This window comes from Streptomyces sp. NPDC000594, from assembly GCF_040299965.1.
In the GTDB taxonomy this organism is placed as follows: domain Bacteria; phylum Actinomycetota; class Actinomycetes; order Streptomycetales; family Streptomycetaceae; genus Streptomyces.
Genome location: NZ_JBEPCY010000015.1, coordinates 1 through 57,671, shown reverse-complemented (window position 1 = coordinate 57,671; position 57,671 = coordinate 1). Strand labels below are relative to the sequence as shown.

Annotated in this window: 43 protein-coding genes and 1 pseudogene (1 of these 44 running past the window's edge); 13 read left to right on the top strand and 31 right to left on the bottom strand. The window is 72.8% G+C overall.

Features of this window, described 5'->3' with window-relative positions:
• From ABT354_RS21330 to ABT354_RS21315, 4 genes are all read right to left on the bottom strand, one after another.
• Positions 1-725, bottom strand: the 5' end (the start) of a protein-coding gene (locus ABT354_RS21330; protein WP_351496069.1) for a glycoside hydrolase family 13 protein. It extends 877 nt beyond the left edge of the window; 725 of the gene's 1,602 nt are visible here — the first part of the coding sequence; its start codon is at positions 723-725; its stop codon lies off the left edge, out of view.
• Between the two features lie 181 nt (positions 726-906).
• Complete coding sequence (locus tag ABT354_RS21325) at positions 907-1,806, bottom strand: sugar ABC transporter permease (protein WP_351496067.1); 900 nt, start codon at positions 1,804-1,806, stop codon at positions 907-909.
• Positions 1,803-2,744: a carbohydrate ABC transporter permease gene (locus tag ABT354_RS21320; protein ID WP_351496065.1), complete on the bottom strand. Its 942-nt coding sequence runs from the start codon at positions 2,742-2,744 to the stop codon at positions 1,803-1,805. Before ABT354_RS21320 ends, ABT354_RS21325 begins: the two co-directional genes overlap by 4 nt.
• Before the next feature lie 280 nt (positions 2,745-3,024).
• Complete coding sequence (locus ABT354_RS21315) at positions 3,025-4,323, bottom strand: extracellular solute-binding protein (RefSeq protein WP_351496062.1); 1,299 nt, start codon at positions 4,321-4,323, stop codon at positions 3,025-3,027.
• A gap of 439 nt (positions 4,324-4,762) precedes the next feature.
• On the opposite strand from ABT354_RS21315, the pseudogene ABT354_RS21310 reads away from it, so the two are divergent.
• Both ABT354_RS21310 and pulA read left to right on the top strand, forming a co-directional pair.
• Positions 4,763-6,145, top strand: a pseudogene (locus ABT354_RS21310) (alpha-amylase); the annotation flags it as partial.
• A gap of 133 nt (positions 6,146-6,278) precedes the next feature.
• Complete coding sequence (pulA, locus tag ABT354_RS21305) at positions 6,279-11,621, top strand: pullulanase-type alpha-1,6-glucosidase (protein WP_502983461.1); 5,343 nt, start codon at positions 6,279-6,281, stop codon at positions 11,619-11,621.
• A 93-nt stretch (positions 11,622-11,714) separates the two neighbouring features.
• On the opposite strand, the gene ABT354_RS21300 is transcribed toward pulA, so the two are convergent.
• The 4 genes from ABT354_RS21300 to ABT354_RS21285 form a co-directional block, all read right to left on the bottom strand.
• Positions 11,715-12,440: a TetR/AcrR family transcriptional regulator gene (locus ABT354_RS21300; protein ID WP_351496060.1), complete on the bottom strand. Its 726-nt coding sequence runs from the start codon at positions 12,438-12,440 to the stop codon at positions 11,715-11,717.
• A 143-nt stretch (positions 12,441-12,583) separates the two neighbouring features.
• Complete coding sequence (locus ABT354_RS21295; RefSeq protein WP_351496311.1) at positions 12,584-15,697, bottom strand: alpha-N-acetylglucosaminidase; 3,114 nt, start codon at positions 15,695-15,697, stop codon at positions 12,584-12,586.
• Positions 15,698-15,948: 251 nt separating this feature from the next.
• Positions 15,949-16,596 carry a response regulator transcription factor gene (locus ABT354_RS21290; RefSeq protein WP_351496058.1) on the bottom strand — a complete coding sequence of 216 codons (648 nt, stop codon included), beginning with the start codon at positions 16,594-16,596 and terminating at the stop codon, positions 15,949-15,951.
• The gene (locus ABT354_RS21285) at positions 16,581-17,870 is read right to left on the bottom strand and encodes a sensor histidine kinase (RefSeq protein ID WP_351496056.1); all 1,290 of its coding nucleotides are present in this window, start codon (positions 17,868-17,870) and stop codon (positions 16,581-16,583) included. Before ABT354_RS21285 ends, ABT354_RS21290 begins: the two co-directional genes overlap by 16 nt.
• A gap of 340 nt (positions 17,871-18,210) precedes the next feature.
• On the opposite strand from ABT354_RS21285, the gene ABT354_RS21280 reads away from it, so the two are divergent.
• On the top strand, positions 18,211-20,337 hold the full coding sequence (locus ABT354_RS21280) for an MMPL family transporter (protein ID WP_351496309.1): 2,127 nt from the start codon (positions 18,211-18,213) through the stop codon (positions 20,335-20,337).
• A 68-nt stretch (positions 20,338-20,405) separates the two neighbouring features.
• On the opposite strand, the gene ABT354_RS21275 is transcribed toward ABT354_RS21280, so the two are convergent.
• Positions 20,406-21,404 (bottom strand): NAD-dependent epimerase/dehydratase family protein, encoded by a 999-nt coding sequence (locus tag ABT354_RS21275; protein WP_351496054.1) that lies wholly within the window; start codon positions 21,402-21,404, stop codon positions 20,406-20,408.
• A gap of 177 nt (positions 21,405-21,581) precedes the next feature.
• Positions 21,582-22,337 (bottom strand): SDR family NAD(P)-dependent oxidoreductase, encoded by a 756-nt coding sequence (locus ABT354_RS21270; protein ID WP_351496052.1) that lies wholly within the window; start codon positions 22,335-22,337, stop codon positions 21,582-21,584.
• Positions 22,338-22,703: 366 nt separating this feature from the next.
• Here ABT354_RS21270 and ABT354_RS21265 point away from each other — a divergent pair, with 366 nt between their 5' ends.
• Both ABT354_RS21265 and ABT354_RS21260 read left to right on the top strand, forming a co-directional pair.
• Entirely contained in the window at positions 22,704-23,357 is a 654-nt protein-coding gene (locus ABT354_RS21265) for a hypothetical protein (protein WP_351496050.1), read from the top strand.
• Between the two features lie 46 nt (positions 23,358-23,403).
• Positions 23,404-24,927, top strand: a complete 1,524-nt coding sequence (locus ABT354_RS21260) for a PepSY-associated TM helix domain-containing protein (protein WP_351496048.1) — start codon at positions 23,404-23,406, stop codon at positions 24,925-24,927.
• Between the two features lie 187 nt (positions 24,928-25,114).
• Here ABT354_RS21260 and ABT354_RS21255 read toward each other — a convergent pair whose 3' ends face one another.
• The 4 genes from ABT354_RS21255 to ABT354_RS21240 all read right to left on the bottom strand — a co-directional run bounded on the left by ABT354_RS21255 (position 25,115) and on the right by ABT354_RS21240 (position 30,043).
• Complete coding sequence (locus tag ABT354_RS21255) at positions 25,115-25,792, bottom strand: winged helix-turn-helix domain-containing protein (protein WP_351496046.1); 678 nt, start codon at positions 25,790-25,792, stop codon at positions 25,115-25,117.
• A 403-nt stretch (positions 25,793-26,195) separates the two neighbouring features.
• Positions 26,196-27,218, bottom strand: a complete 1,023-nt coding sequence (gene glnII, locus ABT354_RS21250) for a glutamine synthetase (RefSeq protein ID WP_351496044.1) — start codon at positions 27,216-27,218, stop codon at positions 26,196-26,198.
• A gap of 117 nt (positions 27,219-27,335) precedes the next feature.
• A complete protein-coding gene (locus tag ABT354_RS21245) occupies positions 27,336-28,595 on the bottom strand; it encodes an ARPP-2 domain-containing protein (protein WP_351496042.1) in 1,260 nt (419 codons plus the stop codon).
• A complete protein-coding gene (locus ABT354_RS21240) occupies positions 28,592-30,043 on the bottom strand; it encodes a hypothetical protein (protein WP_351496040.1) in 1,452 nt (483 codons plus the stop codon). The genes ABT354_RS21245 and ABT354_RS21240 overlap by 4 nt, the downstream gene beginning before the upstream one ends.
• Positions 30,044-30,277: 234 nt before the next feature.
• On the opposite strand from ABT354_RS21240, the gene ABT354_RS21235 reads away from it, so the two are divergent.
• A complete protein-coding gene (locus ABT354_RS21235) occupies positions 30,278-31,198 on the top strand; it encodes a Gfo/Idh/MocA family protein (protein ID WP_351496037.1) in 921 nt (306 codons plus the stop codon).
• Positions 31,199-31,548: 350 nt separating this feature from the next.
• Here ABT354_RS21235 and pdxR read toward each other — a convergent pair whose 3' ends face one another.
• Positions 31,549-32,955, bottom strand: coding sequence for a MocR-like pyridoxine biosynthesis transcription factor PdxR (pdxR, locus tag ABT354_RS21230; RefSeq protein WP_351496035.1), 1,407 nt, complete (start codon positions 32,953-32,955; stop codon positions 31,549-31,551).
• 47 nt (positions 32,956-33,002) lie between these two features.
• On the opposite strand from pdxR, the gene ABT354_RS21225 reads away from it, so the two are divergent.
• Together ABT354_RS21225 and ABT354_RS21220 are read left to right on the top strand one after the other, a co-directional pair.
• Entirely contained in the window at positions 33,003-33,488 is a 486-nt protein-coding gene (locus ABT354_RS21225; RefSeq protein ID WP_351496033.1) for a carboxymuconolactone decarboxylase family protein, read from the top strand.
• A gap of 155 nt (positions 33,489-33,643) precedes the next feature.
• Positions 33,644-33,988 (top strand): hypothetical protein, encoded by a 345-nt coding sequence (locus ABT354_RS21220; protein ID WP_502983460.1) that lies wholly within the window; start codon positions 33,644-33,646, stop codon positions 33,986-33,988.
• Positions 33,989-34,025: 37 nt separating this feature from the next.
• On the opposite strand, the gene ABT354_RS21215 is transcribed toward ABT354_RS21220, so the two are convergent.
• The 3 genes from ABT354_RS21215 to hemC form a co-directional block, all read right to left on the bottom strand.
• On the bottom strand, positions 34,026-34,904 hold the full coding sequence (locus ABT354_RS21215; protein WP_351496031.1) for an MOSC domain-containing protein: 879 nt from the start codon (positions 34,902-34,904) through the stop codon (positions 34,026-34,028).
• A complete protein-coding gene (locus ABT354_RS21210; RefSeq protein ID WP_351496029.1) occupies positions 34,891-35,475 on the bottom strand; it encodes a GNAT family N-acetyltransferase in 585 nt (194 codons plus the stop codon). Before ABT354_RS21210 ends, ABT354_RS21215 begins: the two co-directional genes overlap by 14 nt.
• A gap of 75 nt (positions 35,476-35,550) precedes the next feature.
• On the bottom strand, positions 35,551-36,486 hold the full coding sequence (hemC, locus tag ABT354_RS21205; RefSeq protein ID WP_351496026.1) for a hydroxymethylbilane synthase: 936 nt from the start codon (positions 36,484-36,486) through the stop codon (positions 35,551-35,553).
• A 649-nt stretch (positions 36,487-37,135) separates the two neighbouring features.
• Here hemC and ABT354_RS21200 point away from each other — a divergent pair.
• Entirely contained in the window at positions 37,136-37,750 is a 615-nt protein-coding gene (locus ABT354_RS21200; protein WP_351496024.1) for a DUF5753 domain-containing protein, read from the top strand.
• Positions 37,751-37,833: 83 nt separating this feature from the next.
• Here the strand turns inward: ABT354_RS21200 and glnA are convergent, their stop codons facing one another.
• Positions 37,834-39,243, bottom strand: a complete 1,410-nt coding sequence (gene glnA / locus ABT354_RS21195; RefSeq protein WP_351496022.1) for a type I glutamate--ammonia ligase — start codon at positions 39,241-39,243, stop codon at positions 37,834-37,836.
• 268 nt (positions 39,244-39,511) lie between these two features.
• Here glnA and ABT354_RS21190 point away from each other — a divergent pair, with 268 nt between their 5' ends.
• Complete coding sequence (locus ABT354_RS21190) at positions 39,512-39,982, top strand: RDD family protein (RefSeq protein WP_351496020.1); 471 nt, start codon at positions 39,512-39,514, stop codon at positions 39,980-39,982.
• A gap of 80 nt (positions 39,983-40,062) precedes the next feature.
• On the opposite strand, the gene ABT354_RS21185 is transcribed toward ABT354_RS21190, so the two are convergent.
• The 4 genes from ABT354_RS21185 to lipB all read right to left on the bottom strand — a co-directional run bounded on the left by ABT354_RS21185 (position 40,063) and on the right by lipB (position 43,466).
• A complete protein-coding gene (locus ABT354_RS21185) occupies positions 40,063-40,773 on the bottom strand; it encodes a DUF4191 domain-containing protein (RefSeq protein ID WP_351496018.1) in 711 nt (236 codons plus the stop codon).
• A gap of 10 nt (positions 40,774-40,783) precedes the next feature.
• Positions 40,784-41,038, bottom strand: coding sequence for an SCO2195 family GlnR-regulated protein (locus ABT354_RS21180; RefSeq protein ID WP_351496016.1), 255 nt, complete (start codon positions 41,036-41,038; stop codon positions 40,784-40,786).
• A 404-nt stretch (positions 41,039-41,442) separates the two neighbouring features.
• Positions 41,443-42,429, bottom strand: a complete 987-nt coding sequence (gene lipA / locus ABT354_RS21175; RefSeq protein WP_351496014.1) for a lipoyl synthase — start codon at positions 42,427-42,429, stop codon at positions 41,443-41,445.
• 143 nt (positions 42,430-42,572) lie between these two features.
• Positions 42,573-43,466 (bottom strand): lipoyl(octanoyl) transferase LipB, encoded by an 894-nt coding sequence (gene lipB, locus ABT354_RS21170; protein ID WP_351496012.1) that lies wholly within the window; start codon positions 43,464-43,466, stop codon positions 42,573-42,575.
• A 318-nt stretch (positions 43,467-43,784) separates the two neighbouring features.
• Between lipB and ABT354_RS21165 the strand changes: the two genes are divergently transcribed.
• Positions 43,785-45,260 carry an NsdA family TPR-like regulatory protein gene (locus ABT354_RS21165; protein ID WP_351496010.1) on the top strand — a complete coding sequence of 492 codons (1,476 nt, stop codon included), beginning with the start codon at positions 43,785-43,787 and terminating at the stop codon, positions 45,258-45,260.
• Between the two features lie 347 nt (positions 45,261-45,607).
• Here ABT354_RS21165 and ABT354_RS21160 read toward each other — a convergent pair whose 3' ends face one another.
• Positions 45,608-46,972 carry an NAD(P)/FAD-dependent oxidoreductase gene (locus ABT354_RS21160; RefSeq protein WP_351496008.1) on the bottom strand — a complete coding sequence of 455 codons (1,365 nt, stop codon included), beginning with the start codon at positions 46,970-46,972 and terminating at the stop codon, positions 45,608-45,610.
• A gap of 243 nt (positions 46,973-47,215) precedes the next feature.
• Complete coding sequence (locus tag ABT354_RS21155; RefSeq protein WP_351496006.1) at positions 47,216-48,121, bottom strand: TIGR01777 family oxidoreductase; 906 nt, start codon at positions 48,119-48,121, stop codon at positions 47,216-47,218.
• A 74-nt stretch (positions 48,122-48,195) separates the two neighbouring features.
• On the opposite strand from ABT354_RS21155, the gene ABT354_RS21150 reads away from it, so the two are divergent.
• Positions 48,196-48,690, top strand: coding sequence for a GNAT family N-acetyltransferase (locus ABT354_RS21150; protein WP_351496305.1), 495 nt, complete (start codon positions 48,196-48,198; stop codon positions 48,688-48,690).
• 25 nt (positions 48,691-48,715) lie between these two features.
• Here the strand turns inward: ABT354_RS21150 and ABT354_RS21145 are convergent, their stop codons facing one another.
• A complete protein-coding gene (locus tag ABT354_RS21145; RefSeq protein ID WP_351496303.1) occupies positions 48,716-49,240 on the bottom strand; it encodes a DUF4240 domain-containing protein in 525 nt (174 codons plus the stop codon).
• A gap of 123 nt (positions 49,241-49,363) precedes the next feature.
• Between ABT354_RS21145 and ABT354_RS21140 the strand changes: the two genes are divergently transcribed.
• Positions 49,364-50,347: an SDR family oxidoreductase gene (locus ABT354_RS21140; RefSeq protein WP_351496004.1), complete on the top strand. Its 984-nt coding sequence runs from the start codon at positions 49,364-49,366 to the stop codon at positions 50,345-50,347.
• A 73-nt stretch (positions 50,348-50,420) separates the two neighbouring features.
• Here the strand turns inward: ABT354_RS21140 and ABT354_RS21135 are convergent, their stop codons facing one another.
• The 5 genes from ABT354_RS21135 to sucB form a co-directional block, all read right to left on the bottom strand.
• Entirely contained in the window at positions 50,421-51,404 is a 984-nt protein-coding gene (locus tag ABT354_RS21135; RefSeq protein WP_351496001.1) for a helix-turn-helix transcriptional regulator, read from the bottom strand.
• A gap of 78 nt (positions 51,405-51,482) precedes the next feature.
• Positions 51,483-52,313 carry a MerR family transcriptional regulator gene (locus ABT354_RS21130; protein WP_351495999.1) on the bottom strand — a complete coding sequence of 277 codons (831 nt, stop codon included), beginning with the start codon at positions 52,311-52,313 and terminating at the stop codon, positions 51,483-51,485.
• A gap of 171 nt (positions 52,314-52,484) precedes the next feature.
• Complete coding sequence (aceE, locus tag ABT354_RS21125) at positions 52,485-55,178, bottom strand: pyruvate dehydrogenase (acetyl-transferring), homodimeric type (protein WP_351495997.1); 2,694 nt, start codon at positions 55,176-55,178, stop codon at positions 52,485-52,487.
• Positions 55,179-55,513: 335 nt separating this feature from the next.
• Positions 55,514-56,137 (bottom strand): GntR family transcriptional regulator, encoded by a 624-nt coding sequence (locus ABT354_RS21120; RefSeq protein ID WP_351495995.1) that lies wholly within the window; start codon positions 56,135-56,137, stop codon positions 55,514-55,516.
• A gap of 130 nt (positions 56,138-56,267) precedes the next feature.
• Positions 56,268-57,671 (bottom strand): 2-oxoglutarate dehydrogenase, E2 component, dihydrolipoamide succinyltransferase (sucB, locus tag ABT354_RS21115; RefSeq protein ID WP_351495993.1); only part of this gene is annotated, 1,404 nt, incomplete at its 5' end.

The window sequence follows — 57,671 nt, the reverse complement described above, 5'->3', positions numbered from 1 at the left end:
AGCACCTGGGCGCCGATCAGCTTGGCCTGCTCGCTCAGTCCGATGTCGGGCAGTCCGGCCGCCTTGACCATGCCGTGGGCGACATCGATCCGGAAGCCGTCGACCCCGAGGTCCAGCCAGAAGCGGAGGACGGAGTCGAACTCCTCGCGGACCCTCGGGTGCTCCCAGTTGAGGTCGGGCTGCTCGGAGGCGAAGAGGTGGAGGTACCAGTCGCCCCGCTCGGTCCGGGTCCAGGCCGGGCCGCCGAAGACGGACTCCCAGTCGTTGGGCGGGAGTTCGCCCTGCTCGCCCTGGCCGGGACGGAAGTGGTACAGCTCCCGCTCGGGGCCCCCGGCGAGCGCGGCGCGGAACCAGGCGTGCTGGTCGGAGGTGTGGTTGGGCACGATGTCGACGATGATCCGCAGCCCCAGCCGGTGGGCCTCGCGCACCAGGTCGTCGGCGTCGGGGAGATCACCGAAGAGCGGGTCGACGGCCCGGTAGTCCGAGACGTCGTAGCCGCCGTCGGCCTGCGGGGAGGCATAGAACGGGGTGAGCCAGACGGCGTCGACGCCCAGCTCCGCCAGATAGGGCAGCCGGCGGCGGATGCCGCGCAGATCCCCGATGCCGTCGCCGTCGCTGTCGGCGAAGGAGCGTACGTACACCTGGTAGATGACGGCATCCCGCCACCAGCCGGCCGAGTGGGCGGCGGTCTGGTCACGGAGGGTGGGAGCGAGCTCCTGGGTCATGTACGTTCCCTTGAAAGTCATCAAATACGTTGTCGTACGGGCATCTGCCGGGAGTTGTCCCGTCAAGGCCGCCCGCGAAGGAGATGTCCCCGTACAGGATGTTTTCCCGGTACGGGGAAGTTCTCCCCGGTGTGCTCCCGCTCAACGCGTCCGGGACGGCCCCGGACACCTGAGCGGGCCCTCAGCCCTTGGTGCCGCCGGCGGTCAACCCGGCGACCAGGTGCTTCTGGGCGAAGAAGAAGAGCAGCGCGGCGGGGATCATGATCAGGACCGAGGAGGCGGTCATCAGCCCCCACTCGGCGCGGTGCGGCCCCACAAAGGTCTGGAGCCCCACGGCGAGCGTGTACTTGGTCTCGCTGCTCATGAACTGGGTCGCGAACGCCACCTCGCCCCAGGCGGTGAGGAAGGTGTAGAACGCGGTCACCGAGAGCCCCGGCCGGGCCAGCGGCACGATCAGCCGCCAGAAGGTGCCGAAGGGGGTCAGCCCGTCGACCCGGCCCGACTCGTCTATCTCGGCGGGGATGGTGTCGAAGTATCCCTTCAGCATCCAGGCGCAGAAGGGTACGGAGACCGAGCAGTAGGTGATGATCAGACCGCCGTAGCTGTCCAGCAGCCCCAGGGTGCCCAGGATGTTGTAGAGCGGCACGATGAGCACCGCCACCGGGAACATCTGGCAGACCAGGAAGGTCCACATCAGCGAGGAGTGGCCGGGGAAGCGCATCCGGGAGAGCGCGTATCCGGCGCTCGCCGAGATCAGCACGCCCACCAGCATGGTGCCCACCGCGATGAGGACCGAGTTCAGCATCCAGGTGAGGAACTCGGTCTCGCCCAGTACATGGGTGTAGTTGGAGAGCGTGAAGCCCTCCATCTCCATCGGATGGGTCCAGCCGTTCTCGCCCCGGAGCGACACCAGGACGATGAAGACGATCGGGAAGAGCGCGATCACACTGGCGGCGATCAGGGTGGTGTGCAGGGCGACGGAGGCGGTACGGGAGCGCTCGTCCCGGCTCCGGACGCGCGGGGCGGCGGGGGTGGCGGCGGCTCCGGGCGCGGTCTCCGGTGCCGTCTTCGACGTGGTCACTGGGCGGTCTCCTGACGCTTGAGCATCCCTCGGTAGAAGACGGAGAAGACCAGGAGCAGGGAGAGGATCACGATGCCGTAGGAGGCGGATCCCGCGTAGTCCCGTACACCCTGGAAGGCGAGGCGATAGGCGTAGGTCACCAGGATCTCGCTCTCGGTGCCGCCCGCCTGGCCGATCACGAGGAAGATGATCGGGAACATGTTGAAGGTCCAGATGGTGCCCAGCAGGATGATCGTGGAGCTGACCGGCCGCAGTCCGGGCAGGGTCACATTCCGGAACCGCTGCCAGGGCGAGGCGCCGTCCATCTCGGCGGCCTCGTGCAGCTCGCGCGGGATGGACTGGAGGCCGCCGAGGATGGCGACCATCATGAACGGCACACCCAGCCAGGTGTTCACCGCGATCACGGAGAGCTTCTGGATGAAGGGGTCGCCCAGCCAGTCGACCGGGGCGACGCCGATCTTCCCCAGCAGGGCGTTGAGAACACCGTTGTTGGTGTTGTACATCAGCTTCCAGGCGAACGCGGCGACGAACGCCGGGACCGCCCAGGGCAGGATCAGCAGCACCCGGTAGAGGGAGCGGCCCCGCAGCCGGCGGTTGAGCAGCATCGCGAGCCCGAGGCCGATGGTGTAGTGGAGGAAGACACAGCTCGCGGTCCACATCACGGTCCAGCCGAGCCGGGGGTAGAAGGAGCCCTCCTGGCCGGAGAGGATGTGCCAGTAGTTGTCGAGGCCGACGAAGCCGTAGGTGGCGGGGACCTCGAAGTCACCGATGGTCCGGCCGATATTGGCCTCGTTGGCGTCGGTGAAGGAGAGATAGATGCCCCGGCCCAGCGGATAGCCGACGAGCACGGCGAGGACGACCACCACGGGCAGGACCATGGCCCACGCGTACCAGTGGGTGGTGAAGGACCGTCTGGTCCTGGCTATGAGGGTGCTCATCACTCTCCGATGTGCGGACGGATGTCGGCCGGGTGCGGTACGGGCTCCTGCCGGGGTCGGTACGGCTGTGGCCTGGGTGGTACGGGCGTCAGCGCCGGCATCAGTGCTGGCGGGGGCGTCGGCCGGGGCGGTCCGGTCCGGCGGGCCGGGCGCGTGGGAATCCGTCCCACGCGATGGCGGGGCGGGCTCCCTCGGCCCGCCGGACCGGGGTCTGGGTGCCGCCCGGGGGCGGCGTTCCGGTCCCGGGCCCGGGGAGCGGGCGCCGGGACCGGGGGAGGGGTCAGCCGATGGTGTAGTCCTTCAGGAGCTTGGTGTTCCACTCCTTCGCCAGGGCGTCCAGGCCCTCCTTCGGGGAGGCGTCGCCGCGCAGGATCTTCACATAGTGCTGGTCGAAGGCGACGAACAGATCACCGACGCCGGGGATCACCGGACGGGACCGGGAGGTCTCCAGGGCCTGCTGGAACGCCTTCTTCGCCGGGTCGGCCGTCACCGCCGCCGTGTAGGCGGACTTCCGGGTCGGCAGGGTGTTGATCTCCTTGGCGGTCAGCTCCTGGCTCTTCGCCGAGGACATGAACTTCACGAAGAGGTAGGCGGCGTCCTTGTTGCCGGAGCCCCGGTAGACCGAGTAGTTGTGGCCGCCGATGGGGGCGCCCGCCTTGCCGGACGAACCGGCGGGGACGGGGGCGATGCCCAGATTGTCCTTGTTCTTGAACGCCTTGCCGCCATAGCTGTCGGAGACCGACCACGGCCCGTTGACGATCATGGCGACCTTGCCGTCCTTGAACGCCGTCTGCGCGGCGACATAGCCGTCGGTGGTGACCGGCTTGAGGGCGACCTCGGACTTGGTCAGGGCGAGCGCGGTCTCCATGGCCTTGACCGACCGGGGCGAGTTGACCGTGATCTTCTTGCCCTCGACATCGAGCATGTCCGCGCCCTCGCCGTAGAGGAACGCCAGCGAGAAGTAGCCCTCGGGGTTGAGGATGGTGCCGGTGACCCCGGTCTTCTTCTTGATCGTCTTCGCGGCCGCGATCAGCTCGTCCCAGGTGGTGGGCGGCTTCGCGATGCCGGCCTTCTGGAGGATCTCCTTGTTGTAGAGGAGCCCCAGGGTGTCGGTGACCTGCGGGACGCCGACCGTCTCGCCCTTCCACTGGGCGGTGGAGAGCGGCCCGGGGAGGAAGTCCCCGGCGTTGTCGAGGGCGGGGGTGCCGTCCAGCGGCTGGAGGTAGCCGAGATTGGCGAAGCCGGCGGACCAGCCCACATCGGTACGGATGACATCGGGGGCGCCCTTGCCCGACTGTGCCGCCGTCTTGAACTTCTGCTCGGCCTGGTCGAAGGAGACCGAGGTGCGATTCACCTTGATCTTGGGGTACTCGTCCTGGAACGCCTCGACCAGCTTGTCGTAGGTCGGGCCCTCGGCCTCGTTGGACGTGTCCCACCAGGTGATGGAACCGGACACACTCTGCGGGTCCTCGGCCGCCTTCCGGCCGCTGCTGTCGCCGCCGCCCTCGTTGCCCCCGCAGGCGGTGGCGGTGAGCGCCAGCACGCCGGCTATCGCGGCGACGGTGATGCCCCTGCGCATGGTGATCTCCTCATTGAGGTCAGGCGCCTGGCCTGTCCTCGGGCCGGGCTGCGGCGTGAAGTTAACAGTCCTGCAAGACTTTGCGAAAGACCTTGCAGAACAAAAACGGCGAGATTTCGATGTTGTGACCTCCCTGTGTCCTGGCGATGTCCTCCCGATGTCGTGCTGCTCTCCAGGGGGTTGACCTGGCGTCGGCGCTCTCCTACGGTCTGCTGCCAGACAGGGAGCACCGGACCGAGAAGAAAGGTTGCTGCAAGAAGTCGGCGACAGTTCGTAAGAAACCGACGGGACGGCCGGTGCTCCGGCAGTTGCTTGCAGAAAAGTTCAAGAGCCTTTCAGGGCACGGCGCGTTGTCTTACGAGGCTGTTGGTCCCCGGCGGGACGCCGGGGGCACCCGCACACATCCCCCACCCGTGCACAGCGTTGTGCAGGAGGAGATATGGCCAGCAGACCTCTGGCCGCCGTACTCGCCCTGGTGGCGGGCGCGGCGGTCGCCGTCATGGCGCCCCCGGGCGCCGCACGGGCGGCACCCCCCGGAACGAAGGACGTCACCGCCGTCCTCTTCGAGTGGAAGTTCACCTCGGTGGCACGGGCCTGCACCGAGCGGCTGGGACCGGACGGCTATGGCTTCGTCCAGGTCTCCCCGCCCCAGGAGCACATCCAGGGCCCGCAGTGGTGGACCTCGTACCAGCCGGTCAGTTACCGCATCGCGGGCCGGCTCGGAAACCGGGCCGAGTTCGCCGCCATGGTGAACACCTGCCACGCCGCCGGGGTCAAGGTGGTCGCCGACGCGGTGATCAACCACATGGCCGCCGGGGACGGCACCGGCACCGGCGGCAGCCCGTACACCAAGTACACCTATCCGGGCATCTACTCCGCCGCCGACACCGACGACTGCCGCCATCCGATCGTCAACTACCAAGACCGCTGGCATGTCCAGCACTGCGAGCTGGTGGGACTCGCCGATCTGGACACCGGCGAGGAGTATGTCCGGGGCCGGATCGCCGCCTATCTCGACGATCTGCTCTCGCTCGGTGTCGACGGCTTCCGGATCGACGCCGCCAAGCACCTGCCAGCCGCCGATCTCAGCTCCATCAAGTCCCGGCTGAGCAGGCCCGATGTCTACTGGAAGCAGGAGGCGATCTTCGGCGACGGCGAGCCCGTGGACCCCGGTGAGTACCGGGGGACCGGGGATGTCCAGGAGTTCCGGTACGCCCGGGACCTCAAGCGGGTCTTCCACCAGGAGCGCCTCGCCTACTTGCGGAACTTCGGCGAGGGCTGGGGCCATCTGCCCTCCGCCGGGGCGGGTGTCTTCGTCGACAACCACGACACCGAGCGGCTGGGCGACACCCTGAACCACAAGGACGGCGCGCTCTACACCCTCGCCTCCGTCTACATGCTGGCCTGGCCCTATGGCGCGCCCGATGTGCACTCCGGGTACGAGTGGACCGACAAGGACGCCGGGCCGCCGAACGGCGGGCGGGTCGACGCCTGCTACCGGGACGGCTGGAAGTGCCAGCACGCCTGGCCGGAGATCGCCTCCATGGTCGGCTTCCGCAACGCCGTCCGGGGCGAGCCGGTCACCCACTGGTGGGACAACGGCGACGACCGCATCGCCTTCGGGCGCGGGAACAAGGGCTTTGTCGCCATCAACCGGGAGGCGGGGACGCTCACCCAGGAGTTCCGGACGGGGCTGCCCGCCGGGACGTACTGCGATGTCCAGGCGCGGCGGTCCGTCACCGTCGACTCCGCCGGACGGTTCACCGCGAGCCTCCCGCCGAACACCGCGCTCGCGCTGCACACGGGCAAGCGGAGCTGCGGGTAGCCGGTGCGCCGGAAGGCCCCCGGGGCCGGGGTTCCCGCCCCGTGCGGGCGCCCGTGGCCGGGTGCCCACCCGTTCCGCCCCGCGGAACGCATGCCCCCACAGGAAGACTTTCGAGAAGAGGGTGAACGTCGTGCTGCGTTGGAGAAGGCCACGGAGGGGTGCCGTCATCGGCGCGCTGGCCGGGGCGTTGTGTGCCGGGCTGCTGCCCGCGACGGCGGCGGTGGCCGTACCCCGGGACCGGGCGCCCGCCGCGCCCCCGCCGCCGTCGGACGCCCGGCTCGCCCGGGAGCCCGCCCGGCACGACGCGACCCGGGAGCAGTTCTACTTCGTCCTGCCGGACCGTTTCGCCAACGGCGACCGCTCCAACGACCGGGGCGGTCTCACCGGATCCCGGTCGCGGACCGGCTTCGACCCCACCGACAAGGGCTTCTACCAGGGAGGTGACCTCAAGGGGCTCACGGAGCGCCTCGACTACATCAAGGGCCTCGGCACCACCGCCATCTGGCTGGCCCCGATCTTCAGGAACCGTCCCGTGCAGGGCGAGGGCAAGGACGAGTCCGCCGGCTACCACGGCTACTGGATCACCGACTTCACCCAGGTCGACCCGCACTTCGGCACCAACGCCGAGCTGGCGCGGCTGATCGACAAGGCCCACGCCAAGGGGATGAAGGTCTTTTTCGACGTCATCACCAACCACACCGCCGACACCGTCGACTACGCCGAGAAGACCTACGGCTACCAACCCAAGGGCGCCTTCCCCTATCTGGACCGACAGGGCCGCCCCTTCGACGACCGCGACGGCGTCCCCGAGGTGGACGAGGACTCCTTCCCGTACACCCCCCGCCCCCGGGACACCGGCAAGGTCCCCGGCTGGCTCAACGACCCCACGATGTACCACAACCGGGGCGACTCCACCTTCGCCGGGGAGAGCGCCGAGCACGGGGACTTCTCCGGCCTGGACGATCTGTGGACCGAGCGGCCCGAGGTCGTCCGGGGCATGGAGCGGATCTACCAGAAGTGGGTCAGGGACTTCGACATCGACGGCTTCCGCATCGACACCGTCAAACATGTCGACATGGAGTTCTGGACCCAGTGGGCGACCGCGCTGGACGCCTATGCGGCGAAGCGCGGCCGGGACGACTTCTTCATGTTCGGCGAGGTCTACTCCTCGGACCCGGCCCAGACCGCCCCCTATGTCACCCGGGGACGGCTGGACTCCACCCTGGACTTCCCCCTCCAGGACGCGATCCGTGCCTTCGCCTCGCAGGGCGCTTCGGCCGAGCGGCCCGCCGCCGTCTTCGCCCAGGACCACCGCTACACCACCGACAGGGCCAACGCCTATGGACAGGTGGGCTTCCTCGGCAACCACGACATGGGCCGCATCGGCACCTTCCTCCGGCAGGACAACCCCGGCGCCGGTGACACCGAACTCCTCCGCCGGGCCGGGCTCGCCAACGAGTTGATGTTCCTCTCCCGGGGCAACCCGGTGATCTACTCCGGCGACGAACAGGGCTTCACCGGCGCCGGCGGCGACAAGGACGCCCGCCAGCCCCTCTTCGCGTCGCGCACCCCCGACTATCTGGACGACGACCGCATCGGCACCGACCGGGGCCATGACACCGACGCCTATGACACCGACCACCCCCTCTACCGGTCGATCGCCGCGCTCTCCCGGCTGACCCGGGACCACCCGGCGCTCCGCGACGGGGTCCAGCAGCAGCGGTACGCCGAGGGACCGGTGTACGCCCACTCCCGTACCGACGCACGGCAGCGGGTCGAGTATGTCGTCGCCGCCAACAACGCCACCGGGCCCCGGACCGTGGAGCTGACCACCGGCACCGCCGACAGCGCCTTCCGTCCCGTCCACGGCGACCACCGGGCCGTACGGTCCGGCGCCGACCGGCGGATCACCGTCACCGTCCCCGCCCTCTCCACCGTGGTGCTCCGGGCGGAGCGCCGGCAGCCGCTGCCCACCGCCCGGCCGGAGATCCGGCTGACCGCCCCCGCCGCCGGGGCCACCGGAACCGTCGAGATCTCCGCCGACGCCGACGGCGGACAGCTCGGCCGGGTGGTCTTCGCCGCCCAGCGGGGCACCGGCCCCTGGAAGGTCCTCGGCTCCGCCGACCACGCCCCCTACAAGGTCACCCAGTACCTCGGCCCCGAGGTGAAGGCGGGCACCCCGCTCCGCTACAAGGCCGTGGTCGTGGACGCCGCCGGACGCACCGCATCCGACACCGGAGCCACCACCGCCGGCGCCACCCCGCCGCCGAAGAAGCCCGTCGCCGTGGAACGCGACCGGGCCATCGTCCACTACCGCCCCACCGGCGGCGCGGACGGCGACCTCACCGGTCTGCGGCTGCGCACCCCCCAGGGCACCGCCCCCTTCACCGGCCGGGACGCCTATGGCGCCTTCGCCTGGGTGAAGCTCCCCGAGGGCACCACCCGCCTCCCGTACACCGTGGAGCGGGACGGCGCCGCCGAAGGGCCCGAGCGGACCGTCGACCTCTCCCGTACCGGACAGGTCTGGATCGAACAGGGCAAGGACGGCCAGGCCGACCGCGCCCCCGACGGGGTCTATCCGCCGCAGGACAAGAAGAAGGCGATCCTGCGCTACCACCGCCCCGGCGGCGACTACGACGGCTGGGGACTGCACACCTGGACCGGCGCCGCCGAACCCACCGACTGGTCCCGGCCGCTGAAGCCCGTGGCCCAGGACGCCTACGGCGTCACCTTCGAGGTCCCGCTCGCCCCCGGCGCCACATCGCTCAGCTACATCCTCCACAAGGGCGACGAGAAGGACCTGCCCAGCGACCAGTCGCTCGACCTCGCCACCCATGGCAACGAGGTCTGGCTGCTCGCCGGGGAGCCCACGTACCTGCTGCCGCAGGCGGGCGCGGTCCCCACCCTCGACCTCGGTAAGGCCGAGGCCCAGTGGATCGACCGGAACACCGTCGTCTGGAAGGTGAGGGCCACCGACGCCACCAGCCAGCAGCTGGTGTACGCGCCCCGGGGCGGTATCTCCGTCGTGGACGGCGCCCTCAGCGACGAGGGCCACTGGCTCCGGCTCGGCCGGTCCACCCTGACCGAGGCACAGCGGGAGAAGTTCCCGCACCTCAAGGAGTACCCGGCGTTCACCGTCGACCCGCGCGACCGGGACCGGGTCCGTCAGGCGCTGCGCGGCCAGCTCGTCGCCACCCAGCGGGACGCCCGGGGCGCCCTGCTCGCCGCGACCGGGGTGCAGATCCCCGGGGTCCTGGACGATCTCTACGCGGGCGAGGCGACCCGGGCGGCGCTCGGCCCGGTCTTCGACCGGCGCGGGGTCACCCTCTCCGTCTGGGCCCCCACCGCCCGGACCGTCTCCCTGGAGATCGGCGGCCGTACCGTCCCGATGCGCCGCGACGACTCCAGCGGTGTCTGGGCGGTCACCGGACCGAAGGGCTGGCGCGGGAAGGCGTACCGCTACCGGGTCGACGTCTGGGCCCCCACCGTCCGCGAGATGGTCGTCAACAAGGTCACCGACCCCTACTCCACCGCTCTGACCACGGACTCCGCCCGGAGCCTCGCCGTCGATCTGCGCGACCCGGAGCTGGCCCCCAAGGGCTGGCGGACCCTGCGCAAGCCCGCCGCCGTACCGCTGCGGAACGCGCAGATCCAGGAGCTGCACATCCGGGACTTCTCCATCGCCGACCGCACGGCGAAGCACCCCGGGAAGTACCGTGCCTTCACCGACCGGGCCTCCGCCGGGATGAAGCACCTCAGGAAGCTCGCGGACGCGGGCACCTCGTACGTCCATCTGCTCCCCGCCTTCGACATCGGGACCATTCCCGAGCGCGAGCGGGACCAGCAGCGGCCCGACTGCGATCTCGCCTCCCACGCCCCCGACTCCGACCGGCAGCAGGAGTGCGTCGCGAAGGCCGCCGCACAGGACGGCTACAACTGGGGGTACGACCCGCTCCACTACACCGTGCCGGAGGGCTCCTACGCCTCCGACCCGGAGGGCACCCGCCGGACCGTCGAATTCCGGGAGATGGTCGCCGGACTCAACGCGAGCGGGCTGCGCACCGTGATGGACGTGGTCTACAACCACACCGTCGCCGCCGGTCAGTCCGAGAAGTCGGTCCTGGACCGGATCGTCCCCGGCTACTACCAGCGGCTCCTCGCCGACGGCTCCGTCGCCACCTCCACCTGCTGCGCCAACACCGCGCCGGAGAACGCGATGATGGGCAAGCTGGTCGTGGACTCCGTCGTCACCTGGGCGAAGGAGTACAAGGTCGACGGCTTCCGCTTCGATCTGATGGGCCACCACCCCAAGGCCAATATGCTCGCCGTCCGGAAGGCCCTGGACGCGCTCACCCCGGCCCGGGACGGCGTCGACGGAAAGAGGATCGTCCTCTACGGCGAGGGGTGGAACTTCGGCGAGATCGCCGACGACGCCCGCTTTGTCCAGGCCACCCAGAAGAACATGGCCGGAACCGGCATCGCCACCTTCTCCGACCGCGCCCGGGACGCGGTGCGCGGCGGCGGACCCTTCGACGAGGACCCCGGGGTCCAGGGCTTCGCCTCCGGTCTGTGGACCGACCCCAACCCGGCCGCCGACAACGGCACCCCGGCCGAGCAGCGGGCCCGGCTGCTCCACTACCAGGACCTGATCAAGGTCGGTCTCACCGGCAGCCTCGCCTCGTACACCTTCACCGACTCCCGGGGCCGTACGGTCAAGGGCTCCGAGGTCGACTACAACGGGGCCCCGGCCGGCTACGCGAAGGACCCGGGCGACGCCCTCGCCTATGCCGACGCCCATGACAACGAGACGCTGTACGACGCCCTCGCCTTCAAGCTGCCGAAGGACACCCCGGCGGCCGACCGGGCCAGGGCACAGGTCCTGGCGATGGCGACGGCGACCCTCTCGCAGGGGCCCGCGCTCTCCCAGGCCGGGACCGATCTGCTGCGCTCCAAGTCGCTGGACCGCAACTCGTACGACAGCGGCGACTGGTACAACGCGATCCACTGGGACTGCCGGGACGGCAACGGCTTCGGCCGGGGGCTGCCGCCGGCCGCCGACAACCGCCCGAAGTGGGGGTACGCCAAGCCGCTGCTGACCGCGCCCGGTCTCACCGCCGGATGCGGGCCGATCGAGGGCGCCGCCGGGGCCTACCGCGATCTGCTGCGGATCAGGGCCACCGAGAAGGTGTTCGGGCTGAGCACCGCCGAGGAGGTGGGCGCGGAGATCTCCTTCCCGCTCTCCGGGAAGGACGAGACCCCCGGGGTGATCACCATGCGCGCGGGCGATCTGGTCGTGGTCTTCAACGCGAGCCCCGAGCGGCGGAGCCAGCGGATCGACGCGCTGAGCGGCGCGGAGTACGCGCTCCACCCGGTCCAGGCGGACGGCTCGGACGCGGTGGTGCGGACCTCCTCGTACGCGAAGGGGGTGTTCGAGGTCCCGGCGCGGACGGTCGCCGTCTTCCGGCGCGGCTGAGGGCCGTACGGTCGGCTTGGACACCCAGGGAGCCCTTCCGCCGCCCGGCGGGAGGGCTTCCGCCCTGCGCACGCCCGGTAGCGCCGGTGCTCGTCAGCCGCTGCGCTGCTGCGGCACCCGGGCCATCACCGAGGGCGCCGCCGCGATCAGCCGGGTCACCAGCCGCCCCAGCGGTCCCTCCAGCGGCTCCCCCTCCAGCATCCCCGCGACAATGGCCGCCATCTCGTCGTCGTACGCCGCGCTCACCGCGCACAGCGCCGCGAAATCGTGCACCAGCTGCAACTCCAGCTCGGCGCGGGGGATCCGGCGGCCGTCCAGCCAGAGCAGGGCCGTGGACTCCGCCAGCGACACCCAGGACCGCACCACCAGCGACAGCCGCACCGGTGGGTCCTCGATGTCCAGATGGGACAGGATCTGCTCGTACGCGGCCTGCCGCACCTCGTCGATCATCGCGTTGGTGGTGGTGGAACCAACAGCGGGCCCGCCCCGCATCAGCGCGGAGAAACCGGGCCCGTGATCGTCCACGAAGTCGAAGTACCGCCGCATCACCCGCACCAGCCGGGCCCCGAGCGGGCCCTCGCGCGGCTCCTCGAAGCGGCCGGCCAGATCGTCGGCCGCCCGCCGCAGCGCCGCCTCGTACAGGCTCTGCTTGCCGGGGAAGTAGTGGTAGACCAGCGGCCGGGATATCCCGGCCGCCGAGGCTATCTCGTCGATCGACACCTCGTCGGGGGAGCGGGCGCTGAACAGGTCCAGCGCCACACCGATCAGCTGCTGCCTGCGCTCCTCGACGCCCATCCTGCGGCGTAGCCCGGTCGTCATGGGAACAGCCTACCGAGTGGCCTTCGGGCGCCTGTTCGCAGCGGTAACTACCGGCCGCGCCGGGCGGCTTCGGGCCGTGCAGGCCCCCGTACCCTCAGGCCCCCGTACCTTCAGAGCCGCCGCGCCCTCAGCGCCTCGTACCCTCAGAGCCGCCGTACCGCCCAGCCGCTGAAGCGGACCGTGCCGCGCGCCCCGCTGCCCCCGTTGGTGGCCGTCATGAACAGACCGGCGTCCGCGACCGCCGCCGCGCCCGGCGCCGACACCGTGCCCACCGGCCGCCAGGTGACCCCGGCGTCCAGGGAGAAGGCGCCGGTGAACGAGGTGCCCCCGCCCCGGGTCAGCCGCAGCAGCACCGGCGCCCGCACCCCGGTCACCCGGCGATAGGTGTCCAGGGTGCCGTCGCCGTTGGAGTCGTACGACAGCGCGACCCCCTGCCCCGGGGTCACCGCCAGATTGACGAACCCGGCGTCGCCCGGCCGGGCCAGATCATTGCGGACGACGATCCCCGCCCGCGCCCAGGACCCCGTGTTCTCCTGGGCGTCCACCCGCAGCTCCACCGAGGCCCCCGGGGCCAGCACACCCGCGCGATAGGCGGTCCCGAAGTGGGCGGTGCCCCGCCAGAGGTCGTTGCCCGCGCCGTTGACCGCGAGCGCCTCCCCGAGCTGACCGAAGACGGCCGCGTTGCTGGTCCAGGTCAGCCAGCCGCTCTCCAGCGGCGCCGCCAGCTGGAACGCCCCGCTCTGGCCCACCGTGACGGGGTCGGTGCCCTCGGGCCCGTACGCGGTGCGCAGCAGATACGGGACCGCCCGCAGCGGCTCGGTCAGCTCCCCGGCGGGGGCGGTCACCCGCCAGGAGACCGTACCGCTGCCGCCCGCCGGGACGGACTCCAGCGAGGTCGGCCCGACCGGCTCGGCGCTCACCCCGGGCGCCGTGAGGACGAGGTCGACCCGGCCGGTGGCGCGCAGCCCGTTGAGATTGCGGAAGGTCGCCGTCGCCGTGCCCGAGCTGCCCGGGGCGAAGGCGGGCGGATCCACGGTGACGGTGGTGTGCCCCTGGTAGGGGGCGGCGGCGAGGGTGTCGTGCACCCGCTGGGCGACCCGGCGCACCTCGCCGGTGGGCCGGACGGGATAGCTCCGCCGCTGGAGCGTCCAGGCCTCCTCCTCCGGGTACCAGTCGATCGCCCGGGGCGCGCGGTCCTCCTCCAGGGCGGTGGTCACCTCGGTCAGATACCGCTCCCACTGCGGGACATGGAGGTCCCCGATCAGACCCTGCCAGTCGCGGTTGGCGTAGTTGGTCAGATCCTGGGCGGCCACCCGGTCGCCCCAGGTGGTCACCAGCACCCGGGCGGTGCGCTCCAGCTCCACCGTCTCGTCGGGGTCGGTGGCGAAGCGCTTGGCCGCCTCCAGCCAGGGCCCGAGGAGGAACGAGGCGTGGGTGCCGGCCAGGGTGTCGGCGAGCCGCATCAGCTTCAGCCAGAGCGCCGCGACGCCCCGGAACGCGGCCACGTCCTTCGTGGCGTACGCGGAGCGCAGCGCCAGTTGCAGGGTCCGGGAGCGCAGCGCCAGCGCCTGCCGGGCGAGATCGGCGAGGTCGTAGCGGTACGCGTCGGAGCCGCGCAGCTTCTCGTCCACCCGGAGCAGCGCCGCCAGCGACCGGTCGAACGCGGGCTGGTCGAAGGCGGTCACCACCGAGGAGCCCATGCCGGGGCGGCGCAGGAAGAGCGAGTCCACCGGCCGTCCGTCGGTGGTGGTGAGCCGGTAGGCGGTGGCGGCCAGCGCGGCGAACGCCTCCTCGGCGGCCCGGTCCCGCCCGCCGTAGCGGAAGCGGGCGTACGAGGTGAACCACGCCGCGCGGTCGATCTTCTCCCGGCGCCAGGCCAGCTCGGAGAAGAGTTCCAGCGCCGCCGGGTCGCGGTCGGTCGCCTCCGGCATGTACGCGGTCCCGGCGAGCGCGCTGCCGGGCCGGTCCCGCCAGGCGGTGAACTTCTCCGTCCAGCGGTCGGTGTTGGCGCCGATCGTGGTGCGCCCGCCGAAGTTGGGGATGGTGCCGAAGGCGTACGGGGCCCCGCCCCACTCGGTCTCCCGGTCCTTGACGGTGTCCAGGTCGGAGAGGCCGTCCACGATGAGGACCCGGCTGGTGTCGATCGCCTCCAGGAGCGCCGGGCGGGGGTTGGCCTGCCAGCCGAGGATCACCCAGGTCGCCCCGGGCCGGGCGGTGTGCAGCGCGGTCTCGACGGCGCGGGCCGCGTCGGCGACCGGGACGTCCCCGGCGGTGCCGCCCTCGTGCAGCAGATCCATCTTGAAGTGGTCGATCGCGCCGAACAGCTCTTCCTCGTGGCGGTAGTAGGCGGCGGCGACCTCGGCGAAGACGGGGGTGCGCGGGTCCAGCCAGTCGGGGCGGCGCAGTCCGTTCCAGGAGCCCTGGGGGACGACCCGGGCGCCGGGGTTACGGGCGGTGAAGCCGTCGGGGACGGTGCCGAAGTAGCCGGGGACCACGGGCCGCATGCCCAGCCGGCGCATCCGGGTCACGATCCGCCGCCCCAGCTCGGTCCGCCGCTCCAGCAGGGCGGGGGAGACCGGTCCGCCGTACTCGCTCATGTTCTGGAGCAGCCACCAGGGCTGGTGCGAGGGGGCGGGCAGCCAGGTGCGGGCCTCGGTGTCGGTGTAGCCGAAGTCAAGGAGCAGCCGGTGGTAGACGGCTTCCTGGCCGGGGGTGACCAGGACCTCGTTGCAGCCGTGCAGGGCGAGGACGTCCAGCAGCCGTTCCCAGTGCGGCCAGTCGGCGTAGGGGCCGGTGTAGCCGTCGTGGGTGTCATTGCAGACGAAGCGGTGCGGAACGGTCGCGGAGCGCTCCAGCGGGGCGGCGGGGGCGGGGAGCCGGGCGGGGAGGTCGAGCTGGGAGCCGGCCCAGGAGATCACCGCGTGGCAGACGTACTTGAGGTACCAGTGGACCCCGGTGAGCAGTACGGCGGGGGAGGTTCCGGCGACCTCGATCCGGCCGGTGGTGCCGGTGACCCGGAACCGTTCGGCGCCGGTGAGGGCGCGCAGCCGGAACTGGCTCTCGTGCCGGGGGAGCAGCCGCCGCAGCGCGGCGCGGGCGGGTGCCGTGTCGAAGGAGGCGGCGAGCGGTGCCCCGGGCGCCCCGGGGGCCGCGTCGGCGGGGAGGGCGACGGCGGGGGATGCCGGGCCGGGGAGGGCGGAACCCACGCCGATCGCTCCCGCGGTGCCCAGCATCCTGCGTCTCGACAGCTCGTACATCAGCGCCTCCGTGTTACCCACGTCACAGCCGGTGGATGCGTGGCGCAGGTTACCCGCCGCCCGCCCCCGCCGAACCGGGTCCGGGGGGCGCGATGGCCGGATGCCGGTCGGTGGGCGGGGCGGTGGGGCGCGTACGGGCCCCGGGGGGCGGGGAGTTGGGGTACGGGGGTGTGCGGGGGCGGCTCCGAGGGCGCGGCCGGGCCCCCGGCGTGGCGTGGACCGGTTTACGGCCCCCGTGTCCGGCTCCCGGCTCAGTCCTTGTCGAGATAGGCGAGGACCGCCAGCACCCGCCGGTTGTCGTCGTCGGAGACCTCAAGGCCCAGCTTGGTGAAGATATTGGAGGTGTGCTTGGCCACCGCCCGCTCGGTCACCACCATCCGTTCCGCGATGGCCCCATTGGACCGGCCCTGCGCCATCAGCTCCAGGACCTCCCGCTCGCGCGGGGTCAGCGCGTCCAGCGGCCGGTCCGGGGAGTACCGGGAGAGCAGCTGCGAGATCACCTGCGGATCCATCGCCGTCCCGCCCGCCGCCACCCGGCGCACCGCGTCGATGAACTGGTCGGCGTCGAAGACCCGGTCCTTCAGCAGATAGCCGACCCCGCCCCGGCCGTCCGCCAGCAGCTCCCGCGCGTACAACTGCTCCACATGCTGGGAGAGGACCAGCACCGGCAGCCCGGGGCGGGCCGCCCGGGCCGCCAGCGCGCACTGGAGCCCCTCGTCGGTGTGGGACGGCGGCAGCCGCACATCCACCACGGCCACATCCGGCTCCAGCGTCGCGAGGGCCCGGCTCAGCTCCGGACCGGTCTCCACGGCGGCCAGGATCTCGCAGCCGTACGCCTCCAACAGCCGCACCAGGCCGTCCCGGAGGAGAAAGAGGTCTTCGGCTAGGACAACACGCACGGGATCTCCATGGTCACCATGGTGGGACCGCCCGCGGGAGAGCTGACGGCCAGGACGCCGTCGAATGTACCGAGCCTGCGTTCGACCCCGCTCAGCCCGGTGCCGGAGCCGTCCGCCCGGACCGGCCCGATCACCGCGCCGCCCCGGCCGTTGTCGGTGACCGCGATCCGCAGCGCACCCCCGGCATGGGAGATGTCCACCCAGATCCGCTCCGCGCCACCGTGCCGGACCGCGTTGGTCAGCGCCTCGCTCACCGCGAAGTACGCCGCCGACTCCACCGGCGCGTCGGCCCGCCCCGGCAGCTCCACCGACACCTCGCAGCCCACCGGCAGCCGCAGCGCCAGCGCCTTCACCGCGTCCCCGAGCCCCCGTTCGGCGAGGACCGGCGGATGGATGCCCCGGACCAGGTCGCGCAGTTCGGTGAGGGCCTCGGCGGAGGACTCGCGGGCCATGGCGATCAGCGCCTTCGCCTGCGCCGGGTCCTTCTCGATCAGCGCCTCCACGACCCCCAGATTCATCCCGACCGCCACCAGCCGCGCCTGGGCGCCGTCGTGCAGATCCCGTTCGATCCGGCGCAGCTCGGCCGCCGAGGTGTCCAGGGCGTCGTGCCGGGTCTCGGTGAGCCGGCCGATCCGCTCCACCAGCTCGCTCTCCCGGCTGGGCCGCAGCAGTGCGGCGGTGATCCGGAAGTGGGTCCGGATCAGCGCCGGTCCGGCCAGATACACGGTGACGAGCTGCACCAGGCCGACCAGCCCGGCGAGGGCGGCGGTGCCGGTGCCGCTCACCGGGACGAAGGTGAACCAGTAGGTGCCGCCCTCGGCGCGGGCGATCGGCCGCCAGAGCCCGGTGTTCAGCAACAGCCCGAAGATGCCCTGGGCGAGCAGCCCGGGGACCAGGACCGCGACGAAGGGCGCGGCCGTGATGTCCACCAGCAGCCACTGGAGGTCCCGCCAGGTCGACCGGGACCTGAGCAGCTGGACGCACAGCTCCACCTGGCCGGCGATCCCGCCGCGGGGATCGTCCGGGAGGCGCGGGTAGGCGATCGGTATGGGGATGTCGGCCCACTCCGCGGCGAGCCGGCGGCGGGCGAGCGCGTGCGCGCGGACCAGACGCAGCAGGATCGGGGTGGTGAACACCCCGATCCCGAGGAGGAGGAGCGCCAGCGAGACCAGCGTCAGCACCAGCAGGGCCACCGAGGCGACCCAGCCCATCAGCGCCAGCGCCAGCCCGCGCGCCGCGGCCACTCCGGCGGCGGTTGCCCTCTTCATGTTCATGCCTCTCGTCCCCTGTCGCCCCTCGTCAGCGGCGTTCTCGCCGGTCGCCGGGGTGGACACCAGTCTCCACCGGCCACCGGGCCCGGAGCACGGGGCCCCGGCGCCGGACGGGGGTGTACCTGACACCACCCCCGGTGCTCGCCCCGGCGCCCGCCGGAAGGGGCCCCATCCGGCTGGGGCGCCCGCCCGCCGCTTCCTAGCGTCGTTCCCGACACCGACCGGGCCCGCCCGGACCGACTGTGGGCCCGCCCGGACCGATCCCGGGCCTGCCCGGACCGGGACCCTGGGCCCGCCCGGACCGACCTTGGGGGAGACCGTGGGACGCAATCCCGCCGCACGCATGGGCGTGTGGAGCGCACACCACCGCAAGACCGCGATCATCGGCTGGCTGCTCCTCGTGGCGCTGACGGCGGGGGTCGGGGGTGCGCTGGGCACCGTCGAGGCGGCCCCCTCCGAGATGGGCGCGGGCGACTCGGCACGCGCCGACCGCATCCTCCAGGACGCCGGTCTGGAACGGCCCGCCGGGGAACTCGTCCTGGTCGCCGCCGGGGAACCGGGGGGCTGGCAGCGGGCCGCCGCCGAGCTGCGCCGGGCCGTCACCCGGACCGGCGCGGTCGCCGACGTCCCCCCGCCGGTGCCCTCCGCGGACGGGAAGGACGCCCTGCTCACCCTGACGATCGAGGGGGACCGGGAGGGAGCCGCCGACCGGGTGGGACCGGTGGTGGACGCCGTCCGCGCCGTGGACCGCGCCCATGACGGCGTGGAGCTGCACCAGTTCGGGGACGCCAGCTCCGAGAAGTGGCTGACGGACCTGCTCGCCGACGACTTCGTCCGCGCCGAGCTGACCGCCGTACCGCTGGCCCTGGGCATCCTCCTGATCGTCTTCGGCACGGTGGTCGCCGCGCTGCTCCCGGTGGTGCTCGCCCTCACCGCCTGCGCCGCCGCCTTCGGACTGCTCGCCGTCGCCAGCCATCAGTTCGCCCTCTTCCCCACCACCTACTCCGTGATGTTCCTGATGGGGCTGGCCGTCGGCGTCGACTACTGCCTCTTCTATCTGCGGCGGGAGCGCGACGAACGGGCCGCCGGACGGGACGCGGAGACCGCGCTGCGGATCGCCGCCGCCACCAGCGGCCGGGCCGTGCTGGTCTCCGGGGTCACCGTGATGGTCGCCATGGCCGGCATGTTCTTCTCCGGGCTGATGCTCTTCGAGGGCTTCGCCGTCGCCACCATCCTGGTGGTGTTCATCGCGATGCTGGGCTCGGTCACCGTGCTCCCCGCGCTCCTCGCCTGGCTGGGCGACCGGGTCGACGCCGGACGGATCCCCTTCCTGGGCCGCCCCCGGGGCCGGTGCGCCGGGAAGGCCCGGCAGAGCGGCGCCGTCGCCGGGGCCCTGCTGCGGCCGGTGCTCACCCGCCCCGCGCTCTTCGCCGCCCTGGGCGCCGGCGTGCTGCTGGTGCTCGCCGCGCCCGCCGCCGGGATGCGCACCGAACAGCTCGGCTGGCAGAAGCAGCTCGGCTCCGACGCCCCGCTGTCGGTGGCGTACGGGCGGATCGCCGACGCCTTCCCCGGCGGCCCCGAACCCGCCCGGGTCGTGGTCGCGGCCGAGGACATCACCGCGGCCCCCCTGCGCCGGGCGCTGGCCGGCTTCGACCGGGTACGGGTCCACCGGGCCGAGAACATCGCCGAGATCGAGGTGCCGCTCGCCGGGGACGGCTCCGACGCCCGCTCGCGGGCGGCGCTGGAGCGGCTGCGGAAGGAGACCCTGCCCGCCGCGTTCGACGGGACCGGCGCCGAGGTACGGGTCACCGGGGGGCTCGCCGGCTCCGTCGACTTCAACGAGCGGCTCGGCGACGGCATGGTCCCGGTCTTCGTCTTCATCACCGTCGTGACCTTCCTGCTGATGCTCCTCTGCTTCCGCTCACCGGTGATCGCGGCGACCGCCATCGTCCTCAACCTGCTGTCGGTGGCCGCCGCGTACGGGGTGATGACCGCCGTCTTCCAGCACGGCTGGGGCGCCTCGCTGCTGGCCACCGAGAAGGTGGGCGCGGTCCAGAGCTGGCTGCCGCTCTTCGTCCTGGTGGTGCTCTTCGGGCTGTCGATGGACTACCACGTCTTCGTCGTCTCCCGGATCCGCGAGGCCCGGGACCGGGACGCGGACACCCGGGAGGCGATCCGGGAGGGCGTCCGCCGCACCGCGGGCGCGGTGACCGGCGCGGCGGCGATCATGGTCGCGGTCTTCGCGGTCTTCGGGACCCTGTCGATGCAGGACATGAAGCAGATGGGGGTGGGGCTCGCGGTGGCGGTCCTGCTGGACGCGACCGTGGTCCGGATGGTGCTGCTGCCCTCGGTGATGGCCCTGCTCGGGGAGCGCAACTGGCACACCCCCCGGATGCTGCGCCGGCTGCCCCTGCTGGACCACGGCCCCGTGGACAACCACCCCGCCCGGGAGCCCGCCCGCACCCGCTGACCCCGCTGCTCCCCCGGCCCGTCCCCGTCCCCGTCCTCTCCGGGGGGACGGGGACGGGGGCCGTACGGTCACAGCGCCAGCAGCCGCGCCTCCGTCTCCGGGTCCAGACCCTTCGCCCGGCGCGGGGCGGACGCCGGGGAACTGGCCTCCCCGGACCGCATCCACGCCCAGGTGTCCGCGACCGTCTCCGCTATCGGACGGCAGCGCAGCCCGGCCGCGACCGCCCGGTCCACGTTCTGCTCGTACACCGCCGTGAACAGCTCCGGGGTCTCCTCGCGCGGCACCCACATCGGCAGCTGTGTCCAGGTCTCCACCCCCGCCTCCAGCAGCCGCGCCGCGTCGGTCCAGCGCAGCTCCGCGTCCGAGCCGGTGACCCGGACACAGGTCTCCAGCAGCTCACCCATGGTGGTCCCGCCCTGCTCACCGAGGAGGTTGTACGGGCCGCTCAGCCCCGCCGCCACCGCGTCGAGGGTCCAGGCGGCGAGGTCCCGGGCATCGAGGTACTGGAGCGGATTGTCCTTCGGCCCCGGGGCGAGCACCGGGCCGCCCTCGGCTATCCGGCGCAGCCACCACGGCAGCCGGTCGACGTTCTCCCAGGGGCCGATCAGCAGACCCGCCCGGGCCAGCAGCGAGCGCTCCTCGCCGAAGGCGTCCAGCACCGCCAGCTCACCACCGCGCTTGTCCTCCGGATACGCCACCGCACCGGCGTCCGGGTCGCCCTCCACCAGAGGGGCGGTCTCGGCGCAGTCGCGCGGCGACGGCTGGGCGTACACCGAACACGTCGACACATAGGCATACCGCTCCACCCGCCCGGCGAGCAGCCGCGCGGTGTCGCGGACCGCGCGGGGCGCCGAGGCCCAGGTGTCCACCACCGCGTCCCACTCGCCGTCGGCGAGCGCGGTGAGGCCGCCCTCGGCCAGCCGGTCGCCCACCAGGGCGCGCACGCCCGGCGGGGCGGGGCGGCGGGTGCCCCGATTGAGGACGGTCACCTCCCAGCCCCGCTCCATGGCCGCCGCCACGACCGCCCGGCCGACGAACTCCGTTCCACCCAGCACCAGAAGTCTCATGCCCCGACTCTGCGGCCCGGATCAACGGTGTGGCCAGCGATTTCCGCTGATGGGTGAAGGCTTCCGCTCTCCGGGGAACGGGGAACCCGCCCGGCTCCGGCCGCCGGTGGCCCAACGCTCCAGGTCCCGGCGGCCGTTCCCCCGTGTCCGGCGGCCGCTTCCCGTGCCGCCGTGCCGTCAGCGGGGGCGCGCGGCGGTGCCCCGTCCGCCGTCCACCCGCAGCAGCTGGCCGGTGATGAACTCCGCCCCGGCCAGATGGACCACCGCCTCCGCGATCTCCGCCACCTCACCCAGCCGCCCGAGCAGCGCGAAGGAGGAGAGGAACTCCAGGGTCGCGGGGTCCGACCGGTCCGTCGCCGGGGTCCTGATCACCCCCGGCGCCACCAGATTGACCCGGATGTTGTCGGGCGCCAGCTCGACGGCGAGGCTGAGGGTCAGGGAGTGCACCCCCGCCTTGCTCGCCGCCGGGGCGGAGGACGGGAAGGCCCCGACGGGATGGTCCACCAGAGCGGTGCCGATACTGACCACACTGCCGCCGCGCCCCTGCTCCCGCAGCCGCCGGACCACCGCCTGGGTGGTGAGGAAGGTGCCCCGGAGATTGCCGGTGAGAAAGCCGTCCAACTCCTCCTCGGTCACCTCGGTGAAGGGCCGGGAGGCGAAGCCGCCCGCGTTGTTCACCAGGACGTCCACCCCGCCGAAGCGCTCCACGGCGGTCCGCACCAGCGCCTCACCGGTCGCCGCGTCGCCGGTCGCCCCCGCCACGGTGGCCGTGCGCTCCGGCGCGTCCAGCGCCCGCGCCGCCTCCTGGAGCCGGTCCGGGTCCCGTCCGTTGAGCACCACCCGCGCGCCCCGGTCCAGAAAGGCACGGGCGATCCCGAACCCGATACCGCTGGACGCCCCTGTGACCACGACGGTCGCCTGCGCGAAATCCATCCGAACCCCTTGCTCGTCAACCCTGCCCGTACCGGCCGCCCGGCCCTGTCGCCGACCGCTCCCGTCACGTCGGTCCCGATCGTCCCCGATCACCCCGCTCCACGCCGCCCCGGTCGTCCACGCGTCCCGGTCCCCCGCCGTCCCGCCGCGCGCCGCCCCGACGGCGCGAGGGCCCACCCGGGCAGAGCCGGGGGCGGTACGCGATCACGCCGTGAAGGTCCCGGCAGCTGCTCCGGCAGGGCTCCCGCAGGGCTCCGGCGCGGGCCGGCGGAGGCGGGGTGAACGCCTCGCCCGGGGACGGGCCGTGGAGCGGATTCGGGCACCCCCCTGCCGCCCGCGCCGCCCTGATGGCAGCATGTGCCCACCATGACAGATGCCCGGTCGCCCCTGCGCGCCCTGCGAGCCGCCCTCTTCGCGGCGATCTGCATCTCTCTGGCCGCCCTGGGGCATTCGTACACATCCGGCCATGACCTCCCCGGTTCCGCGCTGCTCCCCGCCTTCCCCGTGACCTGGGCCCTGGCCTGGGTGGCCGCCCGCCGCCGCCGGGGCACCGTCACCCTCGGACTGGGACTCCTCGCCGCCCAGGGCGGACTCCATCTCTACCTGGCCCGCGCCCAGCTCCACGCGATGCCATCCGGCCGTCACCCGGGCGGCGGCCACCCGGCCGGAGGCGTCCCGGACGCCCCGGCCGCGCCGGAGCTGCTGGGCCCCGGCCTCCTCGGCCCCTCCCCGGTGGCCATGGTCGCCGCCCATCTCCTCGCCGCCGCCTTCTGCGCGGTCTGGCTCGCCCGGGGCGAGGCCGCCTTCCTGCGCCTCGCCCACGCCGTGGGCACCCTCGCCTTCGCCCCGCTGCGCCCGCCGGTCGCCGTCGCCGCACTGCCGTCCCTCCCCGGCGCGCCCGTACGGCGCCGCCGGGACGACCGGGGCCGCCCCGGACGGCTGCTCGGCCACACCCTGGTGCGACGCGGCCCGCCCGGCTGCCCCGCCTCCCGCGTCACGGTCCCCGGAGTGCCTGTCTGACCTGGGGGCCGCTTCCCCATGCAGACACTCGACCCCCAGGATCGCCATGTCCCTCGACACACCGGCCGGCCCCCCCGCCGACACGCCTGCCGAAACCCCCGCAGACGCCGCCGATACCGCCACCGACACCGCCGCCGAGAGCAGCAGAACCGAAACCGAGCGGGAGACCGCCGAAGGCACCGCCACCCCCGGTCTGTGGCAAGGACTGCGCCCCCTCGCGCTCCGTATCCACTTCTACGCCGGGCTGCTGGTCGGCCCGCTGCTGCTGATCGCCGCCGTCAGCGGACTGCTCTACGCCCTCTCCTTCCAGGCCGAGAAACTCGTCTACCGCGACGAGCTGACCGTCTCCGCCCAGGGCGACCGGGTCCTGCCCCTGAGCGAACAGGTCAAGGCCGCCCGGGAGGCCCGCCCCGACGGCACCGTCACCGCCGTGTGGCCCGCCGCCGAGGACGACCAGACCACCCGGGTGCTGATGAGCGCCCCCGGGGTCGAGGAGGGCAAGTCCCTCGCGGTCTTCGTCGACCCGTACACCGCCGAGATACGCGGCGAGCTGCCCTCGTTCGGCAGCACCGGCGCCCTTCCGCTCCGCACCTGGCTGGACGAGCTCCACCGCGACCTCCACCTCGGCGAGCCCGGCCGCAACTACAGCGAGCTGGCCGCCAGCTGGCTGTGGGTGGTCGCCCTCGGCGGGCTGCTGCTCTGGCTGGGCCGCAGGCGCTCCGCCCGGCGCGACCTGGTCCGCCCGGACCGCTCCCTGCCCAAGGGCCGCCGTCGCACGCTGACCTGGCACGGCTCGATCGGTCTCTGGGCGGTCATCGGTCTGGTGCTGCTCTCCGCCACCGGACTGACCTGGTCCCGGTACGCGGGCGAGAACATCGGCGCCGTCCAGGACCAGCTCGGCGGGGCGACCCCGGCGGTCTCCGCCGTCCTCGGCGACACCCCCGGCGGGGCGGGCGCGGGCGGCGACCACGCGGAGCACGGCGCCGGCCACGGCGGTGCCCACCAGGGCGCCGACATCGGCATCGACCGGGCCCTCGCCGCCGCGCGCACCGCCGGGATCGACAGCGGCCAGGTGGCGATCTCCCTGCCCGCCGAGGGCACCGGCTATGTCGTCCGGGAGCGGGACACCACCTTCCCGGTCCAGCTGGACTCGGTCGCCCTGAACCCGGCGGACGGCGCCGTCCTGGACGAGCTGAGCTTCGCCGACTACCCGGTCCTCGCCAAGCTCACCCGCTATGGCATCGACGCGCATGTCGGGGTCTTCCTGGGGCTCGCCAACCAGCTCGCGCTGGCCGCGCTCGCCGCCGGGCTGATCGTGCTGATCGTCTCCGGCTACCGGATGTGGTGGCTGCGCAGGCCCACCCGGGGCCGTGCCCTCGGCGGCCGTCCGGTGCCGCGCGGCGCCTGGCGGCGGCTGCCGGTGACGGTGCTGCTGCCGTTCGCGGCGGCGACCGCGTTCGTCGGCTGGTTCGTGCCGCTGCTGGGGATCTCGCTGCTGGCGTTCCTGGCGCTCGACCTCGCCCTCGGCGCGCTCGCCCGCTTCCGCACCCGCTCCGCCGGCCGCGCCTGACCCCGTCCCGGCGGCCGGGACCACCCTCCCGGCCGCCGGACCCCCGGGGCGCCCGCGTGGACGGCGACGGCCCGGGCGCGGCTTCCCGTACTCCCGTGGGCTCCCTGCCCGCAGGGCACGGCTCATGACCGTGGCCCGGCCCCCCTGGCGCATGCCACGGGGCCGGGCCACGGCGGGTCTCCGGGTGTCAGGGGGTGTACTTGTAGCCGACGCGGCGCACGGTCTGGATCGTATGCCGGTAGCGCTCGCCCAGCTTGCGCCGCAGCCGGGCCACATGGACATCGACCGTGCGCCCGTCGCCGACGTGCCCGTACCCCCAGACCGTGGTCACCAGGTGGTCGCGGCTGTGCACCCGGTGCGGATGGGCCACCAGATGGGCCAGCAGTTCGAACTCCAGGTAGGTCAGATCCAGTTCGCGGTCGTCCACGAGCGCCACCCGCTCGGCGGCGTCGATACGGATCGGGCCCCCCGCGGGGTCACCGGCGGGCGGGGCCACGGGCTCCGGCACGGCGGCGGCGCGCCCCGCCCGGCCGAGTCGGTCCGTACCGAGCCGGTCCGTGCCGCGCCGATCCGCGCCGATCCGGTCCGTACCGAGTCGGTCCGCCGGGACGAGGACGAGATAGCCGACCATCGGCGGACGCCCCGGCAGGCTGGGCAGATCGTGCTGGGGCGCGGGCAGCCAGGTGGCCCCCGGCGGCAGCAGTTCGACCACGTCGGCGAGGCCACCGGGGGCCACCACCTCGTCGCGGTCTATCGCGCGCAGCCGGTGCCGGGCGCGGTTCGGTGCGGTCGCCCCGGGCGCCGAGGTACCCGCGGCGGCGACGGCGGTGGTGGGAACGGCGGAGAACGGACGGTGGTTCACCATGAGAGGACAGCTCTCTTTCGCGCTGAGGAGTCGTCTAGCCGAGGGGGACGGACGTACGTCGTGCGCGCCGGGCCGAAGGCCGGTGGGTGACCGGCTTTAGTGGGCCCGCGCGTTCAGCGCGCGGCAACACTCACGGTCGAAGTCATGGTGCTGACGGGAAGGCCAGAACGGCTCAAGGTCACAACGACCTGTCGCGGGGTTCTCATAGCCGACCATGGGCTCATTGAAGCAGATGCGCCCCTCCCGAACGACCCTCGCTCTCACCCTGCGAGACAGCTGTCTCATCACATCGGCGTTCCCGCCGGACCCCGCCGTCACCCCTCCCGACGGCCGGTCAGAAGGCCCCGGGACATGCCGAAGGGGCGCCCGCCACCCTGGCGGACGCCCCTCCCTGCCGGTGGGATCAGACCTGCCCGGCCTTCTCCAGCGCCGTGCAGCAGGTGTCCACCATCAGCCGCGTCACCACATACGGGTCGACGTTGGCGTTGGGCCGGCGGTCCTCGATGTACCCCTTGCCCTCCTGCTCCACCTGCCACGGGATCCGCACCGAGGCACCCCGGTCGGAGACGCCGTAGCTGTACTCGTTCCACGGGGCGGTCTCGTGCAGCCCGGTGAGCCGGTCGTCGATGCCCGCGCCGTAGTTCTTGACGTGGTCCAGCGGCTTGGACCCCTCGCCCAGCGACTCACAGGCGGTGATGATCGCGTCGTACCCCTCACGCATCGCCCGCGTGGAGAAGTTGGTGTGCGCGCCCGCGCCGTTCCAGTCGCCCTTGACCGGCTTCGGGTCCAGCGTCGCGGAGACCCCGAAGTCCTCGGCGGTGCGGTAGAGCAGCCAGCGCGCCACCCACAGCTGGTCGGCGACCTCCAGCGGGGCGAGCGGTCCCACCTGGAACTCCCACTGGCCCGGCATGACCTCGGCGTTGATGCCGGAGATGCCCAGACCGGCCGTCAGACAGTTCTCCAGGTGCTTCTCGACCACATCGCGGCCGTGGATCTCGTCCACGCCCACACCGCAGTAGTAGCCGCCCTGCGGCGCCGGGAAGCCCTGGGCCGGGAAGCCGAGGGGACGCTCGCCCTGGAAGAAGGTGTACTCCTGCTCGATCCCGAAGATCGGCTCCTGCGCGGCGAACCGCTCCGCCAGCTCGGCCAGCTCGGCGCGGGTGTTGGACTCGTGCGGGGTCATGTCCGTGTTCAGGACCTCGCAGAGCACCAGGACGTCGTCGGCCCCGCCGCGGATCGGGTCCGGGCAGACGAAGACCGGCCGCAGCACGCGGTCGGAGGAGCCGCCCTTGGCCTGGTTGGTGCTCGACCCGTCGAAGCCCCAGATCGGCAGCTCCGCACCGGCGGCGAGGATCCTCGTCTTGGAACGCAGCTTCGCCGTCGGCTCGGTGCCGTCGATCCAGATGTACTCAGCCTTGAAGGTCACGGGTCTCATCCTTTGCGGGTCGTGCGGTATGCCCCGCAGCTTCGCAATGCCCCATTTCCCGTCCGTTGCCCGTTTGTGAACCCTGTGTTACGTGGTGCCTGAGGTGCCTGTGCGGCGTTACGAGGCGCCTGGGGTACGGGGGTGACGCTCGGCACCCTGCTTCAGCAGCTCGTCGAAGCCCGCCTCCCGCAGCCGGCGGACCAGATCCGCCCGGTCCGTCCCGATCGCCTCCGCCGTACGGTCCAGATGCCAGTCGTGCTCGTGCAGCCGCTGGAGCAGATAGGCCCGCCCCGTCTGCGCCTCCGACAGCCGGAAGGTCTTCAGGAAGGCGACCCGCCCCTTGTGGTCGGTGATCGTCTCCCCGATGTGCTGCTCCGGCTCCCCGCGCCGGAACGACGGCAGGAAGCGCCAGAGCGTGAACGACCCCAGCGTGTACACCCGCCGGAACGCGTACGGGGCGTCCAGCAGCCGCGCCGCCATCAGCGTCGAGTGCCCCTCCTCCCAGGCACGCTCGGCCCCCCGCGCCGCCGCCCGCAGATCCGCGAGCGAGCGGATGTGCCGCCCGTCGCCCAGCTCCGCCGTGAACTCCGGCACCGGCGCCCCGAAGAACGCGTACTGATGGACCACCTCGCCGTACAGATCCTCCACCAGCGTCGGGTGCAGCACCCGATAGTCCTCCGGGTGGGGTACGGCGAACGCCGCCGCGAGCGAGTCCGCCGCGTACACCAGCACACCGCACTGACCCGGGTGGATCTCGAAGATCCGCAGCGCCTCGGCGAGCCCCGGCACCTGCCGGCCCGTGTACGCCGCCACCGACCGGGGCGGCAGCCCCTGCCGGACCGCCCGCCGGGTCCACTCCTCCCACACCACCGGCGGGCCGCCGAAGTGCAGGGAGAGATAGCCGTCCAGGGCCAGCCGGAGCGGCAGGAAGCGCAGCCGGGGCTCGGGGGAGCCCTGCGAGCGATGGCGCCGGACCAGCCGCTGGTGGTCCCGGAGGGGGATGCGCACCGGCGGCGCCGGCCGTCCCCGGCCCCGGCGGCCCGCCCGCTCACCGGCGGCTCCGCCGAGCTGGGTCCCGTACACCGCCGTCGGACCGGAGCCCGTCGACCCCGGGCCCGCAGGATCGGAGCCGGAGCCGGGCCCGTCCGGCCCGTCGGACCAGTCCACGACCAGCCCGTGCGGGATGTACGCGACCTCGTCCGCGAGGCCGTCGGCACCCGGGTCGCACAGCTCGCCGGAGCCGTCCGCCGCACCGCGCGCCTCCGGCCGCAGCCGCAGCCCCGCCACCGGCTCGTCCCGGACCAGCGGCACCAGCCGGATACCGCCCCACACCTGCGCGGGCCGGGCCGTCAGACCCGTCAGATCCAGCCGGCTCACCGGGCCACCGCCCGCTGCCGCCGACCGTGCCGGGCGAGGAAGTCCACCGTGCGCCGGTCCAGATAGGAGCGCAGCTCCGCGAGACCGGTCCGCCCCTCGGCGAACTGCGCGATCTCCACCAGCGCCGGCAGATCCTCCGCGTCCCGGATGCCCGCCGCCGGCACCCCCGGCGCCAGCCGCCGCACATCAAAACCGTCCGCGTCGTATACAGGGTTCATATGCACCACCGAGGTCCGCCGCCCCGGATCGAGACGGGTGCGCCACAGCCGCAGCACCTCACCTGCGAGCCCCGGCGGGGCGTTCTCCCAGCCATCGGAGACGATCACCAGCCGGCCCGGGGAGTCCTCCAGCGCGTCCAGGACCCGCGCACCCAGCGGGGTCGCCCCGACGGGCCGGATCAGCAGCGGGTCCCCGGCACCGGAGACCCAGTGCGCGCGGTACGAGCCCGCCAGCGCCTCCAGCAGGAAGTGCGCGCCCAGCGCCACCGCCAGCGGACGCCGCCGCTTGACCCCGGAACCCGACGACGACCAGCTGTCGTCCAGCACCGCCGCCACCCGGCCCCAGCTTCCCGCGTGCGGGCCCGCGACCCGGCGCGCGGCCGTCCGCAGCGCCCCGGTCAGCTCCGCCCGCCGCGCGGACCGCTCCGCCAGGGAGAGCGACAGCGTGTACAGCGCCAGCCGGGTCAGCGGCATGGCGGAGAGATCCGCGGCGGGGCCGGTGCGCTGGGTGCGCAGCCGCTCCAGCCGGGTCATCCGGGGCGCGATCCGCTCCAGGAACTCCCCCCGGGCCACCCCGCGCCGGGCCGCGAACCCCTCGGCCACCGTGAACGGCAGCTCGTACAGGGCGTCCTTCTCGTAGTGCGCCCGGCGGTACGCCTCCAGCAGCGGATGGCCGTACCGTGTCCGCGCCCCGGGGCGGAAGAGGAAGTCGCCCAGCTCCGGCGCGGTCCGGTGATGGCCATGGCGCAGCGCCGTCCGCAGCCCGCCCCGGTACTTCACCGCGTCCAGCGCCAGATCGGGCCGGTCCGCCAGCCACTCCCGCTGGATCGCCCGGGTCCGGCGGTTGTTGACCCCGGCCGAGCGCAGCGCCCCGAAGAGCCGGTAGACCCGCTGCGGCGGCAGCACCGCCAGCCGGGCCGCGATCAGCCCGCCCTCATGACGGCGGCCGGCGGCGTCGGTCTCGCCCGCGGTGCGCAGCAGCCCGGCGACGATCAGGGCCGCGTTGTGGTCGTTGATGTCCAGGGCGAGCGCCGCCGCGTACACCGGGCGATAGTTGACCAGCACGTACTCATGCAGAAACGCCAGGGACAGCCGCTGCTCCCGCTCGGTCGAGCGGAACTCGCGCTGTCCGGTCGCCGTGACGGTCGCGTTGACGAAGAGCAGGACGTCCTCGGCGGCGACCAGATCCGCGAAGCCCTCCCCGGCGGACCCGGGCTCCCTGCTCTCCATACCGCCCCCTCATGCACGCGTGCCCCGCATGCCGCGCATGCCCCTCATGTCGAAAGAGCCGGCCGGGGAATGGGGGCGCGAACAGCGAAATCATTTGCTGACAGGCAAGTCCCGGAAGTCGCGCCGGAGTCCCGCGGCCGGCCCGGGGAACATAACACCCCGGGAAGGTACGGTTCCTCGTATTTTCCCGGCATTTTCCCGCCGGGGTGCCCCCCGGAGCGGCACACTGGGGCCATGACCACCCACACTCCTCCTCCGAAGCTGCGCTGCGGGCTCCTCGGCGCCGGACCGTGGGCACAGCAGACCCAGGCGCCCGCACTGAGTGCCCATGGCGGTGTCGTCTTCACCGGCGTCTGGGCCAGACGGCCCGAGGCGGCGGCGGAGCTGGCCACCGCCCATGGCGTCACCGCCTACTGCGGGGAGGAGGGGATCGACGCACTGCTCGCCGACAGCGACGCCGTGGCCTTCGCCCTGCCGCCGGACATCCAGGCGCCGCTGGCCGCGCGGGCCGCGGCGGCGGGCCGTCATCTGCTGCTGGACAAGCCGGTCGCCACCACCGTGGCCGCGGCGCTGGCCACCGCGGACGCCGCCGCGCGGGCCCAGGTCGCCTCGGTGGTCTTCTGCACCCTGCGGTTCGCGCCCGACACCGAGAGCTGGATCGCCGAACAGAGCGCGATGGGCGGCTGGTTCACGGCCCAGGCCCGCTGGCTGGGCTCGCGGTACGCGCACGGGGTGGACAGCGGCGATCCGCCGTCGCCCTGGCGGCGGGAGCGCGGCGGGCTCTGGGACATCGGGCCGCACGCCCTGTCGGTCCTGGTGCCGCTGCTGGGCGAGGTGACCCGGGTGACGGCGGTCTCCGGCCCCGCCGACACCGTCCATCTGACGCTGCGGCACACCTCGGGGGCGTCGAGCGCGGTCACGCTGGGGCTGAGCGCCCCGGCGGCGGGCGCGGGCGCACGGGTGGAGCTGGTGGGGGAGCACGGGAAGGTGGTGATGCCGAAGTGGGACGATCCGGTCACCGCGTTCCGGGGTGCGGTGGACGAGCTGCGCGCGTCGATCCGTACCGGGCGTCAGCATCCGTGCGATGTGCGGTTCGGGCTCCGGGTGACGGAGATCCTGGCGGAGGCGGAGGAGCAGCTGGACCGCGAGGGCTGAGCGGGGGCGGGTGCGGGTGCGGACGCGGGGCGGATGGTGTTCCCGGGGCGCGGGTGGCGGGCCGGTGCGGGCTCCGGTCCCGATCGCGACGGCCCTGACCGCGACGGCCGGGGTGCCCGGTGGTCTCAGGAGCCGGACTCCTCGGCTCCACCGGCACCGTCGCCGCCGAAGTCGCCCGCGTCGCCACCGTCGTTGCCCAAGCCGCCGGGATCGCCCGAGCCGACACTTCCGCCGTCGTCCCCCTGACCGCCCCTCGTCCCCCTGCCCCGTCTCACCGGCGCCGTCTTCCGCCGGATCTCCTCGACGACCGCCTCCCGGTCGGCGATCCGTACCGAGGACCGGTCGGGGGCTCAGGCGGTGGCCCCCGGGGGCAGCGCCCGGCAGAGCGCGTCCAGGGCCGCCGCGTACCCGTGGTCGGTCGGGGTCGCGTACCCCACCACCAGCCCGTCCCGGCGCTCCGTGCTCTCCGGGTGCCGGTAGCCGGCCAGCCCCTCGACCGCGAGCCCCTGCCAGGACGCCGCCTTGACCACCGAGCGCTCGGTGCCCGGCGGCAGTTCGAGGACCGCGTGGAGACCGGCCGCGATCCCGCTCACCCCGACCCCCGGCGCCCGTTCGGCCAGCACCTCGGTGAGCCGGTCCCGGCGGCGGCGGTACCGCTGCCGCATGCGCCGGACATGACGGTCGTACGAGCCGGAGGTCAGGAAGTCCGCGAGGGTGAGCTGTTCCGTGGCGCTCGACCACTGCTCCCGTTCGCCCTTGGCCGCGAGGACCGGCTCGACCAGCCGCTCGGGCAGCACCATCCAGCCCAGCCGCAGGGTGGGGGAGAGGCTCTTGCTCACCGAGCCCAGCAGCGCCACCATCTCCGGGTCCAGCGACTGGAGCGCCCCCACCGGCTGGCGGTCGTAGCGGAACTCGCCGTCGTAGTCGTCCTCCACCACCAGCCCGCCGGCCGCGCGCGCCCACTCCACGGCGGCGGCCCGGCGCCGGGGCCCCAGCGGGCCGCCGGTGGGGAACTGATGGGCGGGGGTGAGCAGAACGGCGTTCTCCCGGCGCAGCGCGGCCACCTCGGCGCCGTGCGCGTCGACGGCCAGCGGGGTGGTGACGGCCCCGGCGGAGGTCAGCAGCCCCCGGTGGAAGGGGAGTCCGTACGCCTCCACCGCCCAGCGGCGGCCCACCACCCCGGCGAGCAGCCGCAGACCGTGGGCGGCGCCGGAGCAGATCACGATCCGGTCGGGCCCTGACCGTGCCCCGCGGGTCCGCGCCAGATACTCCGCCAGCGCCTCCCGCAGCTCCACCCGGCCCCGGGGGTCGCCGGGCCCGAAGGCGTCGTGCGGGGCGGCGGAGAGCGCCCGGCGGGCCGAGGCCAGCCAGGCGGCGCGGGGGAAGGCGGACGGGTCCGGCCGCCCCTGCGTCAGATCGTGCACCGGCCGCCGGGCGCTCTCCGGCACGGTCCGCCGGGGCACGGGGGCGGTCGGACCCGTCCCGGCGGCGACCCGGGTCCCCGAGCCCTGGCGGGCGGTGAGCCAGCCCTCGGCGACCAGTTCGGCGTAGGCGTCGGCCACGGTGTTCCGGGCGATGCCCAGATCGGCGGCGAGCGAGCGGTACGGGGGCAGCCGTGCCCCGGGCGCGAGCCGCCCGCTCCGTACCGCCTCGCGCAGTACGCGGGTCAGCGCGGCCCGCCGGCTGCCCGCGCCCGACAGCTCCAGATGGAGATCGGCGCCCAGGACCTCCGCTGAATTGACCCATGATTTCGCCATGGAAATGCACCTCCCAACCGGTCGCCTGCGATCCTAGAGTCGTACCCATGACGACGACAGCAGCGACCGAGCAGACCACGACCATGGCCCGGATCGACTTCGCCCGCCAGGCACCCCAGGTGTTCCGCGCCGTGATCGGCCTGGACGCCGCGGCCCGTGCCGGTCTCGACCCCGCCCTGGTGGAGCTGGTGCAGATCCGCTCCTCGCAGCTCAACCACTGCGCCTACTGCCTGCATATGCACACCACCGACGCGCGCCGGGCGGGGGAGAGCGAGGAGCGGCTGCATATGACGGCCGTGTGGCGGGAGGCGCGGCACTTCTTCACGGAGAAGGAACAGGCCGCTCTGGCGCTGACCGAGGCGGTCACCCTGATCGCGGACGCCGGTGTCCCGGACGGGGTGTACGAGCGGGCCGCCGCCCACTTCGAGGAGGCGGAGCTGGCCCAGCTGATCGCGCTGATCCTGACGATCAACACCTGGAACCGGATCGCGCTGGCGACGGGGAAGGTCGCGGGGACGGACGACCGCGCCTGACCCGACTCCCCTGGATCCATGCCCGGGGCTTTCCGGGGCCTCCCGGGACCTCTGGGGGTGGGTAAACACCGTCTGGCCAGGGCCGATTGTCAGTGCCGGGAACTAGAATGGACAGTAGTTCGAGAAGGTTCCGCCACCGTGCCCGGAGGATGCCGATGGCCGCTGCCCGCCTCACCACGACGTCGCCGACCACCACCACCCGACCGTCCCGCAGTGCCGGCCGTTCGACCCGATCGCGGCGGCCGGCCGAGATCGTCACCGCCTGTGCCCCGCTGCGGAAGGCGCCGCTCCCGGCGGGCCTCCCCCGCGAGTGGTACATCAGCCACAACCGCCGGCTGAAGGCGATGCGGCTCGCCATCGCCCTGCTGGACACGGGGGTGCACCACCCCGCCACCGCCGACAACGGCCGTATCCGTGAGACGGCGGAGCGGATCGGTCTGCACCCGCCGTCCGACACCACCTGCCGGATGGTCAGGGCGCTGATCCGCTACGGCCGCTGAGCCCCGGGCGGGCCGGTCCGACGACCGGCCCGCTCCTTCATCCGCCCGCCCCTGCCCGTACAGGGGTCTCCGCGGCGCGCCACTCGGGGGTCACCGGGTCGCCCACCGAGATCACCCCTTCCCGCAGGACCGCCGCCTTCAGCCCGAAGGCGATCTTGTTGCCCTGGGCGGGGTCCCGCCGGTACGTGGAGAGCGTGCGGATGGGCTCGGGCCCGTCCCGTACCCCCGTCAGCTGGTCCACCATGGGTACCGCGCAGCGGGTCGCCGGGGTGGAGCGGGCGAGGACGGCGGTGCCGATCGCCATCCGGCTCATCTCGTCCTCGGAGTGCGGCCCGGGGCAGCCGTCGAGGACCACATTGGCGCGAAAGCGGTCCATCGGCACCGGCCGGCCGCCGCCCGCCGTGATGCGGGCGTTCAGCTCGTCCAGGGAGGCGGTGGAGGCGACCAGCAGGGCATGGGCGTCCCCGAAGGCGACCTTGCCGGGGGTGTCGCCCCAGCCGTCGCGGTCGAAGCCGGGCCGCACCCGTACCAGCCGGACCGCCGTCCCCAGGACCTGCGAGAACCATCCGGCGGTGTCGTCGCCCTGGTCCACGGCCTCCCCCAGGGGCTTGCCGAACATACTGACCTCCCGGCGCGGCCCTTCCGGGGCGACCTCGGCCAGCAGGGGTTCCACTCCGTCGGCGCTGAGCCGCAGCCGGGCGCCGCCGTCCAGGACCTCGGGCCGTACGGCGGCGAGCAGGGGGAGGGTCCGCTGGCTGTGGAAGGTGTGGTCGGCGGCGTCGACCACCATGAAGAGCCGGTCGTGCGCCAGCCCGGTCGCCACGGTCCGCGCCGAGCGGACATCCGTTCCGGCGCAGCCCTTCACCGGGTAATACGTCAGCCGCCGTACGGTGATCAGGGGTTCAGCGGCGGGCACGGAGACCCTCCCGCACGGTGGGCCACTCGGCGGCGAGGACGGAGAAGTAGACGGTGTCCCGCCAGGTGCCGTCGGGCCGCTGCCGATGCCGGCGCAGGACCCCCTCGCGCCGGGCGCCGAGACGGGCGATGGCCGCCTGGGAGCGCTCATTGAGGTGATCGGTCTTCAACTGCACCCGGCCCATGCCGAGATCGTCGAAGGCATGGCCGAGCAGCAGCAGCTTGGCCTCGGTGTTGACGGCGGTGCGCCAGTGGGCCCGGCCGTACCAGGTCCAGCCGATCTCCAGCCGTTCGTCGCCGGGGGCGATGTCCAGATAGGTGGTCCAGCCGATGGCCCGGCCCGACTCCAGCGACACCACCGCGAAGGCGACCGTACCGGGATCGGCCAGCACCTCCCGGACCACGGCGGCCAGCTCCTCCTCGGTACGGGGGACCGGGGTGCCGAGCCAGCGCCAGACCTCCTCGTCCCCGCCGCCGGCGGCGAAGAGATCGGGGAGGTGCGACAGCGTGAGGGGTTCCAGCCGGATATGACGTCCGGTCAGGGTGACGGGTACGGGGGTTCTCGCGGACATACCGATGACGCTAACCCCTCGCTGCACTAGCCGCAAACAATTCCTGCACTAGTGCAAAAGAGAAGGTCTGCGGTCTCAGTGCGGGATGCCGTCGATCAGCTCCCTGGCCCCCTGCCGCAGCAGCGCCACCGCCACCGAGGTCCCGAGCGTCGCCGGATCCAGCGGACCCGCCCACTCATGGGCGTTCAGCACCCGCTTGCCGTCCGGGGTGAAGACCTTGGCCCGCAGCGACAGATCCCCGCTCGACTCCGACCGCGCGTAACCGGCGATCGGCGAGTTGCAGTGCCCCTGGAGCACATGGAGCAGCATCCGCTCCGCGGTCGCCTCCCGGTGCGCCTGGGGGTCGCCCAGCGCGCTCACCACGTCGATCGTCGCCGTGTCGTCCTCCCGGCACTGGAGCGCCAGGATCCCCGCGCCGATCGGCGGGCACATGACCTCCTCGGACAGCACCTCGCTGATCACATCCGTACGGCCGATCCGCTCCAGCCCCGACACCGCGAGCAGCAGCGCGTCCGCGTCCCCGGCGGCCAGCTTCTCCAGCCGCCGGTTGGCGTTCCCGCGCATCGGCACGCACTCCAGCCGGGGATGCGAGGCGGCGAGCTGGGCCACCCGGCGCACCGAGGAGGTCCCGATCCGCGTCCCGGCGGGCAGCTCGTCCAGGGCCAGCCCACCCGGGTGCACCAGCGCGTCCCGGATGTCGTCCCGCCGCAGAAACGCCGCGAAGGTCGTCCCCGCCGGCAACGGCCGGTCCGCCGGGACGTCCTTCACACAGTGCACCGCCAGATCCGCCTCCCCGGCGACCAGCGCCGCGTCCACCTCCTTGGTGAACGCCCCCTTCCCACCCAACCGGGCGAGATCCCCCATCCACCGGTCCCCCGAGGTCGTCACCGCCACCACCTCGGTCCTGATCCCCGGCCTCACCCCCGCCAACTCCGCCCGCACCCGCTCCACCTGGGCCAGCGCCATGGGCGACGACCGGGACACGATCCGCAACACTTCAGGCTCAGACATGCCGAACACCCTAGGGCCTCCGGGTGGTGTCCTCCTTACTCGGACATGCTGAACGACTGCGCCATCCGGGCGCGTTGGGCCCGCCCTGCGGGCCCGGGGCGGCGCGAAGGCCGCCACCCCCGGAAGGGCAGCAGACCCGCCTCTCCACGCCCCGAGCGATGGCTTCCTTGTCCTCGGCCGGGGTGTCGAAGCGGGCGAAGAAGCCGTCGGGACTCCGGCGGCCAGGCGTGACGCAGTGAGGAGCCCGATGGCGAGATGTCCCGTGGGGGCGGTCGCCGGCCTGGCCGCACCGAGACCTGCATGCCCGCCGAAGCCTCCCCGCTCCGCACCCCACCCATCCGCCGTGACGACGGTGAACATCGGACGTTCACATGGATCACCACCACACCCGCACTGCGCGCTCGGTACCGTCTGGAGTGGCGGTTCCGGGCTCGACCCGAATACGACACGAACCAAGGGGAGTTCGGTTGACGGACGTTCGGCCCAGCCAGCAGATGCGCGACCTCGGCATCGGCCGCGCAGCCGTCGTCGTCCAGCCCCCGGCGACGCTCCCGCGATCATCCTGCTCAACCCATGCATCACCGCCCACGCGGAGGCGAGCGACGAGCAGTACGAGGGCTGCTGAGGAATGAGTCAGGAGGAGATACGGGTGACGAGTTCCATTCCGTGGCAGGAGCGCTTGTCCACCGGTACCGAGTCGATCCAGGACGAGGTGGTCCGCCGGTATCAGGAGACGCGCGAGGGCGTGGCGTACGTGCCCACCATGATCTGGGGGACGCTCCAGACCGAGGCCTACGCCACCGTGATCCTGGGCCAAGTGGTCGAATTCCTGGGGATCCCGAACGACGTGCCGGCGGGAGTCGCCAAACGTATGCAGCGCCAGCAGGTGCTGTACGACGGTGAGCACAGCTACGACGTCGTCCTCGGGGAGCAGGCCCTCCACACGAACATCGGCGGGCCCGAGGTCATGCGCGAGCAGATCGACCGGATCCTCCGCGACATCGACCTGCCCTCGCTCACGCTCGGCATCGTTCCCGTCTCGGCACGCGTGAACATGCATCCTCTCCACGCCTTCACCATGTACGGCGACGAGGTCCACGTCGAGCTGGTCTCCTCGGGCGTGACCGTCACCGAGGCGGACGAGGTCGCCCTCTATCGCAAGGCGTTCGACAGGATGCGTGAGGCGGCCCTGTACGGCGACGCCGCCAAGGAACTCCTGCGGAAGGCCCTCTCCTCCTGGACCGACGACGCCCCACGCGACTGACCGCACGACCGAGGGCCGCCACCCCCAGGAGGAGGTGGCGGCCCTGTGTCGGAGCTCAGGCCCGGGCGAGCTGGGCCTGCGGCTTAGAGGTCGAAGTACAGCTCGAACTCGTGCGGGTGCGGGCGCAGCTGGATCGGGGCGATCTCGTTGGTGCGCTTGTAGTCGATCCAGGTCTCGATCAGGTCCGAGGTGAAGACGCCGCCGGCCTGGAGGTACTCGTTGTCCTGCTCCAGGGCTTCGAGGACGGCCGGGAGGGAGGTCGGGACCTGGGGGACGCCCGCGTGCTCCTCGGGGGCCAGCTCGTAGAGGTCCTTGTCGATCGGCTCGGCGGGCTCGATCTTGTTCTTGACGCCGTCGAGGCCCGCGAGGAGGAGGGCGGAGAAGGCGAGGTAGGGGTTGGAGGACGGGTCCGGGGCGCGGAACTCGACGCGCTTGGCCTTCGGGTTGGAGCCCGTGATCGGGATGCGCATCGCGGCGGAGCGGTTGCGCTGCGAGTAGACCAGGTTGACCGGGGCCTCGAAGCCGGGGACCAGGCGGTGGTACGAGTTCACCGTCGGGTTGGTGAAGGCCAGCAGCGACGGGGCGTGCTTGAGGATGCCGCCGATGTAGTAGCGGGCGGTGTCCGAGAGGCCCGCGTAACCCTGCTCGTCGTAGAAGAGCGGGGAGCCGCCCTGCCACAGCGACTGGTGGACGTGCATGCCCGAGCCGTTGTCGCCGAAGATCGGCTTCGGCATGAAGGTCGCGGTCTTGCCGTTGCGCCAGGCGACGTTCTTCACGATGTACTTGAAGAGCATCAGGTCGTCGGCGGCGGCGAGCAGGGTGTTGAACTTGTAGTTGATCTCCGCCTGGCCGGCCGTGCCCACCTCGTGGTGCTGGCGCTCGACCTGAAGGCCCTGGCGGTCCAGCTCCAGCGAGATCTCCGCGCGCAGGTCGGCGAAGTGGTCGACCGGGGGAGCCGGGAAGTAGCCGCCCTTGTAGCGGACCTTGTAACCGCGGTTGTCCTCGACCGCACCGGTGTTCCAGGCGCCGGCCTCGGAGTCGATGTGGTAGAAGCCCTCGTTGGCGGAGGTGTTGAAGCGCACCGAGTCAAAGACGTAGAACTCCGCCTCCGGACCGAAGTACGCGGTGTCCGCGATACCGGTCGAGGCGAGGTACGCCTCCGCCTTCTTGGCGATGTTCCGCGGGTCACGGCTGTACTGCTCGCCCGTGATCGGGTCGTGGATGAAGAAGTTGATGTTGACGGTCTTGTCACGGCGGAACGGGTCCAGCCGGGCCGTCGACAGGTCGGCGCGGAGCGCCATGTCCGACTCGTGGATCGCCTGGAAGCCACGGATGGACGAGCCGTCGAAGGCCAGCTCCTCGTCCGGGTCGAACGCCGCGGCCGGGATCGTGAAGTGCTGCATCACACCCGGCAGGTCGCAGAACCGGACATCGACGAACTTGACGTCCTCGTCGGCGATGTACTTCTTCGCGTCGTCGGCGTTCTGGAACATCCAACTCCTCCTACTCCCGTCCCCAGGTCCGTGGGGCGGGTTTGCGGCTGTCGCGGCCAGTGCGGTGGCACACGCGGGACCGACCTTAGGCAGACCGGATTTCTCCAGCATGACCCGTTTGTTTCGCCCACGTTAACCGACTGGTGACGGGTGTGACCTGCGACGGAGGTCTACGGGGAGAGGGGCAGGCCGGGCGGGCGGCGGGACGGGGCGTCCCACGGCGGGGGCGGGCCCCAGTGATCGGAACCGCACACAGTACCGTGGACGGGTGGACAACAGGCAAGCAATCGGATCGTGGCTCTCCGGGCCGCGCGCGGCCGCCGAGGACATGGGCGTCGACTTCGGACACCGGGGCAAGCGGCTCGGTCTGCCGGAGGCAGGACCGGGCTCCATGGCCCCCCTCGGACGGCGCTTCGGCGCACTCTTCATCGACTGGGGGCTCTGCTACCTGATCGCGTACGGGCTGCTGGCCCGGGGCGAGTCCGCGCAGATCACCTCCAACTGGGCGCTGGGTGTCTTCCTCGTCCTCCATCTGCTGACCACCGGCACGGTGGGCTTCACCCCCGGCAAGCGGCTCCTCGGGATCTGGGTGATCTCCACCGACGGCGGGCGGCTGGGCTTCGGCCGGTCCGTCCTGCGGAGCGTGCTGCTCAGCCTGGGTCTGCCCGCGCTGATCTGGGACCGGGACGGACGCGGCCTCCACGACCGCTTCTCCCGCGCGGTCCAGGTGCGCAGGTAGCCCACGAGCGGAAAGAAGAGCAGGAAAAAGGGGCTCCCGGACGATTCCGGGAGCCCCTCTTCATGTCGTCGCCGTGCGGATCAGCGCATCTTGCCGCCGCCGCGCGGCATCCGCATGCCCTTCGGCATCGGACCCTTCGGCATCGGCATATTGCTCATCAGGTCACCGAGCGCCTTCAGGCGGTCATTGGCCGCGGCCACCTGCGCGCCCGAGAGGATCCGGGGCAGCTTCAGCATCTTCGTCCGGACCTTCTTCAGCGGCACCTGGCCCTCGCCGGTGCCGACCAGGATGTCGTGGACGGGCACATCGACGACGATCCGCGCCATCTTCTTCTTCTCGGCGGCCAGCATCGGCTTCAGCCGGTTCGGGTTGCCCTCGGCGACCAGGACGATGCCCGCCTTGCCCACGGCACGGTGGATCACGTCCTGGTTGCGGTTCATCGCCACCGCGGGGGTCGTCGTCCAGCCCCGGCCGACGTTCTGGAGCACCGCCGCCGCCGCGCCCGGCTGGCCTTCCATCTGCCCGAACGCCGCCCGCTCGGCGCGCCGTCCGAAGACGATGGCCATCGCGAGGAAAGCGATCAGGAAGCCCAGGATGCCCAGATAGATCGGGTACCCCAGCCAGAAGCCCAGACCGAGGAAGGCGCCGAAGGTCACGAGCCCCACGGCCGCGATGATCAGCCCGACCTTGGGGTCGGCCTTCCGCGTCATCTTGTACGTCAGAGCGATCTGCTTGAGTCGCCCCGGGTTCGCAGCGGCGTCACCGCTGTCGGAGTTTGCCTTCCTCGCCATAATCCGAAGTTTACGTGGCCGCCGGACCCCGGCCAGCCACGGCCTCCAGTACGTGCTGGGTCTCCACCCGGTCCTTGGCCCGGCGCCGGTCCTCCAGGACGGCGGTCCAGGCGTTGCGGCGGGCGGTGCGCTGGCCACCGCCGAGCAGCAGCGACTCCATCGCGCGCAGGGCTCCGGTGACGGAGGGCAGGGCTTGGGCGCGCACCAGGCGCGCGGAGCCGACGGACGGGACGGGACGGATCGGGCGTACTGGCGCCGCCTGCATGGGTGAGGCCCCCTCGGGACAAAGTGGTCGACAGGTGGTGGGAGCAGTCCGTCCTGGCCGGTGCGGGAGGCGTCGGGCGGGCGTGCGGTACAGCGGTCGTGCGGTACAGATGCGTGGCGCTGTACGCGCGGGTGCGGTGCGGGGGAGAAGTGCTGCGCGGGTGCGGTACTGGGTGCGGTACGTGAAAAAAGGGTTACGCATTGGTGTTACCAGCGGGTGACCAGGGGGTCAAACGCCTATGAAACCTATACGCGCACCCGCTAAAGCCTGACGCGACCCGTACATCCACCCCGCGACCTGCGGGGGAGTACGGGCCGCGCCGCCCACTCCGTGGTTACCTGTCGGTAGTCACTTGTGCTTGAATTCACACACCGATGGCCGCACCGATGGTCCTGGTCCGGGCCTCAGACCGCCTGGGTGGCCAGCTCCCCGGCGACCGGGGCCACCGGCGTCCCGCGCCGCTCCATGGCCTGGCCGTACAGCCGTCCCGCCCGGTACGAGGAACGCACCAGCGGTCCGGACATGACCCCGGAGAAGCCGATCTGATCGGCCTCGTCCTTCAGCTCCACGAACTCCATGGGCTTCACCCACCGCTCCACCGGGTGGTGGCGCACCGAGGGTCGCAGATACTGCGTGATGGTGATCAGCTCGCACCCGGCGTCGTGCAGCTGGCGCAGGGCCTCGCTGACCTCCGCGCGCTCCTCGCCCATGCCCAGGATCAGATTGGACTTGGTCACCAGACCGGCCTCGCGGGCCCGGGTGATGACCTCCAGCGAACGCTCGTAGCGGAAGCCGGGCCGGATCCGCTTGAAGATCCGCGGCACGGTCTCCACATTGTGCGCGAAGACCTCGGGGCGGGAGGCGAAGACCTCGTCCAGCAGCTCGGGGACCGCGTTGAAGTCGGGGGCCAGCAGCTCGACCTTGGTCGGGCCGCTCTCGCGGCCGGCGGTCTGGAGATGGATCTGCCGCACGGTCTCCGCGTACAGCCAGGCGCCGCCGTCCTCCAGGTCGTCCCGGGCGACACCGGTGATGGTCGCGTAGTTCAGATCCATGGTGACGACCGACTCGCCGACCCGGCGGGGCTCGTCGCGGTCCAGCGCCTGCGGCTTGCCGGTGTCGATCTGGCAGAAGTCACAGCGCCGGGTGCACTGGTCGCCGCCGATGAGGAAGGTCGCCTCGCGGTCCTCCCAGCATTCGTAGATGTTGGGACAGCCCGCCTCCTGGCACACCGTGTGCAGCCCCTCGCTCTTCACGAGGTTCTGCATCTTCGTGTACTCGGGGCCCATCTTCGCCCGGGTCTTGATCCACTCGGGCTTGCGCTCGATGGGGGTCTGGCTGTTCCTGACCTCCAGGCGCAGCATCTTGCGTCCGTCGGGTGCGACAGCGGACACGTCGGCGCCCCTTTCTGCTAGCGCGGCATTCGAATCTGCGGCGTCCACCAGGGTACGCCCGTCATGTGCAAGGTCTTCTCTCCGGCCAACCCGCAGGCAGCGGGGTGCATTCCCCCGGACGGCCCAGGGGCCGGAGCGGGCGGCTACCGGGGCGCCATCGGGACGGCGTCCGGGGCGGAAGGGGCGGGTGGGACCGAGGGGGCTGAGGGGGCCTGCGGGGCCTGGTCCGCCACGGTCCTCGGGTGCAGCTCGGCGGTCTCCAGCACCTCCCGCAGCCGCCGCTCCACCACCGGCAGCACCTCGGCGATGGTGATCCCGCTCCCCAGCTCGGCGGCGAGCGAGGTGACGCCCGCGTCCCGGATCCCGCAGGGCACGATCCGGTCGAACCAGCGGTTGTCGGGGTTCACATTGAGCGCGAAGCCATGCATCGAGACGCCCTTGGCGATCCGGATCCCGATCGCGGCCAGCTTGCGGTCCTCACGGCGCTGGCCGGCGTTGGAGGGGGCGTACTCCGGGCCGTTCAGCCGGGGGTCGAACTCCTCGTCGTGCAGCCGGGGGTCGAACTCCTCGTCGTGCAGCCGGGGGTCGAAGTCCAGCGAGAGACCGCCGAGCGTCGGGCGCTCCTCGACCGGGTCGCCCAGCACCCACACCCCGCTGCGGCCCTCGATCCGGCTGGTCGCCACCCCCAGATCGGCGCAGGCGAGGATCAGCGCCTCCTCCAGCCTGCGGACATGGGCCACCACATCCACCGGACGCGGCAGCTTCATGATCGGGTAGCCGACGAGCTGGCCGGGGCCATGCCAGGTGATCTTGCCGCCCCGGTCCACATCGACGACCGGGGTGCCGTCCAGGGGACGCTCGCTCTCCGCCGTACGGCGCCCGGCGGTGTAGACCGGCGGGTGCTCCAGCAGCAGACAGGTGTCCGGGACCTCGTCCGCGAAGCGGGCGGCGTGGACCTCGCGCTGCCGCTGCCACGCCTCCTGGTACTCGACCGCTTCCGCACCGAAGCCCAGCCGGACGAACCGCAGCTCACTCACGGCACTGCCTCCCTCGATCCTCACCGTGCACCCAGCACGCCCCAGCCACTGTACGGCGGCCCCCGGCCGGGTGCGGGGGCGGGCCGGACGGGGGTTCCACCGTCCGTGCGGGGCACCTCACGAGACGCCTCGGGGGCGGGACCGGCCGTCCCCCACAGGAGGGGTACGAAACCGTCAGTACCACCCCCGATCCTCACACGATCGGATGAAAGTGGGGCCGAGGCGGCGGTACTCGCGGTAAGGGCCGCTACATTCGCGCCGTTCCTTGAGGGCCACCAGGGCTGTGACCGGCCCGGAAGGCAGGAGACCGCATAGCTGATGACGGAACGACCCTCGCCGCGCATGCCCAACCGCCAACTGGCCGCACTCATCCAGGAGGCCGGATTCTCCCATGCGGGCCTGGCCCGGAGGGTGGATCAGCTCGGTCTCGAACACGGACTGGACCTGCGCTACGACAAGACGTCCGTGACGCGCTGGCTGCGGGGCCAGCAGCCACGCGGTACGACACCGGCACTGATCGCCGAGGTCTTCACCCGCCGGCTCGGCAGGCGGCTCTCCGCACAGGACCTCGGGCTCGACGCCTGTGCCCCCGTCTACGCGGGGCTGGAGTTCGCCGCCACCCCCGAGGAGGCCGTGGACATCGTCAGCGGGCTGTGGCGCAAGGACTCCGGCAGCCATATGGAACTGCGCAAGATCGCCTTCACCCCGGCGGGGCTCGTGGTGCCCAGCCGGGACTGGCTCATCGGGCGCGCCGACGACCGGGTCGGCCGGGGCGAGGACCGCACCGGCCGCGACCCGGGGTACGGCCGGGTGCCCACGCAGGGCGGCCTCGGCGGCGTACCCCGCCAGCGGGAACGCGGCACCGACCGGGGCGCCGACAGAGGGCCCGGCCAGCGCGTCACCAGCGGCGACATCGCCGCGCTGCGCTCGGTCGGCGAACTCTTCCGCACCCTCGACCACGCCTATGGCGGCGGCCACGCCCGCCAGGCCCTGGTGCGCTATCTGGAGCACGAGGCCGAGCCGATGCTCCGCGGCACCTACGGCGAGGCGGTGGGCCGCCGGCTCTTCGCCGCGGCGGCCGATCTGACCCGGCTGGCCGGGTGGACCTCGTACGACATCGCCGCGCACGGTCTCGCCCAGCGCTACTTCGTCCAGGCGCTGCGTCTCGCGCAGGCGGCCGGGGACCGCGCCTATGGCTCCTACGTCCTGGTCACGATGGCCCGCCAGGCCGTCTATCTCGGCCATGGACGGGAGGCCGTCCAGCTCGCCCGGGTCGCCCAGCAGGGGGTCGGCCCGGCCGCGCCCCCGGTCGTCCAGGCGCTGCTGCACGCGGTGGAGGCACGGGGGCACGGGGTGCTCGGCGAGACCCGCGCCTGCACCGCGTGTCTGCTCCGGGCGGAACGGGCCTTCGGGGCGGTCCGGCCCGGTGACGAGAGCCCCGCCTGGGCCCGTTCCTTCGACGAGGCCGAACTCACCGACGAGTTCGCCCATGCCCACCGGGACCTCCAGCAGTACCGCCAGGCGGTCCAGTACGCCGAGCGCTCGCTCCAGCTGCGGCCGGTGGGGATGGCCCGCAGCCGGCTCTTCTGCCGGGTGGTCCTGGCGACGGCCCGGCTGGCCATCGGGGAGCTGGACCAGGCGTGCGCGCTGGGGGCGGAGGCGGCGTTGCAGGCGGCGGAGATGAGGTCGGCGCGGGCGCTGGAGTATGTGCGGGACTTCGAGCGCAGGCTGGAGCCGTATCGGGACGCGGCGGCGGTACGGGGGTACCGCGACCGTGTCGCCGCCCTCGGCTGACCCCCGCGACGGCCCCTGCCCCGGGGGCCTCCCCGGGGCCCCCGCCCCGACCCGAGCCCCCTCGGGCCCTGGTCGGGGGCCGCCCCCCGAACCCCAGCGCTTCAACGGCTGGCGAGGCTGATTCTGTCCGCCTCGGCCCTGTGTCGGGGCCAGCCCCGAACCCCGCTCCTCAAACGCCGGAGGGGCTGGAGTTTGAGGCCCCGCTCCTCAAACTCCCCCAGACTTCGTCCGGGGACCCCCATGGGGCTGATTCTGCTCACCCCGGCGGAGAGCCCAAAACCAGCCTCGCCGGCGGTTGAGGCGCGGGGGTTCGGGGGCTGGCCCCCGACGGGAGCCCGAGGGAGGGGTCAGGCCGCGGCGTCGCGGACGGGGTGGAGTTCAGGGGGGCGGACGGCGAAGTCCTGGAGGATCGCGGTCGCGGTGCGGCGGGCGGAGAGCAGGGCGCCCTGGACCGTGCTGGTGGCGCGGTGGTCGCCGCAGACATAGAGGCCGGAGAGGACGCGGACCGGGCGGTGCACGTCATGGGGCGCGTCCATCGCGGGGACGGCGTACGGGTCGTGGTGGACCGCGAGCAGCTCCCAGGCGTCCGTGGACACCCCGTAGAGCCGCGCGAGCTGCGCCCGTACCAGCCGGTCCAGACCCGGCACCGGCGGGCCCAGGACGGTCGAGGAGACCAGCGTCCCGCCACGGGGGGCACGGGCGGGGTCGACCTCGCTCATCACCGCCGTGTGGGCGACCGGGCCCGCGCCGTCCGCGTCGAGCACCAGGGACGCTCCCGTGGGCGGTGGCTGCGGAGCGCTGTGGTGGACCACCGTCACCGGGTGGAAGCGCGGCACCCGCAGCCCCGGCAGGACCTCCGCCGCCTCCCGCGCCCCGGTCGCCAGCACCAGCGCCCGGCAGGAGAGGGTGCCGTACTGCTCCGTGGTGACCCGGTTGATCGAGGCGTCCCGGACCCGTACCCCCGTGACCACCGTCCCCTCGGGGAGCGCCGCCGCCAGCCGCTCCGGCAGCAGCGAGGCGCCCCCGGCGGGCACACAGAGCCGCCCGCGCGCGAAGCCCCGTAGCGCCAGATCGGCGCAGCGGCTCGATGTCCTCAGCTCCGGGTCGCACAGGAGCGCGGAGAGCAGCGGGCGGAGGAAGCCGTGGGCGGTACGGGGCGGCAGCCCCCGCGCGGTGAGGGTGTCGGCGGCGGCCCGCTCCGGGCGGGCCATCAGCCGTTCCACCGAGGTGCCCGCGAGCCGGGCGAGGGAGGCGCTGAGCCGTGCCTCGTCCAGCGGTCTGGGGGCGCTTGCCAGGGCGCGTGCCATGGTGAGTGCGCTCCTTGTGCTCCCCGCCTCCCCGGGGCGCCGGACGCTCTCCCCGGTGCGCTGGAGCCGTCCGCCGCTGTGCATCAGCACCCCCGGCGCGAAGGTCCGCAGGGGCACGTCCACCAGGCTCGCGGTGTGCCGCAGCTCGGTGTACGAGGTGCTGAGCAGCTGGCCCACCCGGTCCAGCCGGAAGCCGTCGATCTCCTCCGTGGTGAGTCTGCCGCCCGGTCGGTCGGCCGCCTCCAGAACACTGACGCTGACTCCCGCTCTGGTCAGCCGATGAGCCACCGAGAGGCCGGAGATCCCGGCCCCGACGATGATGACGTCCGCGTGGTCCGTGGTCGGACCGGTGCCGATGAGCACGTGCCCCTCCCCGAGGTCGGCGTGGAGCTGTGCGGGGGACATGCCCCGCCGGGCTCCTGGAATGCCCGCGTTCGCATCGAGCGTAGGGACGGGTGGCCGATGCGCGACGCGCGCACGGAGCGGGGCAACGGAGCGCGGGGGCGCACTCCCCGGGGGGTCCGACGGGCGGGGCTGGGGGCGGTGGGCAGGCTGGTTCCGGGGAGCCGCCCGTGCCCGGTGGGACCGGGTGGCGGGACGGCGAGCGCCGGGTGCGGCGGGGCGGCGGGGACCGTGGACGGCGGGCGGTCAGGCGCCCGGGGCCGGGGCGAGGGCCGCCCCGATCGCCTCGTCGATCCCCGGGAAGGCGAACGAGAACCCGGACTCCAGCAACCTCGACGGCACCACCCGCTGACTGCCCAGCACATCCCCCGCCATCTCCCCGAGCACCGCCCGCAGGGCGAACGCCGGGACCGGCAGCGGGGTCGGCCGCCGCAGCACCCGTCCCATCGCCGCCGTCACCTCGCGGTTGGTCACCGGCGCCGGGGCCGTCAGATTCACCGGCCCCGCCAGCGACTCCGTCTCCAGGATGTGCCGCAGCGCCGCCACCTCGTCGTGCAGGGCGACAAAGCTCCAGTACTGCCGGCCGTCCCCGAGCCGCCCGCCGAGCCCCGCCCGGAAGAGCGGGAACAGCCGCTGCCAGGCCCCGCCCTCCCGGGCTACCACCAGACCGGTCCGCGCGTACACCGTCCGGATGCCCGCCTCCTCCGCCGGGGCCGCCGCCTCCTCCCACGCCACACAGACATCCGGCAGAAAACCCTCGCCGGGCGGGGCGCTCTCGTCCACCGCGCGCTCCCCGGTCTCCCCGTAGTAGCCGATCGCGCTGCCGCAGACCAGGACCGCCGGCGGGGTCTCCAGCGCGGTCACCGCCTCCGCCAGCGCCGCCGTCCCCAGCACCCGGCTCTCCCGGATCTCCCGGCGGTACTCCTCGGTCCAGCGGTGGCCGGCGATCGAGGCGCCCGCCAGATTCACCACGCCGTCGCAGCCGGCCAGGCCCGCCGTGTCCACGTACTGGCGGACCGGGTCCCACTCCACCTCCGCCGCCGACCGGGCCGGGCGCCGCACCAGGCGCACCACCTCGTGCCCGTCCGCGCGCAGGGAGCGCATCAGCGCCGTACCGATGAGTCCGGAGGAACCCGAGATCGCGATCCGCATGAAAACCAGTCTGCCCCCGGGGCCCGCCATGACACAGTTGCGCCATGTCCGAGTCCGTCGTGTCCGAGTACGCCATGTCCGAGCCGCGCATACGCCCTGCCCGACCCGGTGACGAAGCCGCCCTCGCCCGTCTCGACCATGACACCTGGTCGACCCTCCACGCGGTGCTGCCGCGCTCCGACGCGCCCCGGAATCCGTTCTTCCAGGACGGCAACCGGCCCGAGGACCTGATCGTCGCCGAGGGGGACGACGGTGGAATCCTCGGCTACATCAAGACCGTCTTTCCGACCCCGCTGGAGTGCAACCGCCATGTGCGGCAGATCCAGGGGCTCGTGGTCGCCCGGACGGCCCGGGGCCGGGGGGTGGGGCGGGCGCTGATCCGCGCCGCCCGCGCCGAGGCGCACCGCGCCGGCGCCCGCCGGATCACCCTGCGGGTCCTCGGCCACAACGCCCCCGCCCGCGCCCTGTACGCCGCCGAGGGCTTCGTGGTCGAGGGCGTCCTCCCGGGTGAGTTCCTCCTCGACGGCGTGTACGTGGACGACATCCTGATGGGCCGCCCGCTCCCGTAGAACCGGCTGCGGGGGAGAGCCGGGCTCAGACCGGGCCGAACCGTGCCCACAGCCTGGGGTACCGCTGGGCCAGCGCCGTGTCGTCCGTCAGCTCGACCGGCGCCCCCACGGGCCGCTCCGGCCCCTCCGGCAGCCCCAGCTCCGGTGCGACGACCCCGGTGAGCTGCTCGTACGCCTCGTCCGCCGCGTATCCCAGATCCTCCCCGTCCCCGTCGATCTCCGGGTCGAACTCCTCGTCCAGCAGCTCCGTGAGCGCCTCCGGCTCATGCACCGCGCCCTCGAAGACCTCCCGCCCCTGGCCGATGAGCCAGCAGCGGAAGGAGTCGAAGGCGTCCTCGTCCGCCCCGTCCAGCAGCACCGCCGCCGCTCCCCACAGCTCCCAGGTGTACGCCCGTGTCCAGCGCGCCTCGAAGTGCCGGGCGAAATCCAGCACGGAGTCCGGGTCGAGCCGGGTCAGCCGCTCCACCAGCAGATCGGCATGGTCCTCGGGGTCGCCCCCGGAGGCCTCACGGGTGGTGTCCACCATCTCCCAGAACTCCGTCTCGTCCATCACGGGTCCAGCATCACGGTCCGCACCACCCCGCGCACCCGGAGCCGCCGAACAGCTGATGGACATCGGATGCCGCAGAATGCCGGACAGCGGGTGTCCGGTATCCATGCGAGCGTCCTGCCCATGACGAATCCCCGTACGACCTCCGGCACGGCACCCACGAAGACCACGAAGCAGACACAGACCACGAAGAACACGGAATCCCCGCTGGCGGGACAGGTGGCGCTGGTCGCCGGGGCCACCCGGGGCGCGGGCCGCGCCATCGCCGTCCAGCTCGGCGCGGCGGGTGCCACGGTCTACGCCACCGGCCGGACCACCCGCGACCGGGTCAGTGAGATGGGCCGCCCCGGCGAGACCATCGAGGAGACCGCCGAGCTGATCGACGCGGCCGGCGGCCGGGGCATCGCCGTCCCCACCGACCACCTCGAACCGGACCGGGTACGGGAGCTGATCGCCCGCGTCGACCGCGACCACGGGCGGCTCGACATCCTGGTCAACGACGTCTGGGGCGGCAACGCCCTGCTCGACTTCGGCACCCGGATGTGGGACGTGGATCTGGAACGGGGGCTGCGGATGCTGGACCTCGGGGTCAGGACCCATGTCATCACCAGCAGCATCGCCCTGCCGCTGTTGGTCCGCCGCCCCGGCGGGCTGGTCGTGGAGGTCACCGACGGCACCGCCCGGACCAACCGTGAGCCGCGCGAGAACTTCTACTACGACCTCGCCAAGAACGCGCCCATCCGGATGGCCCGGCTGCTGGGCGAGGAGCTGCTGCCCCTGGGCTGTACGGCGGTCGCGGTCACCCCCGGCTTCCTCCGCTCCGAGGAGATGCTCGACCACTTCGGGCTCACCGAGGAGAACTGGCGCGACGGCACCGAGGCCCAGCCGCACTGGTCGCTCTCCGAGAGCCCGGTCTATCTGGGACGGGGGCTCGCCGCACTCGCCGCCGACCCGGGCCGGCACCGATTCAACGGACAGTCGCTGGACAGCGGGGAACTCGCCCGGGAGTACGGGGTCACCGACACCGACGGCAGCCGTCCCGATGTCTGGGGGTACATCCTGGCGGAGAAGGCGGGCGGGCAGCCCGCCCCGGAGGACTACCGCTGACGGGCGCCCCGGAGCCCCGGCCGTACCGGCGGAGGCCGCTCGTACCGGCGGATGCTGCCCGTACCGGCCGAGGTCAGTCGTACAGCCCGGCCGTCCGCCGTGCCGCATCCGCGAACCTCGTACGCAGCTCCGCCGGCTCCAGTACTTCAAGATCCGGACCCAGGGTGAAGAGTTGCACAAAGGCCACGTCGGGCGACTCGACGGGCAGCGTCAGGGTGATCCTGCCCCGCTCGTCGGCGGGGCCGGCCGCCGCCAGGGCCTCGCGGGCGGTGGACCGCTCGGTGAGCCGCGGCAGCCGCCGGGCCCCCTCGGGGGTGACCCGGACGACGATCTCCGAGCGGAGCAGCGAACGGTTGAACTCTTCCGCCCGCCCGGCCCAGAAGCCGGGCAGGTCGAACTCCTCGTCCCGTTCGAAGGAAGCATCGGTACCGTCCGGCACGGTCCGGTCGGCCGAGACGAAGCGGTCCAGCCGGTAGACCCGGTACGAGCCCTCCACCCGCGCGCACAGGTACCAAACACCCGCCTTGAGGACGAGCCCGTACGGCTCCAGCTCCCGTTCGACGGGCTCGTCCCGGCGGTTGCGGTACTCCACCCGCAGCCGCCGGTCCTCCCACACCGCCCGCGCCACCACCGGCAGCAGCGGCGGGGTGACCGGCTCCTGGAACCAGCCCGGCGCGTCCAGATGGAACCGCTGGGCCGCCGTCCGGGGCGCGTCGCTCAGCGAGGGCAGCAGCGCCGCCGACACCTTGAGCCGGGCCGCCGACGCCGCGTCGTCCAGCCCCATCTCCCGCAGCGCCCCGGGCAGCCCGGAGAGGAAGAGCGCCGCCGCCTCGTCCCGGCCGAGCCCCGTCAGCCGGGTGCGGTAGCCGCCCATCAGCCGGTAGCCGCCCGCCCGGCCCCGGTCCGCGTAGACCGGGACCCCCGCCTCCGACAGCGCCAGGGCGTCCCGGGTGACCGTCCGCTCGGAGACCTCCAGCTCCCGGGCCAGCTCGGCCCCGGTCATCGAGGGCCGGTTCTGGAGGAGGAGCACCATCTTGATCAGCCGGGCAGCACGCATCCCTCCATCATGGCCGAGGGCGCGGGCCGACCGCCCCGGGCACCGTGGACGGAGGGCGCGGGCGGGCGGCCCCGGGGATCACACCAGGGGTTCCTGGAGTTCGACCACCCACGCCGAACGGTCGTCCGGGGCCTCCAGATAGACCTCGCGGGAGTACCCGGCCGACCGGTGGCCGCCCGCCGCGATCCAGCGGGCCAGGGTCTGTTCCGCGGCCACGATGTTCTCGATCGGCCCCCGGTGCACGATCGTCGCCGCCTCCTCGATGGGCGGCAGGTCCACGACCGTGAAGTCGCCGCCCTCGCGGAGCGGTACATCCGGGCCGACGGTGAGGGCCGCGTGGACCACCACCCTGCCCTCACCGCCGGGGGAGCGGGCCTCCTCGTAGTAGGCGATCGAGGGCCCGCCGGGCACCACCCCCGCCGCCGCCAGGCCCTCGCACAGCCGGTCGTACAGCGGCTCGATCACCGGGCCGATGTCCTCGGGGGAGTAACTCGCCGCCTCGGCGGACAGCTCCGCCACCCGGACGGCGGGGACGGACTTCACAACGATCTCGTCGGTGGGCATCTGGCCCTCGCTCTCGATGGTCCGGAGCCTCGCCTCGACCTGGCCGAGCAGCGCCGCCGACCGGGCGACGGTTTCCGCCAGCTCCGCCCGGCGCAGGATCAGCATCCCCCGCAGCTCCTCCGTGGTCACCCGGTCCGCCAGGATCAGCCCCACCTGTCCCAGGGTGAGCCCCAGATCCTTGAGGGCGATGATCCGGTTGAGCCGGGAGAGCTGGTCGGCGGTGTAGTAGCGGTAGCCGCTGTACGGGTCGGTACGGGCGGGACGCAGCAGCCCGAGCGCGTCGTAGTGGCGCAGCATGCGCGGCGATACCCGGCCGTGCCGGGCGAAGTCTCCGATGGTGAACATGGTCCCTCCAGGGGACGGCCTCACACGGTGTCAAGGTCAACCGGTGTCGGGGGCGACCACGACCGGCGCGGTACGGGTACCGGGGTTCGGGTACGGGAACGCCCCCGGGCGGACCTGTCGGGGTCCGTCCGGGGGCGTTTCCGGTGTGTCCGCGCGGCGGGACGCCAGGGCTCAGAGGCCGTAGCGCTCCCGCGCCTCCTTCACCGAGGAGGCCGGGACCTCGCCGCGCCGGGCCAGCTGGGCCAGGGCCGCGACGACGATCGACTGCGGGTCGACCCCGAAGTGGCGGCGGGCCGCCTCACGGGTGTCGGAGAGACCGAAGCCGTCGGTGCCGAGCGAGGACCAGTCCTGCTCCACCCACTGGCTGATCTGGTCCGGGACCTGACGCATCCAGTCGCTGACCGCGAGGACCGGACCCGGGGCACCCGCCAGCGCCTGCTGGATGTACGGGGTGCGCAGCTCGCCGCGGAGCAGCGCCGCGTCGGCCTCCAGCGCGTCCCGGCGCAGCTCGCCCCAGGAGGTGGCGGACCACACATCGGCGGTGACGCCCCACTCGGCGGCCAGGATCTCCTGGGCCGCCAGGGCCCAGTGGATCGCGGTGCCGGAGCCCAGCAGCTGGATCCTGGGCGCGCCCGCGGCCGGGGCGGTGCCCTCCTTGAAGCGGTACAGGCCCTTGACGATGCCCTCCTCGACGCCCTCGGGCATCGCGGGCTGCGGCTTCGGCTCGTTGTAGACGGTGAGGTAGTAGAAGACGTCCGAGTCCTCACCGGGGCGGGCCTCGCCGTACATCCGGCGCAGACCGTCCTTGACGATCACCGAGATCTCGTACGCGAACGCCGGGTCGTAGTTGAGCGACGCCGGGTTGGTGGACGCGATCAGGTGCGAGTGGCCGTCCGCGTGCTGGAGGCCCTCACCGGTCAGGGTGGTGCGCCCGGCGGTGGCGCCGACGATGAAGCCCTTGCCGAGCTGGTCGGCGAGCTGCCACATCTGGTCGCCGGTCCGCTGCCAGCCGAACATCGAGTAGAAGATGTAGAACGGGATCATCGTCTCGCCGTGCGTCGAGTACGACGTGGCGGCGGCGATGAAGTCGGCCATGGCGCCGGCCTCGGTGATCCCCTCGTTGAGGATCTGGCCGTCCTTGGCCTCCTTGTAGTACATCAGCTGGTCGCGGTCGACCGGCTCGTACGTCTGGCCCAGCGGGGAGTAGATGCCCGCCGACGGGAAGAGCGACTCCATACCGAAGGTACGGGCCTCGTCGGGGACGATGGGGACCCAGCGGCGGCCGGTCTCCTTGTCCCGCATGAGGTCCTTCATCAGCCGGACGAAGGCCATGGTGGTGGCCATCTCCTGCTTGCCCGAGCCCTTCTCCAGGGCCTGGAAGGCGCGCGGCGAGGTGGCCGCCGGGTCCGGCAGGACCACCGGGTGCACCCGGCGGGCGGGGGCCGGGCCGCCGAGGGCGGCACGGCGCTCCTGGAGGTAGCGGACCTCGGGGGAGTCGGCGCCGGGGTGGCCGTAGGGCACCACACCGGAGTCGAAGGCGCTGTCGGCGATCGGGAGCCCGAGCAGGTCACGCATGCCCTTGAACTCGTCGATCGACAACTTCTTCATCTGGTGGTTGGCGTTCTTGGACTCGAAGCCCTTGCCCAGGGTGTGACCCTTGACGGTCTGCGCCAGGACCACCGTCGGCGCGCCCTTGTGGGCGAGGGCCGCACGGTAGGCCGCGTACACCTTGCGGGCCTCGTGGCCGCCGCGCGAGGTGTAGAAGCACTCGGCGATCTTCGCGTCGGTCAGCAGCCGGCCCAGCTCCGCGAGGGCGGGCTCGGCGCCGAAGAAGTGCTCACGGATGTAGGCCACGTCACGGGTGGCGTACGTCTGGAACTGGGCGTCGGGGACCTCGCGCAGCCGGCGGACCAGGGCGCCCGCGGTGTCCAGCTGGAACAGCTCGTCCCAGGCGGAGCCCCACAGGGTCTTGACCACATTCCAGCCGGCGCCGCGGAACTGGGCCTCCAGCTCCTGCACCACCCGGAAGTTGGCGCGGACGGGGCCGTCGAGGCGCTGGAGGTTGCAGTTGATGACGAAGGTCAGGTTGTCCAGCTGCTCGCGGGAGGCGAGGGCCAGGGCCGCCGTCGACTCGGGCTCGTCCATCTCGCCGTCGCCGAGGAAGGCCCAGACATGCGAGTTCGCCGTGTCCTTGATGCCGCGGTTGTGCAGATAGCGGTTGAACCGCGCCTGGTAGATCGCGGAGAGCGGGCCGAGGCCCATGGAGACGGTGGGGAACTCCCACAGCCAGGGCAGCCGGCGCGGGTGCGGGTACGAGGGCAGTCCGGCGCCGCCCGCCTCCTGGCGGAAGTTGTCCAGGTGGGCCTCGGTGAGGCGGCCGTCCAGGAAGGCGCGGGCGTAGATGCCGGGGGAGGCGTGGCCCTGGATGTAGAGCTGGTCGCCGCTGCCGTCCGCCTCCTTGCCCCGGAAGAAGTGGTTGAAGCCGGTCTCGTACAGCCAGGCGGCGGAGGCGAAGGTGGCGATGTGGCCGCCGACGCCCAGCTTGGAGCCGCGGGTCACCATGGCCGCCGCGTTCCAGCGGTTCCACGCGGTGATACGGGACTCCATCGCCTCGTCGCCGTCGAACGCGGGCTCGGCGGCGGTGGGGATGGTGTTGACGTAGTCCGTCTCCAGCAGCCGGGGCACGGGGACCCCGGCGGCTTCGGCGTGCTGGAGCGTGCGGCGCATCAGGTACGCGGCGCGGTGCGGGCCGGCGTGGTGGGCGACGGCGTCGAGAGAGGCCGTCCACTCGGCGGTCTCATCGGCGTCGCGGTCCGGGAGCTGGTCCAGCTCGCTCGGAAGCAGCTTGGCTACGGGGTCGGTCATGTCGCCGCCTTCCGGAGTGGAGTGGGGAGTAGGGGGTGGAGAGGGGGTGCCTTGTCGGGCAGGACAGGGCGACGGGCGGGTGAACCCGAAGATGACTGTAAGCCGCTGATCGATGATCGATCAAAGTATTCGCACATAAAAGTTCTCCGGAGGGCGAAATTGGCATTCCGTGCCTCGAAATAGGGCACCCGATGCCAAAGATTCCGCTTCTCCGGCGCTCATCTGTGAGGGAGCGACTCCGCCTGCGCGGCCCAGCGGGCTCATGCGGCCCCTGTGGCGGCCGGTACGGCTGGTATCGGCTCGTACGGCTCGCATGGCTTGTGCGGTACGGGGGATCACGCGCGGGGGGCGCAGCCCAGGACATGGGCCTTCACCAGCGCGCCGATCTGGGGGTCACGCCGCTGGAACGCCTCCACCAGGGCCTGGTGCTCCTCCGCGTAGGACTGCTGGACGGTGCCCAGCCAGCGGATGGAGAGCGCGGTGAAGACCTCGATGCCCAGCCCCTCCCAGGTGTGCAGCAGCACCCCGTTCCCGGCGGCCCGGACCAGCTCGCGGTGGAAGCCCACGGTGTGCCGGACCTGGCCGGCGGAGTCCCCGGCGCGGTCGGCCTCGTACAGGGCGGCGACATGCGGCTCCAGCGCCGAGCAGTCGTCGGCCAGCCGCCCGGCGGCCAGCTCGGCCGCGATCTGCTCCAGACCGGCCCGGACCGGATAGCTCTCCTCCAGGTCGGCGGCGGTGAGATTGCGGACCCGTACGCCCTTGTTCGGCGCGGACTCGATCAGCCGCAGGCTCTCCAGCTCCCGCAGCGCCTCCCGGACGGGGGTTTGGGAGACCTGGAGCTCGGTGGCGATGCCCCGCTCCACGATCCGCTCGCCCGGCTTCCAGCGCCCGCTGACGATGCCCTCCACGATGTGGGCACGGATCTGTTCCCGCAGCGACTGGACGACGGGCGGGGTCATGTGGGGGCTCCTTCTGGAGGACGAGGCCCACCGATTATCCCCGTGGGGGGCGGTGGGCGCAGTGGGGGAAACATGAAGCGCCCCGCCCGGTGGTCGCCGGGCGGGGCGCTGTCATCCGGCCGTGGCCGGATCAGAGACCCAGCTCGACCTCGAACTCGCCCGCTTCGAGGATCGCCTTGACCGCCGTCAGGTAGCGGGCGGCGTCGGCGCCGTCCACCAGACGGTGGTCGTAGGAGAGCGACAGATAGGTCATGTCACGGATGCCGATGGCGGTGCCCTCGGCGGTCTCCACGACCGCCGGGCGCTTGACCGTGGCACCGATGCCGAGGATCGCGGCCTGGTTCGGCGGCACGATCACCGTGTCGAACAGCGCACCGCGCGAGCCGGTGTTGCTGATCGTGAAGGTCGCACCGGACAGCTCGTCCGGCGTGATCCTGCTGCCCCGCACCTTGGCGGCCAGATCGGCGGTGACCTTGGAGATACCCGCCAGGTTGAGGTCACCGGCACCCTTGATGACCGGGGTCATCAGGCCCTTCTCGGAGTCCACGGCGATGCCGATGTTCTCCGAGTCGAAGTAGGTGATGGTGCCCTCGTCCTCGTTGATCCGGGCGTTGACGACCGGGTGGGCCTTCAGCGCCTGGGCCGCGGCCTTGACGTAGAACGGCATCGGCGAGAGCTTGACGCCCTCGCGCGCGGCGAACGCGTCCTTGGCACGGGCGCGCAGCTTCATCAGCTTGGTCACATCGACCTCGACGACCGAGGTCAGCTGGGCCTGGCTGTGCAGCGCCTTCATCATGTTGTCGCCGATGACCTTGCGCATGCGGGTCATCTTGACGGTCTGGCCGCGCAGCGGGGAGACCGCGAGGGCCGGGGCCTTCGCGGCGGCCGGAGCGGCCGGAGCCGCGGCGGGGGCCGGAGCGGCGGCGGCCTTCGCGGCCTGGGCCGCGTCGAGCACATCCTGCTTGCGGATGCGCCCGCCGACGCCGGAGCCGGAGACCGTGGACAGGTCCACGCTGTTCTCGGCGGCCAGCTTGCGGACCAGCGGGGTCACATAGACATCCGAACCGGCCACGGGGGCGGCCGGAGCCGGCGCGGCGGGCGCGACCGGGGCGGGCGCCGGAGCGGCGACCGGAGCCGGAGCAGCCGGGGCGGCGGGAGCCGGAGCTGCCGGAGCCGGAGCGGCGGCGGGCGCGGGAGCCGGGGCCGGAGCGGCCGGGGCGGCTGCCGGAGCCGGGGTCGCCGGAGCCGCGGGAGCTGCCGGAGCGGCACCCGGGGCGCCGATGACGGCCAGCTTGGCACCGACCTCGGCGGTCTCGTCCTCGCCGACCACGATCTCCAGCAGCACACCGGAGGCCGGGGCGGGGATCTCGGTGTCGACCTTGTCGGTCGAGACCTCCAGCAGCGGCTCGTCGGCCTCGACGGAGTCGCCGACCGACTTCAGCCAGCGGGTGACGGTGCCCTCGGTGACGCTCTCGCCGAGCGCGGGAAGGACCACATCGGTGCCGGTGGCGCCACCGGCGGCGGGCGCCTCGGC

Coding starts and splice junctions, on each gene's coding strand:
- ABT354_RS21320 (WP_351496065.1), bottom strand. CDS start 2,744: ATGAGCACCCTCATAGCCAGGACCAGACGGTCCTTCACCACCCACTGG.
- ABT354_RS21315 (WP_351496062.1), bottom strand. CDS start 4,323: ATGCGCAGGGGCATCACCGTCGCCGCGATAGCCGGCGTGCTGGCGCTC.
- ABT354_RS21300 (WP_351496060.1), bottom strand. CDS start 12,440: ATGACGACCGGGCTACGCCGCAGGATGGGCGTCGAGGAGCGCAGGCAG.
- ABT354_RS21295 (WP_351496311.1), bottom strand. CDS start 15,697: ATGTACGAGCTGTCGAGACGCAGGATGCTGGGCACCGCGGGAGCGATC.
- ABT354_RS21285 (WP_351496056.1), bottom strand. CDS start 17,870: ATGAACATGAAGAGGGCAACCGCCGCCGGAGTGGCCGCGGCGCGCGGG.
- ABT354_RS21280 (WP_351496309.1), top strand. CDS start 18,211: ATGGGCGTGTGGAGCGCACACCACCGCAAGACCGCGATCATCGGCTGG.
- ABT354_RS21275 (WP_351496054.1), bottom strand. CDS start 21,404: ATGAGACTTCTGGTGCTGGGTGGAACGGAGTTCGTCGGCCGGGCGGTC.
- ABT354_RS21270 (WP_351496052.1), bottom strand. CDS start 22,337: ATGGATTTCGCGCAGGCGACCGTCGTGGTCACAGGGGCGTCCAGCGGT.
- ABT354_RS21265 (WP_351496050.1), top strand. CDS start 22,704: ATGACAGATGCCCGGTCGCCCCTGCGCGCCCTGCGAGCCGCCCTCTTC.
- ABT354_RS21260 (WP_351496048.1), top strand. CDS start 23,404: ATGTCCCTCGACACACCGGCCGGCCCCCCCGCCGACACGCCTGCCGAA.
- ABT354_RS21255 (WP_351496046.1), bottom strand. CDS start 25,792: ATGGTGAACCACCGTCCGTTCTCCGCCGTTCCCACCACCGCCGTCGCC.
- ABT354_RS21240 (WP_351496040.1), bottom strand. CDS start 30,043: ATGGAGAGCAGGGAGCCCGGGTCCGCCGGGGAGGGCTTCGCGGATCTG.
- ABT354_RS21235 (WP_351496037.1), top strand. CDS start 30,278: ATGACCACCCACACTCCTCCTCCGAAGCTGCGCTGCGGGCTCCTCGGC.
- pdxR (WP_351496035.1), bottom strand. CDS start 32,955: ATGGCGAAATCATGGGTCAATTCAGCGGAGGTCCTGGGCGCCGATCTC.
- ABT354_RS21225 (WP_351496033.1), top strand. CDS start 33,003: ATGACGACGACAGCAGCGACCGAGCAGACCACGACCATGGCCCGGATC.
- ABT354_RS21220 (WP_502983460.1), top strand. CDS start 33,644: ATGGCCGCTGCCCGCCTCACCACGACGTCGCCGACCACCACCACCCGA.
- ABT354_RS21210 (WP_351496029.1), bottom strand. CDS start 35,475: ATGTCCGCGAGAACCCCCGTACCCGTCACCCTGACCGGACGTCATATC.
- hemC (WP_351496026.1), bottom strand. CDS start 36,486: ATGTCTGAGCCTGAAGTGTTGCGGATCGTGTCCCGGTCGTCGCCCATG.
- glnA (WP_351496022.1), bottom strand. CDS start 39,243: ATGTTCCAGAACGCCGACGACGCGAAGAAGTACATCGCCGACGAGGAC.
- ABT354_RS21185 (WP_351496018.1), bottom strand. CDS start 40,773: ATGGCGAGGAAGGCAAACTCCGACAGCGGTGACGCCGCTGCGAACCCG.
- ABT354_RS21180 (WP_351496016.1), bottom strand. CDS start 41,038: ATGCAGGCGGCGCCAGTACGCCCGATCCGTCCCGTCCCGTCCGTCGGC.
- ABT354_RS21165 (WP_351496010.1), top strand. CDS start 43,785: ATGACGGAACGACCCTCGCCGCGCATGCCCAACCGCCAACTGGCCGCA.
- ABT354_RS21160 (WP_351496008.1), bottom strand. CDS start 46,972: ATGTCCCCCGCACAGCTCCACGCCGACCTCGGGGAGGGGCACGTGCTC.
- ABT354_RS21155 (WP_351496006.1), bottom strand. CDS start 48,121: ATGCGGATCGCGATCTCGGGTTCCTCCGGACTCATCGGTACGGCGCTG.
- ABT354_RS21150 (WP_351496305.1), top strand. CDS start 48,196: ATGTCCGAGCCGCGCATACGCCCTGCCCGACCCGGTGACGAAGCCGCC.
- ABT354_RS21145 (WP_351496303.1), bottom strand. CDS start 49,240: ATGGACGAGACGGAGTTCTGGGAGATGGTGGACACCACCCGTGAGGCC.
- ABT354_RS21140 (WP_351496004.1), top strand. CDS start 49,364: ATGACGAATCCCCGTACGACCTCCGGCACGGCACCCACGAAGACCACG.
- ABT354_RS21135 (WP_351496001.1), bottom strand. CDS start 51,404: ATGCGTGCTGCCCGGCTGATCAAGATGGTGCTCCTCCTCCAGAACCGG.
- ABT354_RS21130 (WP_351495999.1), bottom strand. CDS start 52,313: ATGTTCACCATCGGAGACTTCGCCCGGCACGGCCGGGTATCGCCGCGC.
- aceE (WP_351495997.1), bottom strand. CDS start 55,178: ATGACCGACCCCGTAGCCAAGCTGCTTCCGAGCGAGCTGGACCAGCTC.
- ABT354_RS21120 (WP_351495995.1), bottom strand. CDS start 56,137: ATGACCCCGCCCGTCGTCCAGTCGCTGCGGGAACAGATCCGTGCCCAC.